At 35.0% G+C, this 57,671-nt stretch carries 49 protein-coding genes, 1 tRNA gene, 1 other RNA gene and 1 other annotated feature (2 of these 52 running past the window's edge); of the genes, 48 read left to right on the top strand and 3 right to left on the bottom strand.

The genetic code is table 11. From position 1 onward, the window contains the following. Positions 1–106, bottom strand: partial view of a DUF4397 domain-containing protein gene (locus tag EKH84_RS14635; RefSeq protein ID WP_127066863.1) — the start only. The gene continues 521 nt to the left of window position 1, outside the view; only the first 106 of its 627 coding nucleotides appear in the window; it begins with the start codon at positions 104–106; its stop codon lies off the left edge, out of view. 222 nt (positions 107–328) lie between these two features. Here EKH84_RS14635 and EKH84_RS14630 point away from each other — a divergent pair, with 222 nt between their 5' ends. The 31 genes from EKH84_RS14630 (at position 329) to EKH84_RS22115 (ending at position 35,993) form a co-directional block, all read left to right on the top strand. Further along, a complete protein-coding gene (locus EKH84_RS14630) occupies positions 329–1,447 on the top strand; it encodes an AlbA family DNA-binding domain-containing protein (protein ID WP_127066862.1) in 1,119 nt (372 codons plus the stop codon). A 14-nt stretch (positions 1,448–1,461) separates the two neighbouring features. After that, positions 1,462–1,812, top strand: a complete 351-nt coding sequence (locus EKH84_RS14625) for a hypothetical protein (RefSeq protein ID WP_013657401.1) — start codon at positions 1,462–1,464, stop codon at positions 1,810–1,812. A 1-nt stretch (position 1,813) separates the two neighbouring features. Continuing rightward, the gene (locus tag EKH84_RS14620) at positions 1,814–2,227 is read left to right on the top strand and encodes an ATP-binding protein (RefSeq protein WP_127066861.1); all 414 of its coding nucleotides are present in this window, start codon (positions 1,814–1,816) and stop codon (positions 2,225–2,227) included. A gap of 29 nt (positions 2,228–2,256) precedes the next feature. After that, complete coding sequence (locus EKH84_RS14615) at positions 2,257–3,582, top strand: [Fe-Fe] hydrogenase large subunit C-terminal domain-containing protein (RefSeq protein WP_190283339.1); 1,326 nt, start codon at positions 2,257–2,259, stop codon at positions 3,580–3,582. Continuing rightward, positions 3,579–3,908 carry a DRTGG domain-containing protein gene (locus EKH84_RS14610; RefSeq protein WP_041712989.1) on the top strand — a complete coding sequence of 110 codons (330 nt, stop codon included), beginning with the start codon at positions 3,579–3,581 and terminating at the stop codon, positions 3,906–3,908. Before EKH84_RS14615 ends, EKH84_RS14610 begins: the two co-directional genes overlap by 4 nt. A gap of 11 nt (positions 3,909–3,919) precedes the next feature. Then, on the top strand, positions 3,920–4,627 hold the full coding sequence (locus EKH84_RS14605; protein WP_127066859.1) for a PHP domain-containing protein: 708 nt from the start codon (positions 3,920–3,922) through the stop codon (positions 4,625–4,627). Between the two features lie 193 nt (positions 4,628–4,820). After that, positions 4,821–5,318, top strand: a complete 498-nt coding sequence (locus EKH84_RS14600) for an NADH-quinone oxidoreductase subunit NuoE family protein (RefSeq protein WP_013657397.1) — start codon at positions 4,821–4,823, stop codon at positions 5,316–5,318. 11 nt (positions 5,319–5,329) lie between these two features. Then, positions 5,330–5,728 carry a (2Fe-2S) ferredoxin domain-containing protein gene (locus tag EKH84_RS14595; RefSeq protein ID WP_013657396.1) on the top strand — a complete coding sequence of 133 codons (399 nt, stop codon included), beginning with the start codon at positions 5,330–5,332 and terminating at the stop codon, positions 5,726–5,728. Between the two features lie 17 nt (positions 5,729–5,745). After that, positions 5,746–7,533: an NADH-quinone oxidoreductase subunit NuoF gene (locus tag EKH84_RS14590; RefSeq protein WP_127066858.1), complete on the top strand. Its 1,788-nt coding sequence runs from the start codon at positions 5,746–5,748 to the stop codon at positions 7,531–7,533. Positions 7,534–7,551: 18 nt separating this feature from the next. Then, positions 7,552–9,306, top strand: coding sequence for an NADH-dependent [FeFe] hydrogenase, group A6 (locus EKH84_RS14585; RefSeq protein WP_127066857.1), 1,755 nt, complete (start codon positions 7,552–7,554; stop codon positions 9,304–9,306). Between the two features lie 261 nt (positions 9,307–9,567). Next, entirely contained in the window at positions 9,568–11,277 is a 1,710-nt protein-coding gene (locus EKH84_RS14580) for a [Fe-Fe] hydrogenase large subunit C-terminal domain-containing protein (protein WP_127066856.1), read from the top strand. Beyond that, the gene (locus tag EKH84_RS14575) at positions 11,274–12,434 is read left to right on the top strand and encodes a SpoIIE family protein phosphatase (protein ID WP_127066855.1); all 1,161 of its coding nucleotides are present in this window, start codon (positions 11,274–11,276) and stop codon (positions 12,432–12,434) included. Before EKH84_RS14580 ends, EKH84_RS14575 begins: the two co-directional genes overlap by 4 nt. A 255-nt stretch (positions 12,435–12,689) precedes the next feature. Then, positions 12,690–14,561 carry a L,D-transpeptidase family protein gene (locus tag EKH84_RS14570; protein ID WP_190283338.1) on the top strand — a complete coding sequence of 624 codons (1,872 nt, stop codon included), beginning with the start codon at positions 12,690–12,692 and terminating at the stop codon, positions 14,559–14,561. 144 nt (positions 14,562–14,705) lie between these two features. After that, positions 14,706–16,112, top strand: a complete 1,407-nt coding sequence (locus EKH84_RS14565; RefSeq protein ID WP_127066853.1) for an aminopeptidase — start codon at positions 14,706–14,708, stop codon at positions 16,110–16,112. Between the two features lie 12 nt (positions 16,113–16,124). Further along, complete coding sequence (locus tag EKH84_RS14560) at positions 16,125–16,649, top strand: peptidylprolyl isomerase (protein ID WP_127066852.1); 525 nt, start codon at positions 16,125–16,127, stop codon at positions 16,647–16,649. Between the two features lie 108 nt (positions 16,650–16,757). After that, on the top strand, positions 16,758–17,126 hold the full coding sequence (locus tag EKH84_RS14555; RefSeq protein ID WP_013657387.1) for a DUF1292 domain-containing protein: 369 nt from the start codon (positions 16,758–16,760) through the stop codon (positions 17,124–17,126). A 198-nt stretch (positions 17,127–17,324) separates the two neighbouring features. Then, the gene (locus tag EKH84_RS14550; protein WP_127066851.1) at positions 17,325–17,969 is read left to right on the top strand and encodes a peptidylprolyl isomerase; all 645 of its coding nucleotides are present in this window, start codon (positions 17,325–17,327) and stop codon (positions 17,967–17,969) included. Between the two features lie 105 nt (positions 17,970–18,074). Further along, on the top strand, positions 18,075–20,042 hold the full coding sequence (locus tag EKH84_RS14545) for a DNA gyrase/topoisomerase IV subunit B (protein ID WP_127066850.1): 1,968 nt from the start codon (positions 18,075–18,077) through the stop codon (positions 20,040–20,042). A gap of 18 nt (positions 20,043–20,060) precedes the next feature. Continuing rightward, positions 20,061–22,205 carry a DNA gyrase/topoisomerase IV subunit A gene (locus tag EKH84_RS14540; protein WP_013657384.1) on the top strand — a complete coding sequence of 715 codons (2,145 nt, stop codon included), beginning with the start codon at positions 20,061–20,063 and terminating at the stop codon, positions 22,203–22,205. Between the two features lie 55 nt (positions 22,206–22,260). Continuing rightward, on the top strand, positions 22,261–23,055 hold the full coding sequence (gene proB, locus EKH84_RS14535) for a glutamate 5-kinase (RefSeq protein WP_127066849.1): 795 nt from the start codon (positions 22,261–22,263) through the stop codon (positions 23,053–23,055). Then, entirely contained in the window at positions 23,055–23,300 is a 246-nt protein-coding gene (locus EKH84_RS14530; protein WP_013657382.1) for a DUF896 domain-containing protein, read from the top strand. The genes proB and EKH84_RS14530 overlap by 1 nt, the downstream gene beginning before the upstream one ends. 215 nt (positions 23,301–23,515) lie before the next feature. Then, the gene (gene ruvA / locus EKH84_RS14525; protein WP_127066848.1) at positions 23,516–24,109 is read left to right on the top strand and encodes a Holliday junction branch migration protein RuvA; all 594 of its coding nucleotides are present in this window, start codon (positions 23,516–23,518) and stop codon (positions 24,107–24,109) included. A 13-nt stretch (positions 24,110–24,122) separates the two neighbouring features. After that, a complete protein-coding gene (ruvB, locus tag EKH84_RS14520) occupies positions 24,123–25,118 on the top strand; it encodes a Holliday junction branch migration DNA helicase RuvB (RefSeq protein WP_013657380.1) in 996 nt (331 codons plus the stop codon). A 63-nt stretch (positions 25,119–25,181) separates the two neighbouring features. Beyond that, positions 25,182–25,556: a cell division protein ZapA gene (locus EKH84_RS14515; protein ID WP_013657379.1), complete on the top strand. Its 375-nt coding sequence runs from the start codon at positions 25,182–25,184 to the stop codon at positions 25,554–25,556. A 38-nt stretch (positions 25,557–25,594) separates the two neighbouring features. Beyond that, the gene (locus EKH84_RS14510; RefSeq protein ID WP_127066847.1) at positions 25,595–27,922 is read left to right on the top strand and encodes a U32 family peptidase; all 2,328 of its coding nucleotides are present in this window, start codon (positions 25,595–25,597) and stop codon (positions 27,920–27,922) included. Between the two features lie 12 nt (positions 27,923–27,934). Then, positions 27,935–29,305: an FtsW/RodA/SpoVE family cell cycle protein gene (locus tag EKH84_RS14505; protein WP_013657377.1), complete on the top strand. Its 1,371-nt coding sequence runs from the start codon at positions 27,935–27,937 to the stop codon at positions 29,303–29,305. Beyond that, positions 29,292–30,830 (top strand): penicillin-binding transpeptidase domain-containing protein, encoded by a 1,539-nt coding sequence (locus tag EKH84_RS14500; protein WP_013657376.1) that lies wholly within the window; start codon positions 29,292–29,294, stop codon positions 30,828–30,830. Before EKH84_RS14505 ends, EKH84_RS14500 begins: the two co-directional genes overlap by 14 nt. Positions 30,831–30,991: 161 nt before the next feature. Next, entirely contained in the window at positions 30,992–33,235 is a 2,244-nt protein-coding gene (locus EKH84_RS14495) for a copper amine oxidase N-terminal domain-containing protein (RefSeq protein WP_127066846.1), read from the top strand. Positions 33,236–33,290: 55 nt separating this feature from the next. Continuing rightward, positions 33,291–34,640, top strand: a complete 1,350-nt coding sequence (locus EKH84_RS14490; RefSeq protein ID WP_013657374.1) for an FAD-binding oxidoreductase — start codon at positions 33,291–33,293, stop codon at positions 34,638–34,640. Positions 34,641–34,730: 90 nt separating this feature from the next. Next, a complete protein-coding gene (locus EKH84_RS14485) occupies positions 34,731–35,111 on the top strand; it encodes a VOC family protein (protein ID WP_013657373.1) in 381 nt (126 codons plus the stop codon). 723 nt (positions 35,112–35,834) lie between these two features. Continuing rightward, positions 35,835–35,993, top strand: a complete 159-nt coding sequence (locus EKH84_RS22115; RefSeq protein WP_013657372.1) for a hypothetical protein — start codon at positions 35,835–35,837, stop codon at positions 35,991–35,993. Positions 35,994–36,398: 405 nt separating this feature from the next. Here the strand turns inward: EKH84_RS22115 and EKH84_RS14480 are convergent. Next, positions 36,399–36,479, bottom strand: a tRNA-Leu gene (locus tag EKH84_RS14480). A 201-nt stretch (positions 36,480–36,680) separates the two neighbouring features. Here EKH84_RS14480 and EKH84_RS14475 point away from each other — a divergent pair. The 14 genes from EKH84_RS14475 to EKH84_RS14410 all read left to right on the top strand — a co-directional run bounded on the left by EKH84_RS14475 (position 36,681) and on the right by EKH84_RS14410 (position 54,845). Further along, on the top strand, positions 36,681–37,280 hold the full coding sequence (locus EKH84_RS14475; RefSeq protein WP_041713721.1) for an RNA polymerase sigma factor: 600 nt from the start codon (positions 36,681–36,683) through the stop codon (positions 37,278–37,280). A gap of 16 nt (positions 37,281–37,296) precedes the next feature. After that, positions 37,297–38,067 (top strand): anti-sigma factor family protein, encoded by a 771-nt coding sequence (locus tag EKH84_RS14470; RefSeq protein ID WP_127066845.1) that lies wholly within the window; start codon positions 37,297–37,299, stop codon positions 38,065–38,067. 90 nt (positions 38,068–38,157) lie between these two features. After that, positions 38,158–38,331, top strand: a binding site (T-box leader). Positions 38,332–38,396: 65 nt separating this feature from the next. Then, positions 38,397–39,782: a glycine--tRNA ligase gene (locus EKH84_RS14465; RefSeq protein WP_013657361.1), complete on the top strand. Its 1,386-nt coding sequence runs from the start codon at positions 38,397–38,399 to the stop codon at positions 39,780–39,782. Positions 39,783–40,270: 488 nt separating this feature from the next. Next, positions 40,271–42,895: a pyruvate, phosphate dikinase gene (gene ppdK / locus EKH84_RS14460; RefSeq protein ID WP_127066844.1), complete on the top strand. Its 2,625-nt coding sequence runs from the start codon at positions 40,271–40,273 to the stop codon at positions 42,893–42,895. 168 nt (positions 42,896–43,063) lie between these two features. Beyond that, positions 43,064–43,990 carry an alpha/beta fold hydrolase gene (locus EKH84_RS14455; protein ID WP_127066843.1) on the top strand — a complete coding sequence of 309 codons (927 nt, stop codon included), beginning with the start codon at positions 43,064–43,066 and terminating at the stop codon, positions 43,988–43,990. 171 nt (positions 43,991–44,161) lie between these two features. Next, on the top strand, positions 44,162–45,169 hold the full coding sequence (locus EKH84_RS14450) for a deoxyguanosinetriphosphate triphosphohydrolase (protein ID WP_041712981.1): 1,008 nt from the start codon (positions 44,162–44,164) through the stop codon (positions 45,167–45,169). A 29-nt stretch (positions 45,170–45,198) separates the two neighbouring features. Continuing rightward, the gene (gene dnaG, locus EKH84_RS14445) at positions 45,199–46,962 is read left to right on the top strand and encodes a DNA primase (protein ID WP_127066842.1); all 1,764 of its coding nucleotides are present in this window, start codon (positions 45,199–45,201) and stop codon (positions 46,960–46,962) included. A gap of 39 nt (positions 46,963–47,001) precedes the next feature. Then, positions 47,002–48,075, top strand: a complete 1,074-nt coding sequence (rpoD, locus tag EKH84_RS14440; RefSeq protein WP_041713720.1) for an RNA polymerase sigma factor RpoD — start codon at positions 47,002–47,004, stop codon at positions 48,073–48,075. A gap of 82 nt (positions 48,076–48,157) precedes the next feature. Next, positions 48,158–48,847, top strand: coding sequence for a tRNA (adenine(22)-N(1))-methyltransferase (locus tag EKH84_RS14435; RefSeq protein WP_127066841.1), 690 nt, complete (start codon positions 48,158–48,160; stop codon positions 48,845–48,847). Next, positions 48,835–49,938 (top strand): Nif3-like dinuclear metal center hexameric protein, encoded by a 1,104-nt coding sequence (locus tag EKH84_RS14430; protein ID WP_127066840.1) that lies wholly within the window; start codon positions 48,835–48,837, stop codon positions 49,936–49,938. Before EKH84_RS14435 ends, EKH84_RS14430 begins: the two co-directional genes overlap by 13 nt. A gap of 12 nt (positions 49,939–49,950) precedes the next feature. Beyond that, positions 49,951–51,609 (top strand): nucleoside kinase, encoded by a 1,659-nt coding sequence (locus tag EKH84_RS14425; protein WP_127066839.1) that lies wholly within the window; start codon positions 49,951–49,953, stop codon positions 51,607–51,609. 65 nt (positions 51,610–51,674) lie between these two features. Next, positions 51,675–52,025: RNase P RNA component class A (gene rnpB / locus EKH84_RS14420), an RNA gene on the top strand. Positions 52,026–52,322: 297 nt separating this feature from the next. Next, positions 52,323–53,342 (top strand): AAA family ATPase, encoded by a 1,020-nt coding sequence (locus EKH84_RS14415; protein WP_127066838.1) that lies wholly within the window; start codon positions 52,323–52,325, stop codon positions 53,340–53,342. A gap of 30 nt (positions 53,343–53,372) precedes the next feature. Further along, complete coding sequence (locus EKH84_RS14410; RefSeq protein WP_190283337.1) at positions 53,373–54,845, top strand: FHA domain-containing protein; 1,473 nt, start codon at positions 53,373–53,375, stop codon at positions 54,843–54,845. 31 nt (positions 54,846–54,876) lie between these two features. Here EKH84_RS14410 and EKH84_RS14405 read toward each other — a convergent pair whose 3' ends face one another. Further along, entirely contained in the window at positions 54,877–56,007 is a 1,131-nt protein-coding gene (locus EKH84_RS14405; RefSeq protein WP_127066836.1) for a mechanosensitive ion channel family protein, read from the bottom strand. A gap of 168 nt (positions 56,008–56,175) precedes the next feature. On the opposite strand from EKH84_RS14405, the gene EKH84_RS14400 reads away from it, so the two are divergent. The 3 genes in view from EKH84_RS14400 to EKH84_RS14390 are tightly spaced (at most 14 nt apart) and all read left to right on the top strand, a layout consistent with a single transcriptional unit that may run on beyond the window. Beyond that, positions 56,176–56,469, top strand: a complete 294-nt coding sequence (locus tag EKH84_RS14400) for a hypothetical protein (RefSeq protein ID WP_013657348.1) — start codon at positions 56,176–56,178, stop codon at positions 56,467–56,469. 14 nt (positions 56,470–56,483) lie between these two features. Then, on the top strand, positions 56,484–57,374 hold the full coding sequence (locus EKH84_RS14395) for a hypothetical protein (RefSeq protein ID WP_127066835.1): 891 nt from the start codon (positions 56,484–56,486) through the stop codon (positions 57,372–57,374). Further along, a protein-coding gene (locus tag EKH84_RS14390) for a GerW family sporulation protein (RefSeq protein ID WP_013657346.1) crosses the window boundary here: on the top strand, positions 57,364–57,671 show its 5' portion. Its footprint extends 148 nt past the window's final position; 308 of the gene's 456 nt are visible here — the first part of the coding sequence; it begins with the start codon at positions 57,364–57,366; its stop codon lies beyond the right edge, outside the window. The genes EKH84_RS14395 and EKH84_RS14390 overlap by 11 nt, the downstream gene beginning before the upstream one ends.

The following is a 57,671-nucleotide window of genomic DNA, read 5'->3' as shown; positions in this document are numbered from 1 at the left end:
CTTTTATATAAAGTACATCGTCTAAATAAACATCCAGACTCATTGGACTTGGAAAGGCATGAAAACAACGTAAAAAAGCCTCAGAGGTGTCCATTTTCTTTTTCATAACAGTGCCTCATTATTCATATTCTATTATAGTATATGTAAAGCGTTAAAAATCATGTTATTTACCTAGTAGAAGGTGTATACGTTAATTTGTGATAGAAAAATCATGTGAATTAGAGAAAATAACTAATTATTTTAGAAATAATTAGAAAATGATGTTCATATTAACAAATATATTATAAAATAGAGATATCATTACATGGAATCTTCAGGGAGGTTATAGATGAACAAACAGAAACTGATGCAGCTTTTAAAAAATGATGAGGGATTTAAATTAGATTTTAAATTGAAATTAAGTTTAGAATTAGATTCAGAAAAAAAAGAGTTTGTAAAAGATGTAATTGCTATAGCAAATACACCAGGTGGTAGAGGCTATATTGTATTTGGGGTAGAAGATTCCACAAGACAAATAATAGGATTAGAAGCTATTCCTGAGCATATTGAAGAACGTATTCAACAAGTAATTGCTAATAGGGCAACACCACCTGTTCCTGTACGATTTGATACGATAGAAGTTGAAGGTAAGGTGCTGGGGGTTGTTACCATTTTTAAAAGTATGCAAGTACCTCATCAAATGCTTCAAACAGGTGCTTTTTATATAAGGAGGGGGTCTACAACAGATAAAGCTGGAAGGCATGAAGTGGCTAATATGCTGCAACAATATGGCATGTTAAGTTTTGAAAATGTACCTTGTAGAGGAAGTAGTTTAAAGGATTTAGATGAAAAAGCTTTATGTATGAAATGGGGTAACCCTTCGGATAATAATCCTGAGCAGCTTTTATTACTTAGTTCATTAGGTATTATTGCAACGGATTATGAAAGGGAAGCTTATTATCCTACCTATGGTGGCCTATTGTTATTTGGAAAGCATCCACAAGATTTTATACCACAAGCCATTGTAGAAGTGAGTTGTAATAGTCAAATAATAGGAATAGATGGTAACATTTTAGAGATGCTAAAAACATTTCGAGAACAGGTAAGTAAGCTTTTACCTGAAGCTTATCCGATATCTGGTTTAGTAGAAGTACTTACAAATGCGATTATACATAGAAATTATTGGAATAATGCACAATATATTCAGGTTGTTATTAATAAAGACTATGTTAGAGTAACAAACCCAATGAGTCATGAAGTTTATGAAGGAAGACAGCAACGTTGGCGTGTTAATCCTTGGCTTTATTCAAGGCTACTTATTATGAGTCAAAGACAAGATAACTTTCATCTTGGCATAGGACTTGAGAAAACCAAGGAGCTTTTTAAAGCGGCTGGAGGGATTAAAATCGAATCCAAACGTTTAGAAGGTGTTTTTGAAGTAACTTTACCAGGAACAGCAGTTTATTAAAAGGGGGAACTATTATGCAATTAGAAGAAGTAAAACGCATATTAAATGCAAAATTGTGGATTGGAGAAGAACAACTTTCCAGTGAAGTTTATACAGCTTGTGGTTGTGATCTGATGAGTGATGTTTTAGCTTTTGCAAAAGAAAAGGTTTTATTATTAACCGGACTTGTTAATTTACAAGTGATTCGTACAGCTGAAATGCTAGATATTAAAGCAATTGTTTTTGTAAGAGGTAAATCACCTAGCGAAGATATGATTGCATTAGCCGAGGAAAAGGGGATGACTATTTTTTCAACAGAAGAACCACTTTATATGGCTTGTGGTAAATTATATGAAGCTGGTTTAACGGGTAAAGGAGACGCATAGTATGAAATTACATTACCAGGTAGATGGGGAAGATTTTTTAAGAGCAGGAGAGGCTTCAGCGTCACTCAAACGAACCTTAAAACAACTGGGAATGGATGCAGCTATTATTAGAAAAATTGCAATTGCTATGTATGAAGCAGAAATGAATATGGTGATTCATGCTAATGGAGGTGATATAGAGGCAGAGGTTTGTGCTGATTATGTTGCTGTTAGTTTGAAAGATGTAGGCCCAGGTATACCGGATATTGATAAGGCCATGCAAGCAGGCTATTCAACTGCGTCGCATCAAATAAGAGAATTAGGATTTGGTGCAGGGATGGGGCTTCCGAATATGAAGAAATACAGTGATGACTTGCATATCGAATCTAAAGTAGGAGTAGGAACAACTGTAACCATTAAAGTCTTTTTAAAGTAATAATGAATGAGAAAGGAGGAAAAGCGCTTATGTATACCCATTCAGTAACAATAGAAAAAGAGAAATGCATTGGTTGTACAGATTGCATTAAGCGCTGTCCAACGGAGGCTATTAGGGTGAGGGGCTCAAAAGCTGAAATCATAGAAGAGCGTTGTATTGACTGTGGTAATTGTATAAGAATTTGTAGAAATGGTGCTAAAAAAGCAGTCATGGATGAATGGGAGCTGCTTGATAAGTATACTTATCGAGTAGCTCTCCCCGCACCTTCTTTATATGCTCAGTTTCCAGCAGCAAAAGATATTAATGAGATATTAGAAGCACTTTATCGCATAGGTTTCACAGATTGTTTTGAAGTAGCTTTTGCAGCAGAAATGATTACACAAAGAACATATGATTATCTAGAAAAGGCAACACACTTACCAGTCATTTCATCATCTTGTCCGGCTATTGTAAGATTGATTCAAAGACGCTTTCCATCGTTATTACCCCATTTGTTACCGCTTATGTCACCTATGGAGTTAGCAGCGCGTTATGTGAAGAAACAATATGCAGAAAGAGGTATTGAAGAGGAGCAAGTAGGTGTGTTTTTTATTTCACCTTGTCCAGCTAAAGCAACTGAAATTCATCGTCCAAAAGGATTTTCTAGGTCTTATGTAGATGGTGTTTTATCTATGCAAGCACTATATAAAAAAATTAAGCCTAATTTAAAACATTTTGAAGGCAAAAATCTACATCGCAAAAGTAGTTATATTGGCCTCATGTGGGCCATGAGAACAGGAAGCCTAGATCAACATCGTATAAAAAGTCATGTTTCTGTAGATGGTATGGAAAATGTGATTGAGATTTTAGAAAAGGTAGAAGATGGCACTTTAACGAATGTAAGCTATATTGAAGCTCTTGGATGTACAGGTGGATGTTTAGGTGGTGTTTTAACCGTTGAAAATGCATTTGTAAGTTGTAATACACTTAAAAAATGGATCGATGAGGAAAGTACGGAGCAAATTGTAAAACACTCAGATGTTTGGAAAGCATTGAAAGAAGAAGCTTGTTATTTTGAAAAAAGTATTACACCAAGGCCGGTTTTTACACTAGACAGTGATATGGAGAAAGCAATTGCAAAGATGGAAGGGATAGAAGAACTCTATAGCCGTTTGCCACAAATAGATTGTGGAGCTTGTGGGGCACCTACTTGTAGATGTTTTGCAGAAGATGTTATTAAACAAAAAGCAAAGATTGAAGAATGTGTCTTTATGCTAAGAGAAAAGATTAAAGATTTATCTAATCAAATGCATGCATTAACACAAATAAATGTTCCAACAGAAAAAGGAAAAAGAAAAAAGGAGGAGATCAAATGACAGTAGGAGAACTCAAAGCAGCTTTAAATTTAAAATTAGTAGCAGGAGAAAGCGGCTTATCACGTGAAGTAAAAGATGGCTATACAGGGGATTTATTAAGTTTTGTTATTGCACATGCGAAAGAAGATGATGTATGGATTACTGTACAAGGACATATGAATACGCTAGCAGTAGCTGTTATGGTAGGTATATCAGCTATTATTTTGGCAGAGGGTGTAGAGATTGATGAAGCTGTAAAGTTAAGAGCAAACCAAGAAAAAATACCTGTATTTACCTCAGAAAGTAATAGCTTTACATTAGCCAATCAAATTGCAAAGCTATTGTAAAGGAGGTCAGTATGTCACTGATATATGATTTTCATATTCATACTGCCGTTTCTCCGTGTGCTGATATAACCATGACACCCAATAATATCGTGAATATGAGTATACTTAAAGGTTTACAAGCTATTGCGATTACAGATCACCAAACAACTGCGAACTGTGAGGCTGTTATGAAGGTTGGAAGAGAAAAAGGGTTATTGGTTATACCGGGCATTGAAATCGAATGCATGGAAGAGTTCCATTTAATTGCTTTGTTTGCTAATTTAAAAGAAGCAGAGGATATAGGGCGGTGGATTAATGAAGGACTTCCTAAAATTAATAACCGAAAAGATTTATTTGGTCCACAGCTTATATTAAATGAAGAAGATGATATTATAGGAGAATTAGAACAGTTACTTTTAACGGCTACTCAAATAACCGTATCAGATATAGTAAAAGAAGTGAGACGAAAAAATGGTGTTATTTATCCAGCGCATATTGACCGAAATAGCTATAGCATTTTATCTAACTTAGGAGCTGTACCAGAAGAATTAAATTTTAATATACTGGAGATTTCACGAAAAGCATCCTTTAAAGAATATGAAAATATGTATAATAAATGCACAATTATTCAATCGTCTGATGCGCATTATTTATCAGATATTACTGAAAACGGAAGAGTTTTACCAAATTCAAACCATGAATTGATTCATCTGATCCACCAATTAAATAATAATAACTAAATAAAATGATAATTACATACAAAAACTGACATAAAATTCATTGAAAGTATACAACATTACTGAAAGTTCAGAATTTGTTGATTGACTTTAATTATACTTTGTGGTATTTTCATAAAGTAATTACCTATTTTGTATCATTTTTGTTATTTTTTTAACAAAAATGATAGAACCTATGGAATAAGGAGGATATATTATGGCATGTGAAAGTTGCAATAATAAGCTAACCCAGAGTTTATATGCTGAGTTAGAACAGTTCATTAATGAGCTACCTGAAAAAAAGGGGGCACTTATTGCAGTATTACATAAGGCACAAGGTTTATTTGGCTATTTACCTAAAGAAGTTCAAATGTTTGTAGGTGAAAAGCTCAATATTCCTGTTTCACAAGTCTATGGCGTAGTAAGTTTTTATTCCTTTTTCACCATGACACCAAAAGGAAAATACCCTATATCTGTTTGCCTCGGAACTGCTTGTTACGTACGTGGTGCAGATAAAGTATTGGATGCTTTCAAAAAAGAATTGGGTATTGAAGTAGGACAAACAACAGCTGATGGCAGATTCTCATTAGATGCACTCAGATGTGTAGGCGCATGTGGTCTTGCACCCGTTGTGCTTATTGGGGAAAAAGTATATGGCCGTATTGGCTCAGCAGAAGAAGTGAAGAAAATCCTAAGTGAATATGATGAAGCGTAAGGAGGAAAGCTATGCCAAAAATAATGTCTTTAGACGAATTACAAGCTTTAAGAGATAGTGTTAAAAATAAAATAGATTTAAGAGAAAAGGGCGATCACGTAGATCAGATGATTGTTATCCGTGTTGCAATGGCAACCTGCGGAATAGCAGCAGGTGCAAGAGATATTATGAATTATTTTTCAGAAGAAGTACGCGCACGTGGGCTTAATAATATTGTTCTTACACAAAGTGGTTGTATGGGCTATTGTTATGCAGAGCCTACAGTAGAAATCACTATTCCAGGAAAGGAACCTGTTGTTTATGGTGATGTTAACAAAGCACGTGCAGCAGAAATATTAGAAAAACATATTATTGGTGGGGAAATGATAGAGGGCATCATACCTGTTGCTCATAAATCACTAGACGAATAAAGGAAGGAGGCCCTAGAATGTCTAAGTATACAATGCATATTTTAGTGTGTGGTGGAACAGGATGTCTGTCCTCACAATCAAATGAAATCGTGGATCAACTTATTGCTCATATTGAAGAAGTAGGAATGAGTGAAGAAGTACAGGTGTTAAAAACAGGATGTTTTGGATTTTGTGAAAAAGGTCCAATAGTGAAAATACTTCCAGACAACACCTTTTATGTACAAGTAAAACCAGAAGATGCAGAGGAAATTGTTAAAGAGCACATTGTTAAAGGAAGAAAAGTACCACGTTTACTTTATGAAGATCCTACAACAGAAGAACATGTTTCTGACTCTAAACATATGGATTTCTATAAGAAACAAATGCGTGTTGCACTGCGTAACTGTGGATTTATAGATCCTGATAATATTGAAGAATACATAGCAAGAGATGGTTATGCCGCTTTAGCTAAAGTTTTAACCATGACACAAGAAGAAGTTATTAATGAAGTAAAAGCTTCAGGACTTCGTGGCCGTGGGGGCGGTGGTTTCCCAACGGGACTCAAATGGGAGTTTGCTTATAAGAATAAAGCAGATCAAAAATATGTTGTTTGTAATGCCGATGAAGGAGACCCAGGCGCATTTATGGACCGTTCTATTTTAGAAGGAGATCCCAATTCTATTGTAGAAGCTATGGCTATTTGTGGTTATGCAATCGGTGCAACTAAAGGCCTTGTGTATATTCGTGCAGAATACCCATTAGCTATTAAACGCTTAGAGTCAGCTATTCATTCAGCAAGGGAATATGGTTTATTAGGCGATAACATTATGGGTAGTGACTTCTGTTTTGATATTGACATTCGTTTTGGTGCAGGTGCTTTCGTATGTGGTGAAGAAACAGCACTTATTCACTCTATGGAAGGTATGCGTGGAGAACCTACTACTAAACCTCCATTTCCAGCAGCAAGTGGTTACTGGGGTAAACCTACTAATGTTAATAACGTTGAAACCTTTGCTAATATTCCAGTTATCATTTTAAAAGGAGCAGAATGGTTTAGTAAGATTGGTACAGAAAAATCTAAAGGTACAAAAGTATTTGCTTTAGCTGGTAAAATCAATAATGTTGGTTTAATTGAAGTACCTATGGGTATTACTTTAAGAGAAGTCATTTATGATATTGGTGGTGGTATTAAAAACGGCAAGCAATTTAAAGCTGTTCAAACAGGTGGTCCTTCTGGCGGTTGCTTAACAGTAAAAGACCTTGATACCCCAATCGATTTTGATAACTTAATTGCAAAAGGCTCTATGATGGGTTCTGGTGGTATGATTGTTCTGGACGAGGATGACTGTATGCCTGCTGTGGCTAAATTCTATCTTGAATTTACAGCAGAAGAGTCTTGTGGTAAATGTACACCATGCCGTATAGGAACTAAACGCCTTTTAGAAATATTAGAGAAAATTACAGCTGGTAAAGGAAGCGAAGAAGATTTAAAAGTATTGAAGGAATTAAGCGAAGTGATTAAAGATACTGCACTTTGCGGATTAGGTCAAACTGCACCAAACCCTATTCTTTCTACACTTACAACCTTTGAAGATGAGTACTTAGCGCATATTTATGACCATAAATGTCCAGCAGGACAATGTACTGCATTACTACAATATCATATTACAGAGCAATGTAAAGGATGTACAGCTTGCGCTAGAGTTTGTCCAGTAGGGGCCATTTCAGGAACAGTAAAAGCATTACATACGATTGATCAGGAAAAATGTATTAAATGTGGCGCTTGTATGGATAAATGTAAATTTGCAGCAATCGTAAGAGAATAGGGAAAGGAGAGAGAAAACATGTCAGAAATGAAAATTACAATAGATGACACACAGGTGATGGTTTCTCCAGGTACAACTATTTTAGAGGCAGCTAAAAAAATTGGTGTACAAATTCCAACACTTTGTCATTTAGATTTGCATGATACAAAAATGGTAAATCAAGCAGCTTCTTGTAGAATTTGTGTAGTGGAAGTAGAAGGTCGTAGAAACTTAGCACCTGCGTGTGCAACGCCAGTAACGGATGGAATGGTAGTTAATACACGTTCTATTAAAGTACTTAATGCGAGAAGAATGGTACTTGAACTTTTATTATCAGACCATCCTAAAGATTGCTTGATATGTGAAAAGTCAGGAAACTGTGAACTTCAAGATTTAGCGATTACTTTTGGTATCCGTGAATTAACTGTTGGGAAAGATGGCGCACAATCTACCTACAGAAAAGACGTTAGTGAAGCCATTGTTAGAGATATGGACAAATGTATTATGTGTAGACGCTGTGAAACCATGTGTAATAAAGTACAATCTGTAGGGGCTCTATCAGGTATTAATAGAGGGTTTGATGCTGTTGTTGCAACAGCTTTTGAAGTAGATTTAGCAGATTCTGTATGTACGCATTGTGGGCAATGCGTAGCTGTTTGTCCAACAGGTGCGCTTTCTGAAAAAGAACATATCTGGAATGTTGTAAGACAATTAGCAGATCCAGGAAAAGTAGTTGTTGTACAGACAGCTCCAGCTGTAAGAGCAGCTTTAGGTGAAGAATTTGGTATGGCACCTGGTACATTAGTAACAGGTAAAATGGTAGCCGCACTTAGAAAATTAGGTTTTAATTATGTGTTTGATACAGATTTTGCTGCTGACGCAACCATTATGGAGGAAGGTGCAGAACTTGTAGATCGTCTTACAAGATTTCAAAATGGAGACCCAACTGTAAAATTACCAATTTTAACAAGTTGCTGTCCTGCATGGGTAAACTTTTTTGAAAGCCAATTCCCAGATCTTTTAGATATTCCTTCAAGTGCAAAATCTCCTCAACAAATGTTTGGTGCGATTGCAAAATCCTATTTTGCACAAAAGATGAATATTGATCCTAAAAACATGGTAGTTGTATCCGTTATGCCATGTTTGGCTAAAAAGTATGAAGCTTCAAGGCCAGAATTTAATAGAGAAGTAGATATTTCTATTTCTACTAGAGAACTTGCGCATTTAATTAAAAAAGCAAATATTGACTTTAACAATCTTCCTGAGGAAGATTTTGATCATCCACTAGGAGAATCTACAGGAGCAAGTGTTATTTTTGGAACAACAGGTGGGGTAATCGAAGCAGCTGTACGTACAGCTTATGAAGTTATTACTGGAGAAACCCTAGGTAAAGTTGATTTTGAAGAATTAAGAGGTTTTGAAGGCATTAGAAGTGCTACTGTGAAAGTAGGCGACTTGGATTTAAATATTGGTATTGCCCATGGTCTTGGTAATGCAAGATTACTTTTAGAAGAAATTAGAGGTGGCAATCCAAACAATTATCATGCCATTGAAATTATGGCATGTCCTGGCGGTTGTATTGGTGGTGGAGGGCAACCTTATCATCATGGAAATAGTGAGATTTTAAAACAACGTCAATCAGCCATTTATGAAGAAGATAGAAATAAAGCGATTCGTAAATCACATGAAAATCCTTATATCAAAGAAATGTATGCCAATTATTTTGGAAAACCAATGAGTCATAAGGCACATGAATTACTTCACACCTATTATGAGCCTAAAGAAAAAATATAAGTAATAAAAACAGATTAACAGAAGATTGGCGCTGTTAATCTGTTTTTTATTGGGCCGTAATAATCAGATTTATAGTTGAGGTATATGCAAAGAGTAGAATATTTTACTAGCTATTAAAGGGCAGAGATGAAAGTCTAAAAGTGGTTAAAAGTGAATTGACAAAAAAATAACAATAAGATATATTTTAATTAAAGATATTGTATAAAGCAGATAAAATAATGGTGCAAGAAGGGCTTTGAGATTCTACTAGGAGATGAGAACATGTGGATTATAGATTTTTTTAAATCGAATTGTAAAAACTGCTATGCGTGTGTAAGAGCTTGTCCTGTTAATGCCATTCAAGTACAAGCAGAACAAGCTAAGATTGTTAAAGAACGTTGTATTGGATGTGGCAAATGCTTGAAGGTATGTCCGAAAAATGCAAAGCATGTCCAATCTGAACTAGAGAAGGTAAAGACTTATTTAAAACAAGAAGGAAAAGTAGTAGCTTCAGTGGCCCCTAGTTTTGCAGCTCTTTTTGACAAAGGTAGTGAAAAGTTACCAGCAGCATTAAAAAAGCTAGGATTTGATGTGGTAGAGGAAACAGTGGTAGGAGCAGAATTAGTAACGGAGGTATATGAAGCCTATAGTAAGATGCCAGGGGATCAGTGCTATATGACAAGTTGTTGTCCTACGGTTAATGCACTTATTCAAAAGCATTATCCTGAAGTAATACCTTTTTTAATACCGGTGGTTTCTCCAGCGGCTTGTCATGGAAAAATGATTAAACGTCATTATGGAAAAGAAACAAAAGTTGTTTTTATAGGTCCTTGCTTATCTAAAAAAATAGAAGGCATTGAAGAAGAATCCATTGATGCGGTGTTAACCTTTGAAGAATTATTAGAGTGGATTAAAGAAGAAAAAATAGATTGGGAAAATCTCCAGACGATGCCTTTTGATGCCACAGAGGAGAGACAACGTCGCTATCCTATAGTAGGAGGAATGACACACACGATTAAAGATCAGTCCTTACCTCGAAAGATTATCCAAATAGATGGAGTTGATGAGTGTATAGATATGATGCCACATATTATGAAGGGTGCATTTAAAAATACGCTTATTGAGATTCATGGTTGTAGACAAAGTTGCATCTCTGGAGCAGGTATGCCTCAGGATGGTGTTAATATATATGAAAGAAGAGAACGTATTAAGAAATATGCAGAAGAACAAAGTATAGAGGTACCGCCGGAAGAAGAAAAGACAATAACAGATTCGATTAATTTACATAAGGAATTTCATAATTTAAAACATCAATTAAAGATTCCTAGTGAAGAAGAAATTGAGAGTATTTTAAATAGTATTGGCAAAGAAACGAAACTAGATGAGCTTAATTGTGGCTCTTGTGGTTATAAAACCTGCCGTGACAAAGCCATTGCGGTATTTAATGACATGGCTGAACCTAATATGTGTCTGCCTTTCATGAGGCAAAAAGCAGAAACCTTAACGAATATTATTTTTGAAGCCACACCTAATTTGATTATTATGGTGAATGAAGCATTAGAGGTCATAGAAATTAATCCAGCTGCTAGAAAATTTTTTGACTTGTCAAAGGATATAAGTAATAGATTGCCAGTCAGTGCACTAATGGATGAAGAGAGCTTTAAAGAAGTAAGACGTATGAAAAAAAGTATATTGAATCAAAAAATCTTTTTACATGGCATAGATGCTACAGTGGTACAAAGTATTATCTGGAGTGATTACCATGCGATTATGGTGTGGATTGCTAATGATGTAACCTATGATGAAAAGAAAAATAAGCAGCTACAGAATATGAAAATTGAAGCCATTGATATGGCACAACAAGTTATTAATAAACAAATGACAGTTGCACAAGAAATTGCAAGCTTATTAGGTGAAACAACAGCAGAAACGAAAGTAACATTAACTAAGCTCAAACAACTTATTCAAGAGGAAGAGGCTATGAAACGATGAAATTTTTTATGGATTTTGCAGCAGGTAGCTTAAATAAATATGGAGAAGAGCTTTGTGGCGATAAAGTAGAGTTTATCAGTGAAGCAGATGGCTTCATTGCTGTTTTATCAGATGGGTTAGGAAGCGGTGTGAAAGCTAATATTTTAGCAACACTAACGTCTAAAATTGCCATCACCATGTTAAAAGAGGGTTTACCAATTGAAGACGTAGTTGATACTATTATTCATACACTTCCGATCTGTTCAGTAAGAAAACTAGCTTATTCCACGTTTACGATTATTAAAGTTAATCAAGAAGGTATGGTATATATTGTTGAATTTGATAATCCCAGTATCTTTTTTATGCGAGAAGGTAAAATACAATCGCTTGAGAAAGAGACAAGGGAAATTAATGGACGTATCATCCATGAAAGTCATTTTAAATTACAGCAAAAGGATACACTTGTCTTTGTTAGTGATGGTGTAATTCATGCCGGTGTAGGGATGGTACTTAATTTAGGTTGGAGTTGGAAAGAAGTTGCCCAATATTTACAAAGTTTAGGCGTAGAGGATTTACCTGCTAAAAAAATTACAAGCTTACTACTAGGAGTATGTGAAGATCTTTATATTGAGAAGCCAGGAGATGATACGACTGTAGCAACTATCAAGGTGACGGAACCTAAATTAGCAACTTTATTTTCTGGACCACCCTGTGATAAAAATCAAGATAGTATCGTAGTAGAAGAACTCATGCAAACAAAAGGTAAAAAGATTGTATGTGGCGGAACAGCAGCAAATATTGTTTCAAGAGAGTTAGGAAGAGAAGTAACGACTAGCTTTAATATTATTGATCCACGTATTCCACCTATTGGACATATTAAAGGCATTGATCTTGTGACAGAAGGTGTTCTCACCATTCAAGGCGCTGTAGAAAAACTAGAGCAAGTGAAGGTGAGTAAGGATTTAGACTTTTTATATCAAGAAGATGGAGCCTCTTTACTTGCTAGAATGCTCTTTGAAGAATGTACCCATTTAAAAATTCTGATAGGAAGAGCCATTAATCCAGCTCATCAAAATCCAGATTTCCCTAATGCGTTAAGCATTAAGCTTAATATTTTACATAGATTAGAAGAAGTATTAACAAGCTTAGGAAAAATAGTATCTGTTATTTATTACTAATAAAAGATAACAATAAGGTTAATTAGTCAATAACGCATCTCATTAAAAGATAGCTCTTTTTAAGAACTATCTTTTTTATTTATCTAGAAAAAGGGAAAATGTGAAAGCTAAGGTTATTATCACTTCAAAAATTTGAATGACAGTTGTCTGAGAATAGATGAAATGATTCTATAGAACAAGTAAACGACTATTTAATGATTGAAAAATAACAATTATCTGATATAATGGAAAAAGATGGTAAAAGGAGGGCGAAGGATGAGGAAATGGGTGAGTTTAATAGCTATATTAACCATAAGTGGCATACCATTGCAAGCAGAAGGAATACAGCAACCAGTCAATGAAATAACGGCTGAAGTATCTCAGAATAAGGAAGTAATAACTTATTTATCAAGGCAACTATTTAATACGATTTTAGAAGAACAGCAGTTATCTTATTTAATGACACAAACAGAAAATCAAGAGATATCTTTAAAAGAAGCAGCATATGCCTTGTGTCAAATGCTCAATGAAGCAGGCATTTATTTGCCGGAATCAGAAGGAATAAGTGATCCCTACATTGGCAAGCTAGTACTGTTAGGGATTTGGCAGGAATCAGAGCTTAATGGGGAAAGTTTAATGACAAGTGAAGTATGGGAAAGAACCTACGAGAGGGTATTGTACTACCAGGAAAGTCAACAAGCTTTTACTAGGGTAGATACTAAAAAAGAGAAAACAATGATGGCGTATCGTCAAAAGACGGCAACTAGCGCTTCTTATGAAGAAATAGAAATAGGCAAGTTAACACTAAGCAATCAAGTATTAGCTTATGGGGCTTATACTTATCCACTATATATTTTTGCAAATACAAGTTATATTGATTTAAATACCTTGGAGGCTTTAGGATTCACTTTTGAAAAACAGCCACAGGGTGATGTACTAAGCTTTACCCAGGGAAAAGAACGAGCTAATGAGCCTGTGAAAGAAAAAAGCATAGCTGTAAGTCTATCAAAAGAAAAAATTTATTATAGCACCTTAAAAACTTATGCTTTGAAAAGCGAGCATGGTTTATTTATTCCTTTACGCATTTTAGAAATGGAATTTAATTTAAAATATGATACGGCTATAATAGGTTTAGAAGTAGCTACGAAGAAAGCAAGCTATTTAAGTTATCAAGAGGGTCTTTTACATAATAGCAGTGGACAGCCTATAGAAGTGGTTACTACCAGTTATTATTGGGATGGAGAAAAAATCATACAAGAAATGAAAAGGCAACATCTAGAAGTTGGACAAAGTATAGAAAATCCTAGTGCTTGTTATGTATTAAGAGGTGCCTATTATTTAAATACTTTGGTAAACTTAGTGGAAACTCAAGGTGAAAGCTATCAAGATGAAAAGTTATATGGACAGCAGATGGAGAGTATTTTAAAGGCCTATGAAAAAGCAAGGTTAGCTGAAATAAAAAAGCGGGAAGAAAAAAAACAAGAGGACAATAAACAATCAGAGAAAATCACCAACCAGGAGGTATTTCCGCCAGCACCTGTATATGCAACTTTGAAAGTGGACGCCAAAGGATTAAAAAAAGGTGAACAAGTTGAAATTTACAGAGAAGATAATGGGGGCTATACAGTAATAACTCAGGAAGGAAAAAAAGTGACGATTCCTAGAAGCAAACTGATTATTCCATATGATCAAAAGGTAACAGCAGCACCAGCTTCTAAAGTACAAATTGAAACATACATTAATACGCAAAATATAGCTAGTGATACTGAATACCTAGTATGGACAGATTTATATAGGCAAACAACTTATATTTTAAAAGGAAGTAAAAATGAATGGCTGCTTGTAAAACGCATGATTTGTTCCACAGGAAAAAATCTAACACCTACCCCAAGAGGCTTTTTTACTTTGAAAAATAAGGTACCTTCTTTTGGGCAGGAAAAAGGCTATAGTTGTAAAAATGCTTATGGGTTTATTGGTTCTACCTATTTATATCATTCCATTTTATATGATAAAACAGGAAGTTATATTATATCGGGCAAAAAGGAATTAGGACAAAAAGCTTCACATGGATGTATTCGCTTATTGCCAGAAGATAGTTTGTGGCTTTATACCAACATGCCAAAAGGAACAAAGGTATGGATTAATTAAAAGTTCATTGTTAAAGAAAATTGAAACTTAGTTTGAAAAACGCATAATCTACATAGGACTATATCATAATAGTAAGAGTTATTAATGTTTGGAATAGTAAAGTATTATATGATATAATAAAGCCACATCTAAAGGAGGAAGAATATGTCAGACACAAAAGTAACACTAAAAAAAGAGTATAAAAATACATGGGATACTTATTCTAAGGAAGATTTAGAAAAGCTTTTTGCATATGCAGAGCGCTATAGAAAATTTATTTCTGATAATAAAACAGAAAGAGAATGTATTAGAGATCTAGTTAAAAAAGCAGAGGCAGCGGGTTATCAAGATATACAAGAATTGATAAAAGCAGATAAAAGATTAGTAAGTGGCGACAAAGTTTATGCTAATTATAAAGACAAGACCCTTATTTTGTTTTGTGTAGGTGAAAAACCATTAACAGAAGGACTTAATCTTTTAGGAGCACATTTAGACTCACCGCGTTTAGATTTAAAACCTAATCCACTTTATGAAGATACTGATTTTGCTATGTTAAAAACACACTATTACGGTGGTGTTAAAAAATATCAATGGGTTGCTATGCCTTTAGCTATCCACGGTGTGGTTGCTAAAAAAGATGGTAGTATCGTCAATCTTAATATCGGAGAAGATGAAACAGATCCTGTAGTAGGTATTTCAGACCTGCTTATTCACTTGGCTGGAGAGCAAATGCAAAAGAAACTTAGTGAAGCTATTAAAGGAGAAGATTTAAATATTTGTTTAGGAAGCATTCCTTTAGCAGGAGAAGAAAAAGATAAAGTTAAAGCTAATATCTTAAAGCTACTTTATGAAAAATATGGTATAGTTGAGGAAGACCTTGTGTCAGCTGAGATTGAGATTGTTCCAGCAGGAGCAGCAAGAGATTATGGACTTGACCGCAGTATGATTATAGGGTATGGTCAAGATGACCGTGTTTGTGGTTATGCTTCTTTTGAAGCACAACTAGAAGTAGAAAAACCTGTGAAAACAACAGCTACTGTTCTTGTAGATAAAGAAGAAATTGGTAGTGTAGGTGCCTCAGGTATGCAATCTCACTTCTTTGAAAATATGGTAGCAGAACTACTTAATTTAACCGGCGAATACTCTAGTTTACTTTTAAAGAGAACATTAGCCAATTCAAAAATGCTTTCTTCTGACGTGACAGCAGGTTATGATCCTAACTATGCAAGTGTATTAGAAAAAAATAATGCTGCCTACTTTGGTAAAGGTGTTGTTTTCATGAAATATACAGGTTCAAGAGGAAAATCAGGTTCTAACGAAGCTAATGCAGAGTTTGTAGCAGAGCTACGCCGTATAATGGAAGAAAACCAAGTAAGTTGGCAAACAGCAGAACTTGGTCGTATTGACCTTGGTGGTGGTGGTACAATCGCCTATATCCTTGCTCATTATGGTATGGATGTGATTGATTGTGGTGTACCAGTTCACAGTATGCATGCACCATGGGAAATTACAAGTAAAGCTGATTTATATGAAATGAGAAAAGCTTATGTAGCTTTCCTTAAAAATGCATAAAGGAGATAGAAGATGGAAAATAAAAGTCCAATCGTAACGATTACTATGGATGATGATAGTCAAATCATCTTAGAACTTTACCCAGAGGTAGCACCAGAGTCTGTTAAAAACTTTATTTCTCTTGTAGAAAAAGGTTTTTACAATGGACTAACATTCCACCGTATTATCCCAGGATTTATGATTCAAGGTGGATGTCCTGAAGGAACAGGTACAGGTGGACCTGGTTACCGTATTAAAGGTGAATTCGCACAAAATGGTGTGAAAAATGATTTAAAACATGCGCGTGGTGTACTTTCTATGGCCCGTAGTATGATGCCAGATTCAGCTGGGTCACAATTCTTTATTATGCATGCAGATGCACCTCATTTAGATGGACAATATGCTGCATTTGGTAAAGTGACTGAAGGAATGGATACAGTAGATTATATCGCTAATGTTGGTACAGACTTTAGTGATAGACCTGTTGTACCAGTAAGAATGAAAACAGTAACAGTGGATACAAAGGGTGAAACTTACGAGGCACCTAACAAGCTTTAAAAAGTATAGAAGCCAAATAAATGGACACAATGAAAAAGAGTTGTTGGTAAATATTTGATGGCTATGCTATAATAAAACAAGTAATTATTCCTAAGGAGGAACTATAAAATGGAAGATAACAAAAACTGTGGATGTGGCTGTGGCTGCGGACATGAAGAAGAAAATACAAGCGGATGTGGCTGTGGTCACGATCATGATGAAGAAGAAACACTCATCTATGTTACTTTTGAAGACGAAGATCAAGAAGTAGCTTGCAGTGTACTTAGTATTTTTGAATGTGACGGTAGAGAATATATTGCCCTTGCACCAAAAGAAGAAGTAGAAAATGCGGATGAAGCAGAAGTTCTTTTCTATCGTTTTTCAGAAGATGGAGACGATGTTCAACTTGATGATATTGAAACAGATGAAGAATGGGATAAAGTAGCATCAGTATTTGATGAAGAATTCTTCGGACCATTTGATGACGAAGAAGAATAAGAAACAGGGCGCTGGCCCTGTTTTTTATTGCTATTTCCTAATGGATAGTGAGAGGGAGAAATAATGAAGTTCACATCATGTTTTCGTTAGGGCCATAATGACCTGCAACATCTCTAAGATCGTTTAAGTCTTGAATAATAGCATAAAAAAGGAAGAAAACATACATACTTATAAAAAATAAAATAAGGAAGTGAACCAATGAAAAAGGTGATTTTATTTTTGATAGGTATAGTGGTTGCTGGTGGACTTTTTTATGGGCTTCAAGGAAGCAGTAAGGACCAAAGAGAGGCAAGGATAACGCTTCACCCGATAGCAACAGTGACATTAGGCAATGGACAACAATTTAAAGTAGAACTTTATCCTGAAGAAGCGCCTAATACAGTTAATAACTTTATTGCACTTGTAAAAGGAAATTATTATGGTGACTTAACGTTCAATAAAATTTTACCAGATTATTTACTGCAAACAGGTGATAAAATAGGGGATGGGACAGGATTTCCGGGTTATTTTATTCGAAGTGAATGTAGTGACAATGGTTATAAGAATGATGTACCTTTAGATGAAGGCGTTGTTTGTATGTCCCGCGGACAAAAGTATAATACGGAAGGGTCGCAATTTTTTATTTTATTAAGTCCTAGAAAGGATTTAGAAGGGACTTATGCAGCCTTTGGGAAAGTCATTGAAGGATTAGACTGCTTAAAAGAAATGAGTAAAATGGCACCAAATGAGTTGATGCAACGAGAAGAAGGACTCCAAGTAAGTCGTATAGAAGTGAATACCTTTGGAAAATATTATGGAGAGCCACAAGTACTTTCATTAGCTGAAGTACGTGAGCTAAAATAAATGATTTCAGAGTACACTCAAAGAGTAGGGTATTATTTAAATCTTGACAATAGGTCAGCTTTTATTTACAGTTATAAGATGAGATTATGTATATAGGTGATTAAAATGAGAGAAAAAACATATGACAACCAAAGCATATCTGCACTTAAAGGTGCAGATCGTGTTAGATTACGTCCGGGTGTTATTTTTGGTTCAGATGGTATAGAGGGGTGTCAACATTCTGTATTTGAGATTCTAGCAAACTCTATCGATGAATTTAAAGAAGGCTATGGACATACTATTAAGGTGACCTTGCACGCTGATCATTCTATCACAATTGAGGATTTTGGTAGAGGTATTCCTGTTGATTATAATGAAGCAGAAGCACGTTATAACTGGGAACTTGTTTTTTGCGAGCTTTATGCAGGGGGAAAATATAATAATAATGAAGGCGACAACTATGAATTTAGTTTAGGTCTTAACGGACTTGGTAGTTGTGCAACACAGTATAGTTCGGAATTCATGGATGTAGAAGTGAAACGCGACGGTTATATTTATAATCTTCACTTTGAAAAAGGTGAAAATATTGGGGGACTTAGAAAAACAAAAGCGGAGTATAAGCAAACGGGTAGTAAAATTCATTGGAAACCCGATCACGATGTTTTTACAGATGTGAATGTTTCTTCTGAGTATTTTTATGATGTCTTAAAAAGACAAGCAGTTGTTAATAAAAATCTGGAATTCATTTTTACAGATGAAATAAGTAATGAAAAACATGTCTACCTTTATGAAGATGGTATCTTAGGCTATGCAAAAGAAGTTGCTGAAGAGAAGAATTTTACAGACGTGGTTTTTACAGAGCAAGAAACAAAGGGAAAAGACCGTGAAGATAGACCTGAATATAAATTAAAGTTCCAAGTTGCTTTTTGTTTTTGTAACGAGAAAAATATGCTTGAGTACTATCATAACTCAAGTTATTTAGAGTACGGTGGTTCACCAGATAAGGCGATTAAGAATGCTTTTGTTTATGCCATTGATCAATATCTTAAAAACGAAAATCTTTATAATAAAGATGAAAAGAAAATTACTTTTGTAGATATACAAGATAGCCTTATATTGATCTCTAATTCATTCTCAACGGTAACTAGCTATGAAAATCAAACGAAAAAAGCAATTACTAATAAATTTATACAAGAAGCCATTCAGGAATACTTAAAGGAATTCCTTTATATTTATTTCATTGAGAATAAAGATGCCGCTATGCTTATTGCCAAGCAAGTACTTGTGAATAAACGTAGCCGTGAAAAAGCTGAACGTACACGTATTAATGTGCGTAAACAGTTAAGTGGTAGTATCGATATAGGTAATCGTATTAAAAAGTTCGTGGATTGTCGTACAAAAGATGTAACAAGACGAGAACTTTATATTGTAGAAGGGGATTCGGCTTTAGGTTCTTGTAAGTTAGGAAGAGATTCAGAGTTCCAAGGTATTATGCCAGTAAGAGGGAAAATTCTTAACTGCTTAAAAGCAGATTATGATAAAATTTTTAAAAGTGATATTATCATAGATTTATTGAAGGTTTTAGGCTGTGGTATTGAAATTACTTCTAAACACAATAAAGACCTTCATACCTTTGAGCTTGATAATTTACGTTGGAATAAAGTCATTATTTGTACAGATGCCGATGTAGACGGTTATCAAATTCGTACCTTGATTTTAACGATGCTCTATGCTTTAGTACCTACTTTAATTAAAGAAGGACGTGTTTTTATTGCAGAAACACCACTTTATGAAATTAATACGAAGGATAAAGTTTATTTTGCTTATTCAGAATATGAAAAAACAGAAATTCTAAGCAAGATTAAAACGAAATATACCATTCAACGTTCCAAAGGACTAGGTGAAAATGATCCTGATATGATGTGGGAAACAACCATGTGTCCTGAAAGTCGTCGTTTAATCCAAGTCATGCCAGAAAATATGGAAGACACTCAAACGATGTTTGATGTCCTTTTGGGAGATGATTTAAAAGGACGTAAGCAGTTTATAGCAGATGAAGGTTATCGCTATTTAGACTTAGCGGATATGAGTTAAAAGAAAGGATGACGCGTAGTGGACCAATTTGTTATCAAGCAAAATATCACGGAAACATTAGAAAGTAATTATATGCCTTATGCCATGAGTGTTATCGTGTCTAGGGCATTACCAGAAATCGATGGCTTTAAGCCTTCCCATCGTAAATTACTTTATACGATGTATAAAATGAATTTAATAAAAGGCTTACGTACGAAATCAGCTAATATTGTAGGACAAACGATGAAGCTCAATCCTCACGGTGATGGGGCTATTTATGAAACTATGGTACGTTTAACAAAAGGCTACAGTGCTTTAATAACACCTTTTGTAGACTCTAAAGGTAACTTTGGTAAAGTTTACTCTAGAGATATGGCTTATGCTGCAGCCCGTTATACTGAAGCTAAACTCAGTGAGATTTGCACAGAGGTGTTTAATGACATTGAAGAGGATGCAGTAGACTTCGTAGATAACTATGATGGAACATTGAAGGAGCCTGTTCTACTTCCAACACGTTTTCCTAACATTTTAGTGAATCCTAATCAAGGGATAGCTGTTGGAATGGCTAGTAACTTTTGTTCTTTTAATTTAAAAGAAGTCTGTAATGCAACGATTGCTTACCTTAAAAATGAAGATGCTGATGTACTTGAACATATTATAGCACCTGATTTTCCCACAGGTGGACAGATTATTTTAGATGAAACTGAAATGAGAGAGGTACTAGAAACCGGTAAGGGAAGCTTTAAGGTACGTGCTAAATATCATTATATTAAAAAAGAAAATTGTATTGAGATTATAGAGATTCCTTATACCACAACAGTAGAAGCAATCATTGATAAAATTGAAGAACTCGTTAAAGCTGGGAAAATTAAAGAAATCACTGATGTAAGAGATGAGACGGATTTATCTGGGCTAAAATTAACGATTGATTTAAAGCGTAGTACAGATCCTGAAATGTTGATGCAAAAGCTCTTTAAGTCAACGCCACTAGAAGATAGCTTTAGCTGTAATTTTAACTTATTGATTAATGGGATGCCTAAAGTATTAGGCTTTAAGGAAATTATTAAAGAGTGGTGCGAATTTAGACAACAATGTGTTGTACGTAAGTATCGTTTTGCTATTGAAAAAATGGAGAAGCGTTATCATCTTTTAATAGGTCTTAAGCAAATTCTTTTAGATATTGATAAAGCTATTGAGATTGTTCGCCATACAGAAAAAGAAAAAGATGTTGTACCACGCTTAATGGCGCATTTTGAAATTAGTGAAATGCAGGCTGATTACGTGGCAGAGATCAAATTACGTCACTTAAATAAACAGTATATTCTAGAAACCTTAAAGGAATTAGATGAGTTAGAAAAGAAAATCGCTGAGTTAAAAGATATTATTGAAAACCCAAAAAAAGTTAAAAAAGTGATTAGTGATGAACTTAAGGTCATTCAAAAGAAATTTGGAACTGAACGCCAAACAGAAGTGATTAAGCATACAGAAGTTGTGAAAGTGAAGCATGAAGAGCTTATTGAAGATTATAATGTGAAGCTATTTTTTACAGATCATCAATACTTAAAGAAAATCACACTAGTTTCTTTAAGAAGTAGTGGTGAACAAAAGCTAAAAGAAGATGATACGATTATTCAAGAAATAGAGGCGAGTAATCGTAGTGATCTCTTACTCTTTACCAATAAAAGTAATGTTTATAAATTAAAGCTCCACGAAATAGAAGATACAAAAGCTAGCCAATTTGGCGTGTACTTACCTAATTTATTGGATCTTGAAGAGGGTGAACAAATTTTAGCGATTCACAGTACAACAGATTACACGGGCTATATAGCTTTTGGATTTAGTACAGGTAAAGTAGCTAAAGTACCGGTAGCTGCCTATGAAACCAAGACGAATCGTAAAAAACTCATCAAAGCTTTTTATGGTAAATCACCTTGCGTGGGCATTGCTTTTGTGGAAGAAGAAGACATACTTCTTTTAACAAGAGAAGATGATAAAGTAGGCGTTGTACCTGTAGTACTTTTAGAAGAAAAACAAAAACGTGATGCTAATGGTGTTCAAGCCTTAAGCATTACTAAGAAGATTGGTATGAAGAAACTTGTAAAAGCAAGTGAACTCACAGAAGAAATGATAGCGCGATTAGCAAAAGAATTGCCAGCAACTGCTAAATCACTAGAGAACAAATAGAAAATCTATCATTAATAGATAAAGTTATTCATGAAGATGAAATGAGGGGAATTGAATGAGAGCAAGTGTAAAAGCTGCAAAACGTATAATTATTAAAATAGGTACATCGTCTTTAACCCATGAAAATGGGAAAGTTAACTTAGATAAAATGGAAAAGCTAGCACGTGTTTTAACAGATTTAAATAACTCCGGAAAAGAAATCGTTTTAGTTTCTTCAGGAGCTATTGGCGCTGGAATGCAGCGTATTGGTCGCAATAAAAGACCAGAAGACTTACCTTTAAAACAAGCTACAGCAGCCATTGGACAAGCTATCTTGATGAAAATGTATCAAAAGTTCTTTGATGAATATAATCAAGTCATTGCACAAATACTACTGACAAAAGATGTTATTGAAGACCCTATTAAAAGTAACAATGCTAAAAATACATTTGAAACGTTATTGGATTTAGGTGTCATCCCTATTATTAATGAAAATGACTGTATATCTACAGCTCAAATTGAAGGTTATCGTTTTGGAGATAATGATACCTTATCAGCTACAGTTGCAGAGCTCATTCATGCGGACCTTTTAATTTTACTTACAGATATTGAGGGACTATATACTGCTAATCCTAAAGAGGATGTAGAGGCTACGCTTATTCCACAGGTGGATGATATTACTGAGGATGTCAAAGCATTGGCTGGAGGTTCAGGTTCTCATCTAGGAACAGGTGGCATGATTACTAAAATTATAGCAGCTGAAATAGCGAAGGCTTGTGGTACTGAAACGATTGTGGCTTCTGGTGAAGAAATAGAAATCTTAAGAGAGATACTACGTGGTGAAGCCATAGGAACGTGGTTTACTGCTTAATGAAGAAAGGAATTAAATCTATGGAGATGGATGAATTAATTAAGGAAATTAATGCCCTAGCTCATAAAAAGAAAAAAGAAGGCTTAACAGCTGAAGAACAGATTAGACAAGATCACTTACGTCAGCAATATTTAGCCATTTTTAGAGGTAATTTTAAAAGTCAATTAGAGCATACAAAGATTAAAACGCCAGATGGCAAATTACATCCTTTAAAATATATGCCAAGTGATAAAAAACCTCATTAGTAGCAAAAGAAATAAGATGAAAAATAGCGATGGGCACGTATCCCATCGCTATTTTACGCCTAAGCACTTGAAGAAACGTAATTGCTAATTAAGGTATTGTAGTATACAATAATAGAGGAAGAAGTATGAATAAGAAATAAAGAATGAAAAATAAAGAGGTATTATCCAGAAAATAAAAGTAGAGAACCTACATAGATAAGGAAAAGGAGTAACCCATGATCACCTATTTAGTTGGAACCTTAGAGCATATTGGGGAGAATACATTAGTTATAGAAGTTTATGGCGTGGGCTACGAAGTATTTTGTAGTAGTCGTACTTTAAGTGAATTAAATGGCACCCGTGAAAAAGTGAAAATATATATTCATGAGCATATTAAAGAAGATGGTCATGACCTATATGGCTTTTACCATATGGAAGATAGAGAATTATTTAGAAAGCTCATTAGTGTGAGTGGTATTGGGCCTAAAGGTGGTATGCAAGTTTTCAATACTTATAGCAGCCAAGAAGTCATAGAGATTATTTTAAATCAGGATAGTAAGGCGCTAAGTAAAGTGAGTGGTATTGGGCCTAAAACAGCACAGCGTATTATTTTAGAGCTCAAAGATAGTATTGGTAAATTATTTGAACCAGATTTAAGCTTACTTGAAACAGGATTAAAGGATGAATCGGCCAAAGCAGAAGCTATAGAAGCGCTTGAGGCTTTAGGTTATGCGGCTCAAGAAGCGAGAAAAGCGGTAGAAGCTATTTATGATTATAAAGCAAATAGTGAAGAACTTATTAAAAAAGCTTTAAGCTTATTAGGAATGTAAAGGGGGATGAAACGTGGAAAAACGCATCATGTCTAGTGATTTACAACTAGAAGATAACGAGATAGAGAGTAATATTAGACCCCTTACCTTAAGTGATTATATAGGACAAACGGCTATTAAAGAAAACATTAAGATTTTTATCGAAGCTGCTAAGCAGCGGGGGGAAGCTTTAGACCATGTACTCCTTTATGGACCTCCAGGACTTGGTAAAACGACTATGGCGGGTGTAATTGCTAGTGAGATGGGCGTTAAGTTTAAAGTAACCTCGGGTCCTGCTATCGAAAAGCCAGGAGATATTGCTGCTATTTTAAATAATTTGCAGCATGGAGACATTTTGTTTATTGATGAAATTCATCGTATGAGCCGCCATGTTGAGGAAGTCCTTTATTCAGCTATGGAGGATTATTGTATTGATATTGTAGTAGGCAAAGGACCAGCAGCAAAGTCAATTCGTTTAACCTTGCCTAAGTTTACCTTAATTGGCGCTACCACAAGAGCAGGGATGCTGAGCTCACCACTACGTGACCGCTTTGGTATTATTCAGAGATTAGAGTATTATACCATGCAAGAATTAGGGTGTATTCTTAAGCGTACAGCTGCCATATTGCAAACACCTATTACAGAGGAGGCGGCTTTAGAGTTAGCTAAATGTAGTCGTGGCACACCTAGGGTAGCCAATAGGTTATTAAAACGTGTAAGAGACATTGCACTCATTAAATACGACAATCATATCGATGAGGAAGTATGTACCAAAGCATTAGAATTACTTAGTATTGACCGTAATGGTCTTGATGATATTGACAGACGTATTATTCAGGCAATTGCTTTGCAGTTTAAAGGAGGACCTGTAGGATTAGATACTTTAGCAGCGGCTATTGGTGAAGAAAGAGATACCTTAGAGGATGTTTATGAACCATATCTCATTCAACAAGGGTATATGCAGCGTACACCAAGAGGCCGTATGTTAGCACCAAAAGCGTATGAAACCTTTGAGTTAAAAACCTTATAGTATTTTTTGATAGGTTATGCTATAATTGGGACAAGAATAATTGCATGTAATGGGGTGAAATGCATGTCAAAAAACAAAGTAGAAGTGGTGATTGGTGGACTCATTTATGCCCTTCAAGGTGAAGAGTCTGAGGAACACATGCAAAAAGTGGCTAAGCTCATTAATGAAAAGACACATGAGGTGCAGTCAGTATATCATAAACAACGCGTTAATCCTGGACGTATGAATATGTTGGTGACGCTTAATATAGCAGATGAGTGTGTGAAAAGTAAACAAGAATTAGAACGTTATATGGCTGAATTAGAGAAATGCAATCGGGAGAACCTAGCTCTAAAAGATAAGGTGAAAGAACTATCTTTAGAGTTAACAGAAAGTAAGCAGCAATTAGCTGCTACAGAACAATTTAAGAAAAAAGAACATACAAACAGGGGGAGATAAAACTTCCCCTGTTGTGCTTATAGAAAAGGAGAACCAAGTTGAAGAAAGCAGAACTACTAGCACCTGTAGGTAAAATGGAAAATGCTATAGCAGCTATAGAAAATGGAGCAGATGCCTTATTTGTTGGAGGCAAAGGCTTTAATGCAAGACAAGCAGCAGATAATTTTACTACAGATGAACTACAAGACATCGTAAACTATGCAAAGCTAAGAGGAGTCCGTGTTTATGTAACGGTTAATATTTTAGTGAAACAAAAAGAAATGAAAGAGTTATTTGATTATCTCACTTATTTAGAAGAAGTAGGGGTTCATGCCATTATTATTCAGGATTTAGGGATAGCACATATGGTGAAGCGCTATTTTCCCCAATTACGTATGCATGCTAGTACTCAAATGTCAGCTCATAGTATAGAAGATGTCTTGTTTTTAAAATCTCTTGGATTTAAACGTGTGGTTTTAGCTAGAGAACTGCAGCTTCAAGAAATTCAGGAGATTATTAAGACTTGTGATATAGAAGTAGAGACCTTTGTTCATGGAGCTTTGTGTTATAGCTATTCAGGACAGTGCTTAATGAGTAGCTTAATAGGAGGAAGAAGTGGCAATAGAGGTCGATGTGCACAACCTTGCCGCATGAAGTATACTTTGAAAGAAGATGGTAATGCTTTAACAAAAGAGAGTTACTTGCTCAGTTTAAAAGATATATGTAGTGTTGAGTTTTTACCACAGCTTTTGGAAGCAGGCATTCATTCGTTTAAGATTGAAGGACGTATGAAGTCACCTGAATATGTGGCTTCTGTTGTAGGTACCTATCGTAAATATATGGACTTAGCCCTTAGAAATGAAGTTTATGAGGTAACTGAGGCAGATATGGAAATCATGAAAGGTGTCTTTAATCGAGGAGGATTTTCAAAAGGTTATTATTATAATCGTGGGAATGCAAAAATGCTTACACCTAATAGTCCAAGGCATATAGGGATTAAAGCAGGAAAAGTGACTTATTTTGCACCTAAAACAGGAATGGCTACTATCAGTTTGGAAAGGGATTTACACCCAGGAGATGGACTTGAGATTATTAGAAAAGGTAAAGAAAGTGTAGGAACAGGCATTACAAAAGACTGCAGCGCAGGAAGTCAAATTAAATGTCATTTTGACTATTATGTAGAACCTGGCAGTGAGGTTTATCTGACTAAAAATCATCAGCTCCTTAAACAGCTAAAAGCAACTTATCAAAGGCCACAAAAGAAATTGCCTATTCATTTGAGTATTATAGGCCATATAGGTGAGCCTTTAGAAGTCCATTTGAATTGTGAGAATCATCGAGTGGTTTACAAAGGAGACGTATTACAAATAGCAGAAAATAATCCTGTAACCAAAGAGCAAGCCTTAAAGCAACTTACTAAATTAGGAAGTACTTCTTTTTTTGTAGAGGAAGTATCAATCCAGTGGCCAGAAGATGCTTATATAGGGATCAGTCAATTAAATCATATAAGAAGAGAAGGTATTAATCAGCTGGAAGCAGAGTTACTTAGTCATGAAGTTAATCATCCCTATAAGGCTTATGAAGAGATATCTAGAAAAGCAGCCATAGTCCCCATAGCTATCTGCCATGTAACGAGTCTAGAACAGTTAGAAGCTTGCTTACAGGTAGAAGAAGTGACAGCAATTTACTGGGAATGGCATTATGATGATGTGACAAGTAGAATAGCCTTAGAGCGCTGTAAGGCTTATGGGAAGGCTTTTTACTTGAATTTGCCAGCTATTATGAAAGATACGAGTCATAAAGCTTATAATCAAGTCATTAAAGCTTGGGCAGAGTCAGACATAGAAGGCTATGTCGTGCGAAACATGGGTGAATATGAGGTCGTTAATGGATTGGGAAAAGCAGTTATTATTGATTATAATATGAATGTGGCTAATAACGAAACGATTGCTTTATGGCAAGAGAGAGGTACTACACGTGTAACCGTTTCAGTAGAGTTAGTAGGAGAAGAACTAGACGGTCTTATTGGTGATAAAGAAAAGATTGTTTATGGTACATTGCCGATGATGACATCCGCTCAATGTGTCCTAAGAGGAACACCACAGTGCCAAAAAGGAGTAAAAGAAAAACATTTATTTGAAATCGAAGATCGTAAGCAAACTTCTTGGCGTATTCAAACAGACTGCAAGGCTTGTTATATGCAAATACTAAGCTATGAGCCATTAGTCATAAAAAATAGTGAGGTTCAAAGACTAAAGCAAAGTTTTAGTATACGCTTACAATTTACTAATGAAACGCTGGAGGAAACAAAAGCTGTATTAGCAGCATATTTTGGAACTGGAACTAAGGAGCCATTAAAAGGCACAGGATTTAAAACAGTTCTTTAAGGAGGGAACATTTTGGGGTACTTTAATTTAATGATATTACTGAGTCGCTATATTTTTGCTGGCTTTGGTATTTTGTTTATGCTAGTAGCCTTTAGTTTTATGAAACCCTTTGTCAATTATTCGTTAGGAACAAGAAAAGAGAAAAATAAATTCCTATCTCTTTGTTTATATTGCTTTCATTTAGCTGGAGTAAGTATACTTATGGGTAAACAAACTGACTCTGCTATGAAAATTGCCATTGGGATTAATGGAGTAGTGGTACTGGTTTTATTCATTATATGTTTATGGATTTTACGGTTAATGAAAAGACATCATGAACTGGTATTATGGCAGCTCATGTTCCTTTTAATAGATATCGGATTTTTGATACTAGAGCGCCTAGATCATGAGATTGCTACCAAGCAAATAGCAGCTTATATAATAGGAGTAGTTATTGCACTCATTTTTCCAAGTTTATTTTCCATTGTGATTAAACCTAATAATAAATATATTTATCTAGGTGTACTGGGAATCACAATGTTCTTACCCTTTGTGGCCGGTACGAAAATATTAGGTGCAACGAATTGGGTGAGTATTGGAGGATTTTCTTTTCAACCTTCAGAAATTGGAAAGGTTGCATTAGTTCTCTTTTTAGCATCAACTTTAAGTGATGGTGAACGGCAAAAGCAAGGTTATCGAGGGTTAATCTTTCCGGGGCTAGTGGTATTAGGGTCGTTAGGCTGTTTAGTGCTTCAGAAAGATTTAGGAGCAGTACTTTTGTATTATCTGACGAGTTTAATGATGTTATTTGTAGCAACACAAAGCTTTTTACTCCCTGGCATTGGCCTTTTAGCAGGAGGGCTAGGGAGCGTGGTGGCTTATTTCTTGTTTGGTCATGTCAGAGTACGTGTAGCAGCTTGGCTCAATCCTTGGGCAGATATCACTGGTAATGGCTATCAAGTAGTACAAGGTTTATTTGCTATGGGTACTTGGGGATGGCTAGGCAGTGGTTTAACACGAGGTAATCCGGGGAAAATTCCTTATGCCGTATCAGATTATATATTTGCAGCAGCTTGTGAGGAGTTTGGAAATATCATAGGTGTTGTCATTTTATTTGCTTATTTAGGCATTATTTTACTTTGCTTGCAAGTAGCTTTTCGTTATAGTCATGCTTTTTACCGACTTGTTATCATTGGAATTGCCACTATTTTCACCATGCAAACCTTTATTATTATAGGGGGTGTACTTAAGTTGATTCCACTTACAGGGATCACCACACCTTTTATGAGTGCAGGAGGTAGTTCAATGGTGGTAAGTATGGGTATGATTGGGTTAATTACCTACTTCTCCTATAAAGGACGAATGAATGAAAGTAAGGAGGAGATAAAGGATGAACAAGCGTAAAAATAAAGATAAGAATAAAAATACAAATGAAGATAAAAGAATGAAACAAGGCAAAAAAAATAATCAAGATAGAAAAATGATTTACACCATAGCAGCAATTTTTATTATGCTATTTGCGCTGCTTATTGGTTATATGGTATATTTTACAATTTTTAAACAAAAACAGATGGCTGTTCATCCCCAAAATACCAGGTTAAATAGTTTGGAATCTGAAGTGATAAGGGGAAATATTTATGATACGACAACTAAAGAATTATTAGCAACAACGACAGAGGATGGTGAACGCTATTATCCTTATAAAAGCCTGTATGCCCATCCTATTGGCTATGCACAAAGTGGTAAAACAGGCGTTGAGGCACTAGCAAATCAGCAATTACTTTATCCAAGTTATGATATTATCTCGCTTTTTAAAGCAGCCTTTATGAATAAGAAATTTGAAGGAAGAGATGTCGTACTTACTTTAGATCACCGCTACCAAGAAGCAGTAGCAAGAGGCATGGAGGGCAAAAGGGGAGGTGTTGTTGTCATGGAAGCTACAACAGGAAAAATTCGTGCCATGTATAGTACACCTCATTTTGATCCCAATAAAATAGTAGAAAACTGGTCCAAGCTTAATACAGATACGGAAGATACACCTTTAGTGAATCGTGCAACAAAAGGACTATACCCACCAGGATCTATTTTCAAGATTGTAACTACCTTAGCGTATATGCAAACACATCCAGGGGAAACGTTAGATTTTACCCATGATTGTACAGGAAGTATTAGTGGAACTGATTATACCATTAAGTGTTATAACCAAGCAGTACATGGTAAGTTGGGTTTAACAGAAGCTTTTGCAAAGTCTTGTAATACCTATTTTATTGCATTAGCAGAAAGTTTGCCAGCAGGTGCTTTAAAAGCAGCAGCAGAGTCGGTTGGCTATAATGGGCCTTTAAATTTTGATATGGATTATTCAATGAGCCGTTTTAGTTTAAATGAAAAAGGCAGCACGTTAGCTACTAGTCAAGATAAAGCAGGAGCTACGAATACTTCAGATGTGATTAGCTCAGATTTTGAAAAAGCAGCTACTGCTATTGGACAAGGAAAAACGCTAACATCGCCTCTTCATATGGCAATATTGGCATCTGCTATTATCAATGATGGTGTAAGTATGAAACCTTATTTAATTGAGTATTCTATGACTAAAACAGGTACTATAAAGCTTAATAATAGACCTAAACAAACAGGCGCACTAATGACAGAGGAGCAGGCTAAAATGCTACAAGAGCTTATGGAAAATGTAGTGGACCATGGAACAGCTGTTTCCCTACCTGAAAAAGGACTTATTGTTGGAGGAAAAACAGGAACAGCTCAAAATGAAACAGAAGATGATCATTCTTGGTTTATGGGATATGCCAAAGACCCTAATGGTAATAAAGCACCTATTGCCTTTGCTGTTGTTGTAGAAGGTGGAGGTAAAGGAGCACAAGCTTTAAAAGTATGTGACCAGATTTTACAAGCTTATCGTAATAGTGAAGAATGAAAAACAGGTGTTATTGCTAAAAACAATAACACCTGTTTTTTAAAAATAAATTGGTAAAAAATAGCATATCATGAAAAAATGGCCAGATCATAAACGGATATGCTATAATGAAATGACATAATATTACAGATACTATACATAGACAGCTAGGAGAACATGGTATGAACAAGAAAATGACAAGTCTTTTACTAGGGATGACAATGGCTTTTAGTATGCCGATACAATCTACTATATATGCCGAGGAAGTAAATGCAGTCCAGCAAGAAGATAAGGAGATAAAAGAAGATAATGAAATAAAAGAAGAAGCAGATACAGTGCAAGAAGATCATGTTAAACAGGAAGAGGAAAGCAGCAAAGAATCTATGATAGATGAAGAAGAGCAGGTACAAGAGGAATCTACTTCTGCTTCTGATATAGGTGAGACATTTCATGTCAATGAGGATGAAACTATATCTAAGCTCATCATGACCATTGGAAAAAAACAAGCTATATTAGATGGAACAACTTATACATTGCAAACGGCACCGAAGATTATTAAAGAAAGAACTTATTTACCCCTGCGCTTTGTAGCTGAAAATATATTGAAAGCACAAGTGGACTTTAATCATTCGCAGAAACAGATCGTTATTCATAAAGTGGGAATGCGTGTTATATTAGAAGTAGGCAAAAATACAGCTATTGTTAATGGTGAAAAAGTTGATTTAGATGGTGCACCAGTCATTGAGGCAAGTACGACTTTAGTACCACTTAGGTTTTTAGGTGAGACCTTTGGTTTACAAGTAGATTATCATCATACTCAAAAGCAAGTGATGCTGAGTAAAAAGCAAGAAATAACCACATCTAATAAAGCGCCTACAGCACATTTTAGTTTTAAAAAGGAAAGTTACTCAGAAGGTGAAACCATAGAACTGATAGAAGATAGTTATGATGAAGATGGTGATCGGATTGTAGCTAGAAATTGGGAATTAAGCGGTAAAGGTAGTAGCCAAGATGTGAGTAGCTTACTTAAAAATCTTAAAGCAGGTACTTATGAACTCACATTAAAAGTAAAGGATGAAAAAGGGTTGTGGAGTAGTGCTTATGCACAAAGCTTAGTTATTATACCGAATAAGCCACCTGTTATAACGACTTTTAGCACACAAAAAACTAGCTATGCTCAAGGGGAAGCTTTAAGTTTTGATTATACTTATGACAATGAAGAAGGGGAAGGTATTTCTAAGGAAAGATGGACTTATCGTAGTGTAAATGAAGCATCTAATCAAGCTGTTATTACAAAGCCATATGCCTTCTTTGCTCCTGGTGAGTATATCGTTACGCTGGAGCTTACAGATGTAGCTGGTAAAGTAAGTGAAGAGATGCAAACAACTGTACATATTACAAAAGAAATAAAGCAAACAGAATGGGCTTATCATTTTACTCAAGGTAAAATAGGAGATACTATTGATAATTATCAAGGAATTAACTACAGAAATTATAAGACAGCAACCATTAAAAGTCAGTTGCAAAATAAAGATACTTTATGGATGAGTGATTCGCCAGAGGTTGTAACGACAAATGGTATTTTATATAAAGGTGATTTTACTGGTGAAGGAAGAGTGCTTTTACACCATATTAATGGGTTTAATGAAAATGTAGCTTCCGAAAAACGTTTTGTTTTAGTTGCAGAAAATAATGAAGAAGAGCCTATTACCATACGTATTAGCCAAGAGGTAATAAAAGGACCAGTAGAAGATGTACTTTACTTAGGCCAGCAGGTACTGTATGATTATTGGAAAAGTAACTCATCAAGAACCATTACACTTGCCCCGGGGCAAAAAGTAGCTTTATATGATTCAAAAAATAAGACTTGGCTTAAGGAACAATGTATTTCAGGAATTATGAATTTAGAGACTAATGGTACAGTTCAATTAACAACCGCTGTTATGGATAGAACAGATGATCTAAATCAATTAGATACATTGCCTCTTTTAGATAAGAGTATTCACGTAAGAGGTACCTTTGAAGGAACTGTACGTTATTATGATTTAGATATAGAAAAAGGTAAATCAACACAAATTGTATTAGGTGAAACACCAGAAGAATGGGTATCAGGAGCTGATGCAATTACAGGAGAATGGATTCAAAATAAAGGAAACTTTGGTGTGACTTATAGACTTACCTTAACGGCTCAGGAAGATACAGGGATTATTTTAAATCCAAGGGCTGATGTTTTTAGAGGTGCAATTAAATGGGTAGATACAGACACTTACCTGGCGCCAAATGCAGGATATTTTATGGGACAAAACAAAAAAGCAGTTTTACTAGGTGTTATTAAAAAAGGAGAAACAAGAGTACTTGAGTATATGTTACCAAATGGCTCTTCTGCACCGGTACTGCTTGGATTTATTCCAAAAAGCCAGTGGTAATTAAAAGTCCTACAGGTAAACTGTTCATAGGCTGAAGAATGGAAAGGAGATTATCATGAATCAAGAGATGAAAGCTTTAGCTAAAAAAGTAATCACAAAAGATGATTTTGAATATGAGGTTTGTAGACAAGGCTGGAATAGAGGAATAGAACAGTATCCTTTAGCTATTGTTTATTGCCAAAAGGAAGAAGAAATACAAGCAACCATTGCTTATGCCAAAAAGCATCATTATGATTTGCGTATTCGTTCAGGGGGACATCACTATGAGGGATATTCTAATGGAAATGAGGTTATAGTCATTGATGTCAGTGAAATGAACGCTATTGAAGTCAATGAAAATAGGCAAACGGTGACGATTCAAGGTGGTGTTAGAAATGAAGCCTTGTATAAGGCTTTAGGAGAAAAAGGCTATCCTTTTCCAGGGGGAGGTTGTCCGACTGTAGGAGTAGCAGGATTAACACTTGGTGGAGGCTGGGGCTATTCAGCTAGGTTTTTAGGACTAGCAGCAGATTCACTTTTAGAATTAGAATTAGTAGATGCTTATGGAAAAATACTTGTAGCCAATGAAAAGGTAAATCCAGAATTATTTTGGGCATGTAAAGGTGCAGGTGGAGGGCAGTTTGGTGTAGTTACCAAGCTTGTTTATAAGCTCCCAGCAAAGGTAGACTTAGCGACTTGGATTTATTTAGACTTTCCTAATAGTACACTAGTAGAAAAAAAGCAAATCATAGCCACTTGGCAAGAAACCTTTGAAACCTTGGATTCGCGTTTGAATTTAAAAATGAGCATTTATCATTCGGATGAAAGAGGCAAGGGTATCTTTATGACGGGTATTTGTTATGGAGATGCTTCATTGGCGCATGAATTATTAATGCCATTTAAGAGTATAGCATGTTCTATGGTTTTAAAATTAGAAGAGGCATCTATTTTAAAAGTGAATCAAATCATTCAAGATAGTCATCCACCTTATGAAAAGTATAAATCCAATGGGCGTTTTTTAATGAGGCGTTTACAAGACGAAGAAATAGAAGCGTTGATTAATTTGGTAGAGGTAAAACCTGAAGGCGCTTATTACGCCGCACTTTCGTTCTATGGTATGGGAGGCAAAATAGCACAGGTGCCTAAAGAAAAGGCAGCCTTTTATTATCGTGATGCAAAAGCTATTATTGGCTTACAAGCTGTCTGGGAAGATCAAGAAGCAGCACCTGTTAATAGAAAGTGGGTACTTAATCAGCTGGAACAAGTAGGAGGTTATACAGAAGGTGCTTTTGTGAATTTTCCACTAGCAGAAATAGCTGATTATGAAACAGCTTATTTTGGCACTCATACTAACCAGCTTAGAAAGATCAAGGAAAAGTATGACCCAGAAAATTGCTTTTCTTTTCCTCAAAGTATTAGAAAATAGTCACAGTAGAAAGGAAGTATCCTTTGCAACAAAAGGTGCTTTGAGTTACACTACTAAGACAGTAGAATAAAACAACATGGAGGTCAATTAATGATTCATAAAATAGGTAAAATAACAATATATGTGAATAATCAAGAAGAGGCTAAACGATTTTGGTGTGACCAATTAGAGTTTGTTGTAACTTTTGAACAGCAAATGGGCCCAGAACTTAAATGGATAGAGGTAGCGCCTAGAATAGGGGCAGAGACAACTTTTGTACTTTATGATAAGAAGGCGATGTTAGCTCAAAAAGCAGATGCTAATGTGAGCCATCCTAGCATTATTTTAAGTACGACAGATATAGCTACTGCTTATGAAAAAATGAAAAGCAAAGGTGTTGAAGTAGGTCCATTAATGCAAATGCCTTATGGAAGTATGTTTTCTTTCAAGGATATAGAAGGCAATACTTATCTACTAAGAGAAGACAAGTAACTGGCTTTAGTAAATAAGGTAAGATGAGGTCCATATCTTTATATAATAAAATAATACAAAAAAATGCAACCTTGCGATTGATGCAAGGTTGCATTTTTTGATCCAGCCACTTATGAATAACTTTTCCATGCTTACCAAGCCTCCGAAAGGGCGTCATATGGCTCCTCAGCACATAATACTTCTTTATGGCTGCAAGGTAAGTAGATAAAAGTTAAACCAAGGAGTGAGGAGCTCTTAATAGTCTTAGCCGGTGCACCCTTATGTATGAGGAAGCTAAGGCTTTAAGACTCTGGTTTAAGACTTTCTTTAGATATAAAAGATGTAAAAGCTTTTTTGACAACTTATAGGATGGCGCCTCCCGTACAGCGCACAAGTGAACCTTTTCCTTAGAGCCAGAGGTACCTATAACAATAGATTGAGACTTGGTCGACCCGGTCAGTTCCTCAGGTTAATGCTGTGGTGATTTGCCGTGGGAAGTTATTTGATTTACCTTTACTCTTATATATATGTTAGGAGAAAAACAATTCCCTAATAAAAAGTTAAAGATTTATTTATAAGCTCGTAAGATACAGGAGATTTAACTATACTAACAAGAATAAAAATCAGGCAACGTTTTCACTTGAGTTTTTTAAGAAGACCTAAAAGTAATAATTTATTTGAATATTTTAAAAACAAAGTTTATAATTTATATAAGATATATTCTTGTAAATATAGGGGGGCTATATGAAAGATAGAATCAAGTATTTTATTAATAAATTTATTTACTTTGTGGGTTTGACATGTATAGTATTTGCGATTGGATATGCAATTTTTTATGCATCAAATAGTTTTATAGCTGGATTTAAAGATGGATACAATGCCTCTGCAGGAATGATCGATTAATTTAGATTATTAATCAAGGAGCATTTTAGGAGAAGATTAAAGCTTTATCATAGACTTCAAGGGTAACCATGGATGTGTAGATATCTAGGTTATCTGTTTTTGATGCACCACAGATAATCTGTACTTATTAATAAGCTAAACAACAAGAATTCATACTAGTGATGATAGTAGTTAGTGTTTATTTAGGGGTAGAGGGGGTAAAACTATTAGCCCTCTATGTATACGGTGAATATTAACGCCAAATAATTTTCTTATTTTGTCCAAAGACACGTTGAAACTGTAGTGAGGAAACTATTTGGCAAAAGTAAATTAATGAAGTATAAAATAGTATTCTTATACTACATGTAAAATAAAACACACCTGACTCAAAATCAGGTGTGTTTTATTTGGTATCGTAATTAACAATACCGCTGGCCGGACTCGAACCGGCATGTATTTCTACGCCTGATTTTGAGTCAGGTGCGTCTGCCATTTCGCCACAGCGGCTTAAGTCATTATGTTAAGCAATGACAAAAATTATATTACCATATTTTACTCATGCTGACAAGAGACTTTATAAGACTTTTTTAGAAACAGTACTAGGGGAAGTACTAGTTATAATAAAAACATTGTATCATTTCTGATTATCCTTTAGAATAAGTAGGAAGTTATAGGATTAATGAAAGGGGGAATTGCAGCGTGAAAAATATGAATGAAGAACAGCTTATTAAAGTAGCTGCTAAAGGTGATATGGAAGCCTTTGAAATGCTTATTGGCCAATATGAAAAGAAAATCTATGCTTTATGCTTGCACCTTTTGAAGGACCCTGAAGAAGCCTATGATGCAGCACAAGAAGTATGTATTAAAGTATGGAGACAAATTGCCAATTTTGAAGGACAAGCCAAATTCAGTACTTGGCTTTATCGTATAGGAACAAATCAATGTCTAGATTTAATAAGAAAAAATAAAAAGAGAAGTCAAGATATTTCACTTTTTCAAAAAGATGAAGCTAGTGAAGAAGAATGGATGATCGAGTCACCCAAGCAAGAAGAAGGTGTAGAAGAAAAAGTAGAAAAAAAGGCCTTACAAGAAGTTGTTCAATTGGGTCTAAAGGAATTAAAAGAAGATTATCAGGTCATTATTACGTTAAGAGATATAGAAGAACATTCTTATGAGGAAATAGCAGAAGTATTAGAGATTTCCTTAGGTACAGTAAAATCTAGATTAGCTAGAGCAAGGCAAGCATTAAAAAAAGTTTTACAGCAAAATAAGGAACCGTACCAATCATTTTTTCGTCATATCAAATAGGAAGGGAGTGTGCGGCATGAATTGTGATGAATGTAAGGAAAAATTATCGCTTTATATAGATGGAATGCTAAGTGAAGAAGAAGAAAAAGCTATAGTGGCACACCTTGACCTATGTGAGACGTGCCATGAGGAGTATAAAACATTAACAGGAATAATAAGCTTACTTAAATCATCTAAAGAAGTTGAGTTACCAAAAGGTTTTCACGAAAATTTAATAAGACGTATGAAACAGGAACAAAAAGTAATACCTATTAAAACGAAGCGTTTTAAATGGGAATATCCAGCTGGTTTAGTAGCTACATTATTAGTAGGATTTATGGCATTTGGAGGTCACTTTACAGGAAATAAAAGTAGTGCAACTTCTGAAGCGCCTATGACTGCTTATAGTATGCCAGAAAGTACAGAGGAAAGTGCCGCAGAAGACATGGCAAGAGGCATTGAAAAGCAAGCAGCACCGGCTGAAGCTGCGCCTTCAGTAGTTTCTAATGAAGCAAGCAGTGGTATTCAAGAAGAAGAAAAGAGCCTTAAATCAGCTGCACTTGATGGTCAAGCAGACTCAGTGGTATGGGAAGCTACGATTAAAGATAAACCTGCTTTTTTGAAGGCAATAGAAGAGTATCTAAAAGCACAGCAATTAACTTATACGGAGGAAGAGGGGTATTTGCTTATTACAAGTACAGGTGATTATACAGCACTTTGGGAGTGGATACAGGTACAAACTGAAGTGAAACAGATTATCATTACTCATGATACAGGTAGCGATTTAAAGCTAATCTATCATGAATAAAGTCATACAAGTAAAAAGCTACAAAATATCAGAGCAATAGACTTGACAGTTAAGAGGCTTTTTGATAAATTTAACATAAAGTAGATACCAATTATTACAATGAAAAAGAGGAGTAGTAAAAATAAGAGCTTTAGCGAGATTGGGAGAGTGGAAGCCAATTGTTTCTGTTTTTATGAAGGGCGCTTTGGAGTGATAACTTTGAAAGAGGAATGCGTAAGCATTCAATAAGGGTGGAACCGCGGAAGATAACCTTTCGTCCCTTGCTTAAGGGATGGAAGGTTTTTTATATTGTCCATTCCTAGATTGAATCATTTAAGGAGGTAAATGTCATGGTAGAAAAAAACATGCAACAAATTGTAGCAGTAGCAAAATCAAGAGGTTTTGTTTATCCAGGTTCTGAAATTTATGGAGGACTTGCTAATACTTGGGATTATGGCCCACTAGGTGTTGAATTTAAAAATAATGTTAAAAAAGCATGGTGGAAGAAGTTTATTCAAGAAAGCCCATATAATGTAGGGGTAGATTGTGCACTTCTTATGAATCCACAAGTATGGGTGGCTTCAGGTCATGTTGGTGGATTTAATGATCCTCTTATGGACTGCAAAGCTTGTAAAGAGCGTTTTAGAGCAGATAAAATTATTGAAGATTATCTTGACGAACAAGGTACACCAGAAGTAGTGGATGGTTGGTCAAATGAACAAATGCAGAACTTCATTAAAGAAAAAGCTATTAAATGTCCAAGTTGTGGTGCGCATGACTTCACAGATATACGTCAATTTAACCTAATGTTTAAGACATTCCAAGGTGTAACAGAAGACTCTAAAAATGTGGTTTACTTAAGACCAGAGACAGCACAAGGAATCTTTGTTAACTTTAAAAATGTTCAAAGAACTAGCCGTAAAAAAGTACCATTTGGTATTGGCCAAGTTGGTAAATCTTTTAGAAATGAAATTACACCAGGTAACTTTATTTTTAGAACAAGAGAATTTGAACAAATGGAACTGGAATTCTTCTGTAAGCCAGGTACAGAACTTGAATGGTTTGATTACTGGAGAAGCTACTGTAAAAACTTCCTTCTTAGCCTTGGTGTAGATGAAAACAATATGAGACTTCGTGATCACTCAGCAGAAGAACTTTCTCACTATAGTAATGCCACAACAGATATTGAATTTAAATTCCCATTTGGTTGGGGAGAACTTTGGGGTATTGCAAGCCGTACAGACTTTGACCTTAAACAACATCAAGAACACTCAAAACAAGATATGACTTACTTTGACCCAACAACAAATGAAAAGTATTTACCATATGTTATTGAGCCATCTCTTGGGGCAGATCGTGTAACACTTGCATTTTTATGTGAAGCGTATGATGAAGAAACATTAGAAGATGGTGATACAAGAACGATCTTTAGATTCCATCCTGCACTCGCGCCAGTTAAAGCAGCAGTATTACCACTATCTAAGAAACTTTCTGAGGATGCCGTTAAAGTATTTGATATTCTTGCAAAAGAATTCAATGTGGAATTTGACGAAGCAGGTTCAATTGGTAAACGTTATAGAAGACAAGATGAGATTGGTACACCTTTCTGTATTACCTTTGACTTTGATTCTTTGGAGGATCAAAAAGTAACAGTACGTGATCGTGACTCTATGGCTCAAGAACGTATAGCTATTGAGGATTTAGTAGAATATATCCGTGAAAGAATGGCATTTTAATTAAAAATAATGAATAACGATAGAGAACTTATGGGCAAGACTTATAGGTTCTCTATTTTTTTATCAGAAAAACAGATCTCTCCTATATGACAAAGCATCATAGTCGAATCGTTCACTTTGATGTAATTAGGTTTTTGATTTTTTATTATCTTGTGCAATTTGTGTATAAATAATTAAAGCAAAAAGAAGAAAAATAAGACAAACCATGGCATTTCTTAAGTTGAATGAGGTTTGTTTTATAAGTTCTTTTAAATAGAAATTGTGAGATACTAAAGAAATAAGTAAATAATTCACAAAAGCTTTAGCTGATAGTAATGAAAAAATTATTAGAAAAATATAAAAATAAATATATAACATAAAATACTTTATTCAATACAGAATGTTGTGTTATAATGAACGAGAAATAAGAAATACAAGCGAGTATGATTCCGCCAAGTCAACTAAAGCTTGAAGTTTTTTATGACGCATAAAATTTAGGAGGGAAACAAATGAGTCAACAATGGGTTTATATGTTTCAAGAAGGAGAAGCAGGTAATAAGAATCTATTAGGAGGAAAAGGTGCTAACCTTGCAGAGATGACACAGCTTGGATTGCCTATTCCACATGGTTTTATAGTAACAACTGAAGCATGTACAGAGTATTATGCAAACGGTGGTTCTCTTACAGATGCTATTATGGTTCAAATCAAAGAGGCGCTTGCTAAACTTGAAGATTTAGCTGGTAAGAAATTTGGAGACACAGAGAATCCATTACTTGTATCAGTACGTTCAGGTGCGCGTGTATCAATGCCTGGTATGATGGACACTGTTCTTAACTTGGGTCTTAATGATGTGGCAGTAGAAGGTCTTGCAAAGAAAACAGGAAATACAAGATTTGCATATGACTCTTATCGCCGTTTTATTCAAATGTTCTCAGATGTTGTTATGGAAATTCCAAAACCTCGTTTTGAAAAAATTATAGATAGAATGAAAGAAGAAAAAGGTGTTCAAATGGACACTGAGCTTAATGCAGACGACCTTAAAGAAATGGTTGTTCGTTTCAAAGCACTTTACAAAGAAGAAAAAGGTGTGGAATTCCCACAAGAACCAGAACATCAATTGATGGAAGCTATTAAAGCAGTATTCCGTTCTTGGATGAATCCTCGTGCTATTGTTTACAGAAGAATGAATGATTACCCATCTGATTGGGGTACAGCAGTAAACGTACAAATGATGGTATTTGGTAATATGGGTAACACATCTGGTACAGGTGTTGCTTTCACAAGAAACCCTTCTACAGGTGAAAATAAAATTTATGGTGAATACCTCATTAATGCACAAGGTGAAGACGTTGTTGCTGGTATTCGTACACCAAACCCAATTACACAACTTGAACAAGATATGCCAGATGTATATCAAGAGTTCACAGAGATTTATACTAAGCTTGAAAATCATTATCGTGATATGCAAGATATGGAATTCACAGTTGAAGAAGGCAAATTGTTCTTCCTTCAAACACGTAATGGTAAAAGAACAGCTGGGGCTGCTCTAAAAATTGCAGTTGATTTAGTTGCAGAAGGCAAGATTACAGAAGAAACAGCTGTTTGCCGTGTAGAACCAAAACAACTTGATCAATTACTTCACCCTAACTTTGATCCAAAAGCACTTAAAGCTGCAACAGTAATCGGTAGTGCGCTTCCAGCATCTCCAGGAGCAGCAGCAGGTAAAGTTTATTTCACAGCAGAAGATGCTAAGAATGCAGCAGCAGCTGGTGAAAGAGTTATCTTAGTTCGTCTTGAAACATCTCCAGAAGATATTGAGGGTATGGCAGCAGCTCGTGGTATCTTAACTGTACGTGGCGGTATGACTTCACATGCAGCAGTAGTTGCTCGTGGTATGGGTACATGCTGTGTATCTGGATGTGGTGAGATTAAAATTGATGAAGAAGCTAAAACCTTTACATTAGGTGGCAATACATATAAAGAAGGGGATTATATCTCTTTAGATGGTTCAACAGGTAATATCTATGGTGAAGATGTAGCAACTATTGAACCAGAAATCACAGGTGATTTTGAAACACTTATGGCTTGGGCAGATAAAGCAAGAGTACTTAAAGTACGTACAAATGCTGACACACCAAGAGATGCAAGAAATGCTGTTAAATTTGGTGCAGAAGGTATCGGTCTTTGCCGTACAGAGCATATGTTCTTTGAAGAAGATCGTATTATGAAGATTCGTAAAATGATTGTATCTAAAACAGAAGCAGAAAGAAGAGAAGCACTTAAAGGTCTTCTTCCACTTCAAAGAGGTGACTTTGCAGGTATTTATGAGGCAATGGAAGGTAGACCAGTAACCATCCGTCTTCTTGATCCACCACTTCATGAATTCGTTCCACATACAGATGAGGATATTGCAGATCTTGCAAAAGAAATGGGTCTTACATTTGAAGACCTTAAAGCAACTGTAGAAGGACTTCATGAATTCAACCCAATGATGGGTCACCGTGGTTGTCGTCTTGCTGTTTCTTATCCAGAAATTGCAGAAATGCAAGCACGCGCTATCATTGAAGCTGCTGTACAAGTGAAACAAGAGAAGGGATATGATGTTGTACCAGAAATCATGATTCCACTTGTAGGTGAAAAGAAAGAACTTAAATTTGTTAAAGATATCGTTGTTAAAACAGCAGATGAAGTTATCAAAGAAGCTGGTATCGAAATGGAATACCATGTAGGTACAATGATTGAAATCCCACGTGCTGCACTTACAGCAGATGCTATTGCTGAAGAAGCTGAATTCTTCTCATTTGGTACAAATGACTTAACTCAAATGACATTTGGTTTCTCTCGTGATGATGCTGGTAAATTCTTAGATGATTACTATGGAAAAGGTATTTATGAAAGCGATCCATTTGCTAGACTTGATCAAACAGGTGTAGGTCAATTGGTACAAATGGCAGCTGAAAAAGGCCGTAAAACACGTCCAAATATTAAGCTTGGTATTTGTGGTGAACATGGTGGTGACCCATCATCAGTTGAATTCTGCCATAAGGTAGGACTTAACTATGTATCTTGTTCTCCATTCCGTGTACCAATTGCAAGACTTGCTGCAGCACAAGCAGCTATTAAAAATCGTTAATTCATTTCGAGCAAAAATCATATAGCACAGAGAGAGGAAGCTACTTTAAAGTAGCTTCTTCTTTTTGTGTAGTAAAGAAATGGATTTACTATTGAGAAAAAGTATTTAAATGTGTTACAGTGAAATAAATCAAAATACTATAAAATGACACAAAGGAGCCTTTAGATAATGACAAAAGAGACATTCACCTTTCCATCTGCTAATGGGAAAAACCAAATTTATGTCAAGTTATGGAAACCAGAAAAAGAACCTATTAAAGGTATATTACAAATTTCTCATGGTATGATTGAGCATATTGAACGTTATGATGAATTTGCGTTTTTTTTAGCTAGCAGAGGTTTTTTGGTAGTGGGAAATGATCATATGGGGCATGGTCAATCTGTTAGTAATTCAGAAGAATGGGGTTATTTTGCTAAAGAAGATAGCAGCAAGAAAGTAGTAGAAGACCTACATGCTTTAACGTTAAAGATGAAATCTAAATATCCAGGAGTGAAATATTTTGTTTTAGGCCATAGCATGGGTTCCTTTATGATTAGGCGCTACTTAATGACTTATGGTAAAGAAGTTGATGGAGCTATTATTATGGGAACAGGTATGCAACCCTTTATGAAGTTAGTCTTAGGAAAATTAATTTTAAAAGTTGTTAAAATGTTTTATGGAGAAAAGCATCGTAGTGTTTTCTTAGAACAAGTCATGTTTGGAAGCTATAATAAACGATTTAGTACAAATAAAAAAGGAAAAGAGTGGCTTACTCGAGATGAAAAAGAGGTTCAGTGCTATAGGAATGACCCGGCTTGTTCCTTTTTGTTCACAATTAATGGAATAGAAACCTTATTATCTACCTTGAGTTTTATCCAAGCAAAAGAAAATATACAATGCTTTCCCAAAGAGATTCCTATACTTATGGTATCAGGAAGTGAGGATCCCGTAGGTAATTATGGGAAGGGTGTTAAAAAGGTGTTTGAAACTTATCAGCAGCATGGGGTGAAAAACATCGTACTCAAATTATATGATGGTGCTAGACATGAACCACTTAATGAAACGAATAGGTATGAGGTTTATGAAATGATATATACTTATTTAAATAAGTGGTAAAAGGTATTGCTTTTTAAGAAAGTGCCTCATATAATCTTTATTAATCCATAAAAACCAAACAAAGGCGTACTTGGAAGCAGGTGGGTCTTTGTTTGATTTTAACAAAAATTATTTTAAAAAAAGGAAATACGTATAAAGTGTCGTATTTAATAAGTATATGGGGTGATGAGAATGTGTTACAGAGAGCAACAAGAAAAGTTTGAATGTATGCAGCTTAGTGAATTTGCGACAAAAAGCATGTTATCAAGAGGAAGAGAGCGCTTAGAAGAAGAGTGTGAGGTCAGAACGCTTTTTCAAAGAGACCGCGATCGCATTTTGCATTCTAAAGCTTTTAGACGATTAGCTCATAAGACACAGGTGTTTATTTCACCAGAAGGTGATCATTATCGCACACGTCTTACCCATACCTTGGAAGTTTCTCAAATCGCAAGAACCATAGCAAGAGCACTCAAATTAAATGAAGATCTAACAGAGGCTATTGCACTAGGGCATGACTTAGGACATACGCCATTTGGACATACAGGGGAGCATAGTTTACAAAAACTAACTGGAGGTGACTTTTCGCATAATAAGCATAGCTTACGTGTTGTAGAAGTGTTAGAAAACAATGGAAAAGGTCTGAACTTGACTTTTGAAGTAAAAGATGGTATTTTAAATCACCCAACCAGTGGTAAACCAGCGACCTTAGAAGGTAAAGTTGTCCAAATTTCAGATAAAATTGCATACATCAATCATGATATAGATGATGCGCTCAGAGGGAAGGTACTTAGGCAGGAAGACTTGCCTATTGCATATACTTCTATTTTAGGCAATACATCAAGTGAAAGAATTAGTACTTTAATTACTGACATTATTAAAGAAAGTGCGGGAAAAAATACAGTAGCTATGAGCTTAGAAATCAAAGAAGCATTTTCTAAACTACGTCAATTCCTTTTTCAAAATGTTTATATAGGTTCTTCAGCTAAAGAGCAGGAAGATAAAGCGAAACATATTGTGACAGAGCTATATGAGTATTATATTAGTGATTTAGAAAAGTTACCTATGTCATACATAGAAAGGCTTAAAATGGGGGATTCTGAAAAGCAAATAGTATGTGATTACATTGCCGGTATGACGGACCGATTTGCTATTCATGCTTATATGGACTTGTTTTTCCCAAAATCATGGAATATTTACTAATCTTAAACTTTAGAAAGGAAGGAGAATAGATGAGGTATCCAGAGCATGTAATTGAAGAAGTACGAGAAAAAAGTGATATTGTCTCTATTATCTCCGAATACACAGCACTTACTAAAAAAGGACACTCCTATACAGGGTTATGTCCTTTTCATAGTGAAAAGACACCTTCATTTTCTGTAAGTGAAGATAAACAGCTTTATTATTGTTTTGGTTGTGGTGCAGGAGGAAATGTCATTACATTTCTTATGCAAAAAGAAAGTATGACTTTTATAGAAACCATTAAGTATTTGGCAGAAAGAGAAAATATTAAGTTAGATGAAACTTATTTATCTGAAGAAGAAGTGGAAAAGAACAAAAAAAGGCAGCATCTTTTAGAAATTTTAAAAGAAAGTGCTCGTTTTTTCCATTATCAATTAAGACAAGAACAACATAAAAGTGCATTAACTTATTTAACGGATAGAGGTTTATCCTTGGAAACCATCAAGCAATTTGGTTTAGGGTATGCTTCACCACAATTTAACGAGCTTTATGAATATTTAAAGCAAAAAGGTTATTCAGATGAGCTTTTATTGGAGTCTGGATTATTTTTAAGTAGTAAAAATAGTCAGATGCCGTATGATCGTTTTGCTGACCGTATTATTTTCCCAATTTTTGATTTGAGCAAAAAAGTCATTGCTTTTGGTGGACGTGTTTTAGACGGTAGCTTACCTAAATATTTAAACTCACCGGAGAACCTACTTTTTAATAAAAGTAGGGTATTATATGGCCTTCATTTAGCCAAGACATCTTCTAGTTCATATTTTATCTTGGTAGAGGGCTATATGGATGTTATTGCTATGCATCAAGCTGGCTTTAATCAAACCATAGCGTCTCTAGGAACAGCTTTTACACCAGGGCATGCAAAGCTTATCAAGCGTCATGTTAAAGAGGTAGTCATTTTATATGATAGCGATGGTGCAGGGCAAAAAGCAGCTTTAAGAGCTATTCCTATTTTAAGAAATGAAGGGATTAAGGTCAAGGTACTTCAATTAAAAGAAGGAAAAGATCCCGATGAATTTTTAAAGACTCATGGCTATGAAGCTATGAAGAAGCTTATAGAAGAAGCACCTGTAGACATATGGTTTCAAGTACTTCATGTTGAAAAAAAGTATCAGCTTAGTAATCCAGAAGAAAAGGTGAAGTTTTTACAAGAGATAGCCACTATTTTGGCAGAATCAAGTAGCAGTATTGAACAAGCCATATATATTGGAGAAATTTGTAGTAAATATCAAATAGATGAAGCAGCTTTTAAAGCGGAAATGAACCAGCACCAAGGGCAAATATTAAAAAGGGTGAGGGAAAAAGCAAAAGAACCGCCTTCAATGATGCAAAAACAGCAACTTTTTAATAATGAAGTTATTTTTTTAGCTACGTTATATCATTATCCACAACTAGGTAGGCATATTCTAAAATATATTAAACCTGAGATGTTTCAAGAGGAGCTCTTATATGACCTAGCAAAGGCCATTATGGAGAACTTAGAGGTGGGAGATGAAGTAGATTTAAATTACTTTACAACTAAGTATCCAGAAGTAAATGAACAAAACATTATTTCTCATGTACTTATTTATAAAGACCAGCGTTACGAGGATATGGAAATCTTACAAAAGATGATGACGGAAAATGTCAAACGTCTTAATAAAACGTATATTGAAAAGCGTTTAAAACAAACAACAGATATAAAAGAAGTACAAAATCTACTATTTCAAAAAAAGGAACTTGACAAATTGAATATTGATTATATAAATGGTTAGAATAGTAGACAGGAGAAAGGATTGATAATAGTGAAAGATGTGGCAGAACAGAAACTAGCTTTTAAGGCAAAGTTAGACCAGCTTATAAACATTGCAAAAGACAAAAAAGGAATGCTTGACCAAGAAGATATCAACGATGTATTTTCAGACATGGATCTGGAACCTAGTAAAATAGAACAAATATATGAATATCTAGAAGCACAAAATATTGATGTCATTGGCAATTTAAATGACGCAGAAATAGATGATGTTGATATTGATTTAAGTAACTTACCTGATGGCATCAGTATAGATGACCCTGTTCGTATGTACCTTAAAGAAATCGGAAAAGTCCCTCTCCTTTCAGCAGAACAAGAAATTATCTTAGCACAAAGAATGCAAGATGGCGATCAAGAAGCTAAAAAGAAATTAGCAGAAGCCAACTTAAGATTGGTAGTGAGTATTGCAAAACGTTATGTAGGTCGTGGTATGCTTTTCTTAGACCTTATTCAAGAAGGAAATTTAGGTCTTATTAAAGCGGTAGAAAAATTTGATTATACAAAAGGTTTTAAATTTAGTACTTATGCAACTTGGTGGATTCGTCAAGCTATTACAAGAGCTATTGCTGATCAAGCACGTACTATTCGTATTCCAGTGCATATGGTAGAAACAATTAATAAACTCATGCGTGTATCAAGACAACTATTGCAAGAACTAGGTCGAGATCCTCAACCTGAGGAAATTGCAAAGCGCATGGATATGCCAGTTTCTAAAGTACGTGAGATTATGAAGATTTCGCAAGAACCAGTTTCTTTAGAAACACCTATTGGTGAAGAGGAAGATAGCCACTTAGGCGACTTTATTCCTGATGAGGATATACCGGTGCCAGCAGAAGCAGCGGCCTTTACTTTATTAAAAGAACAATTAATCGAAGTATTAGATACGTTGACAGAAAGAGAACAAAAAGTACTTCGCTTACGATTTGGATTAGATGACGGGCGTGCAAGAACGCTTGAAGAAGTTGGTAAAGAATTTAGCGTAACAAGAGAACGTATTCGTCAAATTGAAGCTAAGGCATTAAGAAAACTTCGTCATCCAAGTAGAAGTAAGAAATTAAAAGATTATCTCGAATAAAACTTAAAAAGTAGAAGTTGCTTAGTCAACTTCTCTTTTCTTATTAAAAATTAAAATGTAAAAGATTTGAAGAGGTGTTACAGTGCAATTATCAACGCGTTTATCAGCTTTAGTGCAATATGTTCCACATGGGAGCAGAGTTATAGATGTAGGAACAGACCATGCCTATATACCTATTTATTTAATTAAAAATAATAGGGCGGTAAGCTGTTTAGCTACAGACATTAATGCAGGCCCATTAAAAAAAGCGGCTCATAATATAAAACAACATCATATTCATCAAATTCGTTTAAAGCAAACCAATGGGTTAGAAGGTGTTTGTGAAGAAGATGGTGATGTGATTATGATTTCTGGTATGGGTGGTTATCTCATTATCGATATTTTAGAACGAGCTAAGAAACTTGTAAGTGGTATAAGAAAGCTGATACTTCAACCGCAACAGGATATTGATGAGGTGAGAAGATATTTACATCAGATAGGTTTTCGTATAGAAGATGAAGATTTTGTAATTGATGATGATAAGTATTATACTGTTATTGTGGCTGTTCCAGGAAATGAACATTATGCACATACATATGAGTATGTCTATGGAAAATGCTTAATTGAAAAAGGTTTGCCTGTATTTAAAGAATGGCTTGTTAAGAAGAAAGAAAAGCTAGAAGAAATTAGTGCGGCGCTTCAAGATAAAGAATCAGAGAGTGTTGTTAAACGTAGGCAAGAATTAGCTAAGGAATTAGCAATGCATCGGGAGGTGATGGCATGCCTATTTTAAAAGAAATAATAATTACTTTGGAAAAGTTGGCACCAATAGAATTAGCAGAGTCTTGGGATGCAGTAGGGTTAATGCTAGGAAGCGGGCAGCAAGAAATTAGTAAGGTTTTATGTGCACTTGACTTAAATGAAGAAGTAGTAGAAGAGGCCATTCAGATTCAGGCAGATTGTATTATCACTCATCATCCATTTTTTTTTAAACCATTGAAGTCTGTTGATTTAGATTCTAAAACAGGTAAAATAATTGCTAAGCTGATTAAGGCCAATATAGCAGTTTATGCCATGCATACGAACTATGATATAGCTGAAGGTGGATTAAATGATTATTTATGTGCAGGCTTAGGATTAAAGGAAGTTGAAGTTCTTCAAATGACAAAGCAAGAGAAGTTATGTAAGTGTCAAGTTTATGTACCGATTACTCATGCAGAAAGGGTAAGAGAAGTTATTGTGAACTATAATCAGTGTAAGATTGGTGATTATTTAGGATGCACGTTTATGGCCAACGGAGAAGGGACCTTTATACCATTAGAGGAAGCTCATCCTTATATAGGAACATCTGGAAGCTTAGAGAAGGTTCAGGAATGTGTTATTAGCTTTATGGTTGAGGCTAGTGAGGTTTCTAATTTGATGGAGCATATTCAAGAGATACACCCCTACGAAGAAGTAGCTTTTGATGTATTTGAGCTCAAACATATCACTAAAGAATATGGTATAGGTCGCGTAGGGGTATTACCACAAACCTTAAGTTTAGAAGCTTTTATAACTAACATTAAGCAATTTTTTAATTTGTCCTATGTACGTGTTACAAAAGTAAAGGAAGAACCAGTTATTAAGCGTGTTGCCATTTGCTCTGGTAGTGGTTCTGAATACATTTCAGTAGCAGCTAGGAAAGCGGATGTTTATATTACAGGAGATTTGAAATTTCATGAGGCACAAATGGCATATCATTTAGGTATTCCAGTCATTGATGTGGGACATTATGCTTCGGAAAATAACGCACTAAAGCCTATTGGTGATTGTATTATGAAACAATTTCCTAAATGTGAGGTTGTTTATTCTAAGGTAGATGGAGAAATGCTATTTATAAGATAGGGGGAATAAAGAATGAGTGAAATGGTCCGTGTTTTATTTAAAGATGGTAAAGAGATACAAGTGGAAAAAGGAACAACATTTGAAGAACTAGCTGAAAAAGTAAAGGGGCAGGGAGAATATCCTATTATGTTGGCTGAAACTGAAAATAGCTATAAAGAGCTAGCTTCACCTATTTTACACGACTTATCTGCTGTGCGTTTTATATACTTAAATGAAAAAGATGGGATGCGCGTTTATCAACGTAGTGCAACCTTTTTACTTGTAGCAGCTGCAAAGCGTATTTTTCCAGGTCGTCATATTATTGTCAATCATCATATAGCAGGGGGATACTTTTGTGAATTTAAAGATGATGGCTTATGTAGCAACGAAAATATCCAAAAGCTTGAAGAAATGATGTGGCAGATGGTAAGAGAAGAGTTGCCTATAAGAAAGGAAGTCTTAAGTGTAGAACAAGCAATGGAGCTTTTTGAGGCAGAAGGAATGTTAGACAAAAAGGAACTGTTTAAATATAGAAGGACTTCTACCGTTAATATCTATAGACTAGATGAGGCAAAAGATTATTTTTATGGCTATATGCTTACTAATACAAAAGCTATTCAACTTTTTAAGCTTATTCCTTATGCCCATGGCTTTATTTTACAATTTCCAGATGAAAAAGACCCCAGTCATTTAAAGACTTTTGTACCTCAACCTAAGTTGTCTAATATCTTTAGAGAGTCAGAGAGATGGGCACGGATTTTAGGAGTAGATACGGTAAGTGCACTTAATAACGTGATTGCAAAAGGTGAAATAGACGAACTTATTAAGATTTCAGAGGCACTTCATGAAAAGAGAATTGCAGAAATAGCGGATCAAATTGTGGAGAAAAAGCATATCAAGCTTGTTCTTATCGCAGGGCCTTCATCTTCTGGAAAAACGACTAGTGCAAAAAGATTAGGTATACAGCTCAAGGTAAATGGTATGAAGCCACATGTTGTGTCCATTGATGACTATTTTGTAGATAGAGAACATACGCCAAGAGATGAAAAAGGTGATTATGATTTTGAAGCCTTAGAAGCAATTGATATTCAGCTATTTAATGAGCATATGAAAGCGCTGATTGAAGGCAAAGAAGTAGAGGTCCCTACTTTTAACTTTGTAACAGGTAAAAGAGAATACAAAGGGAATAAGATTAAATTAACGCCAGATGAAATACTTATCGTAGAAGGGATTCATGGACTTAATGAGAAATTAAGCTATGCTATTCCAGCTGAAAATAAATTTAAAATTTATGTGAGTTGTTTAACACAGCTTAATATTGATGAGCATAATCGCATTCCTACTACAGATACAAGATTAATTAGACGTATGGTAAGGGATAATCAATATCGTGGTATTGACCCAGAAAAAACTTTAGCCATTTGGGCTTCTGTAAGACGTGGAGAAAATAAAAATATTTTCCCTTTTCAGGAAGAAGCAGATGCTATGCTGAATACAGTGCTAATTTATGAATTAGCAGTTCTTAAATCAAAAGCAGAGCCTTTACTTTTTAGAATTACACGTCAATCACCTTATTATGCAGAGGCTAAGCGTATGTTAAAGTTCTTAGAATATTTTTTACCAATGGATACTTCTGAGATTCCAAGCAACTCACTTATTAGAGAATTCTTGGGAGGAAGTTCCTTCCAATAACATCAAAAAAAGTAATCGATGTTAATTGACAAGAAAAAGGAAGTAGTGTAAAATAAACAAGTTGTTAAGTAAGTCAGACAGTCGCACGCACATGGCCGAAAGGTAGTGCTTGAGGAACGTCCGGGCTCCACAGAGCAAGGTGCTGGGTAATACCCAGTGGAGGCGACTCTAAGGAAAGTGCAACAGAAATAAACCACCTATCACTTGATAGGAAAGGGTGGAAAGGCGAGGTAAGAGCTCACCGTCCCTTAGGTGACTAAGGGAGCCATGTAAACCCCACCTGGAGCAAGACCGTATAGAAAGACGTTAATAGCTGCTCGCTAGTCTTTGGGTAGGTCGCTAGAGCTTATAGGTAACTATAGGCGTAGATAGATGACTGTTTGATACAGAACCCGGCTTATAGACTTGGTTAACAACCTTATATGAATATGAAGAGAACATGCTTGGGAAGAATGAGCTTGTTCTCTTTTTTGGTGTATAAAAGAATAATTCATTCTCTAAGGAGAGGGATGAATGACCAAGGGAATGATTAAAGTGAAAATGATTTTTGTAATTAGTGAACAATCAAATAACGCATTTAATACAAAAAATTAATAATTAAGTAATTTATATAATTTTTTTGTAAATATTCATTAAATATAAAATTGACTATTATAGGCAATTATCATAGAATTATAATAAGCAAACAAGATGAATAAGGGGTGAAGGGTAAAATGTCTATGAATTTAATCATTGCCGATACGAATCAAGATTACGTGGAAAGATTAAAGGATTATATTCTAAATAAGTATCAAGACCAATATATCATTGAACTTATTTACGATAAATACCAGCTTAAAGAGAGGATAAAACAGGGAAAGTGCCAGGTTGTATTATTAACACCAAATTTATATGACCCAGAAATGAATATAAAAAATATTGAGTTACCTATTATTTTAGTTGATGAAGAGGCACCTTTACCTTATCCAGATAAATTTAAAAGATCAATTAACAAGTATACGCGTATCACATCTTTGATGCTTTATGTTGAAGAAGAATACGAGGAAATGGAGAGGAATAAACCTATTATATATGGTGTATATTCACCTGCAGGTGGTGTTGGAAAAACAACGATTGCTTTATCTGCAGCTATTGCTTATGCGCAAGCTGGTAAGAAGGTACTATACTTTAATCTTGAGGACTTAGATAGCACGCCGATGTTTTTTGAAAAAGCTGAGGTGCCACCTATGGAAGTCTTACTAAACTTAGCTAAAGATTCATATGAACAAATGTTAGCTAAGAGAATTGGACAAGATAAGCGTACTGGTGTGATGTATTTTACAAGAGAAGTACAAACGCTAGATCCTTATGCAATTAGTGCAGAGGAAGTAAGTCGCATTGTTGAGACACTTATTGAAAGTGGTATGGCTAATATTGTTATTATTGACTTGAGTACAGAACTTAATTTCCTTAATCGTCAAGTATTTGAAATGGCAGATTATTTAATGATGGTTGTTAACCAAAACACCCAATCAACTTATAAAACAAACTGCTTTATGGCACAAGATGAACTTATAGAACCAATAAGAAATAAGATTAAATTTGTTATTAATCAAGGTAAGGAATTCAATATTAATCAAGATGTTGAAGTGATTGCACGGATTGATAAGCTTTATGCAACCAATCCTTTAGGATTATGTGAGTATATCGCACAAAATCATTTTTTGAGTCTTCATGGCTTAAATGAGCAGTAAGGTATTCAGATCAAAGGAGGGATGCATGAAATGAAAGATAATAGTGTTTTTTTTAGGATTAATAAAATAGAAGGTAAGTCATTTTTATCATTTGATTTAGATACAATGAAGAAGTATGACCAGATTGCGTGTGGCGCCTTGAAGTTAGAAACACCTGACTTTATCATGCCGGTGCTGTTTGAGAAGGGTCCAGGCATTATAACACTTCGCTATTCAGTTCCAGAGAATTATGTGGCTTTAGAAGAGTTTACTGGCAGCCTTATGATTGAAGATGTTTTAAAATTGTATCAATGGACGATGTACAGTTTAGAAGAGTGTGGAGATTGGTATTTAAAGCCAGAGGCTTTTTGTTTTGATACAAGTCATGTATATATAAGTGAAAAACATGAACGTTTAGTTTTTGCATACATACCAGATGACCGTACACAGTTGGATGTTCAGGGCATAAAATCTATTTTTATTAGTTTGCTTGAGAAGTGCAATGAAACAAGCGGTGGCAATATTCAACTTCAACTTTATAAATATTTCTACAAGCCTAAATTCTCTTTAGAAGAGTTTCGAAAAATGGTAGATAAATTTAACGAAGATGTCATGCATAAGCAGCAAGCGGCTCCAGCTGTAGAAGTGAAAAAGGTAGTAGAGCCAACTACACCGCCAGTGGTGACTAAAGAAACGAAAGTAGCGCCTACACCAGCAGTGAAACCTGCAGAAGAGGTTCCAGAGAAGCCAATAGAAAAAGTAGTATTGGTAGAAAAGGAAGAGCCAGTTGAAACTTATAGTGCAAAAACTTCTAAACCGGTAGAGGTGGAAGAAGCCAATCCACGATCAGTTTATGCAGCTCAGCCTAATCGTTCACAGCTATCACAAGAAGAAATAGAGGAAATGGTTAAATCTATTTATAGTTCTAAACCGTTAGAGCCTGTTGAAAAGAAGGTGGCAGAGGAAGCTTCTGTTTATGGTACAAAGGGTAGTAGCATAGCAAGAAACAATAGTTTTAATGAAGAGGAAGACGAAGAAGAATCATTTTATAGTTCAAAATCTAAGGAGGCAATGAGTGGATCATCACCTAAGAAGAAGAACTTATTTGATAACGTATTTAGTACGCCAACGAAAAATACACGCACTAGTAATAGCTCTACAGAAAGAAGAAGAGGGCCTGTTCTTAAGTCCATTAGCACCCATACCCGATATGATTTACCTAAAGTTATTCCTTTAGATTTTGAAGATGACCAGTTTATTATAGGACGTGCAACACGAACAGGAGAAGAAACAGGAGCACATTATGAATTTGGTGCTGAAATTACACCTATTAGCCGTATGCATGCTGAAATTCAAAGACAAGATGATTTATATTATTTAAAAGATTTGGGTTCAAGCAATGGTACTTTTTTAAATGGAACAAAAATTGAACCTAATAAAGCTTATCAGATTGAAGAAGGAGACAAGATTGCTTTTGCAATTGCTTTTTCAAAAAATAGTATTGAATATATGTTTGTAGAATAAAATAATAGGCATCTATGAGATGCCTATTATTTTATTTACTTTGTATATTTTGCCCTTCAATCATAAGGGTTTGTGTTGGAAATGCAATAGAAATGTCAAGACTATCACAAATAGCAATAAGTTCCAAATTAACAACTTCTTTAATAGCTAGATAGCTAGGGTAGTCAGTCTTTAAAACATAGTAAATGATTTGAATGTTTAATGCATAGTCCCCAAAGTTTTCGAAAGCAACAAGAGAAGTATCAGCTTCAATATCGGGGTGGGTTTCTAAATAATTTTTGATCTTTGTGATACAGGTTTTAAGTTGAGTAGTGGAAGTGGCATAAGCTACACCTAAATCAAATTTAACACGCCTTTTACTCATGCGACTCCAATTAGTAATATTAGCATTACCTATAGTGGCATTTGGAATAACAACTAATCCTTGAGTAAAAGTACGAATACGTGTACTACGAAAACTAATGTCTTCAACGATACCTTCAATAGTACCTAATTCGACCCAATCACCAATAACAAAGGGCTTATCTAAAAGTAAAATCATACCTGAAAAAATGTTGGCAATGGAATCTTTTGAGATAATAGCAACAGCAGCACCACCTATTCCAACACCAGTAATAATGGTTGAAAGATTAGGTACTAAAGTAATTAAAATAAGAATAACACCAATAGTTACCGTAATAAAGCGAATAATACGTGCCATATAACGAATAAATAAAGTATTATCAATTAAAGCAACGCGCATATTAAAGTTACTAAATAACTGTTCATAGATATGTTCAAGATCGTAAATAGCCCAAGTTATGATCCCTATAATAATCACACTATAATACTTAGTTAATGTAGCTTTGGAAATAATACTAATTGGAATCGTTAATTCTCCTAAAATAAACGATTGTTCTGAAGGTGTTTGGTAATAAATAAACGGTGAAATAGCGAGAGCCATGTATATACCTGTAAATAGAAACAGATAATTAAAAGGTTTTTGCAAACAATCAAAAAGAACAATGTCTAATCGTTTTTGTTTAAACTGAATCTTGGATAAAAATTTAATAACCAGTTTGCTTAAAATGCGTTTAGCAATAATAAAAATGAATAAGACTAAAGCAGCACCTATAAGTCTTATATAAAAGGGATCTTTAATAAGTGTAGTAAATAAATTCATTGTGTAACCTTTCTAGATATATTGATACTTATATTTTACGTATTATTATACAATGATATTGTAATAAATAAAAGCTATTTCTAGGCAAAATACAAGAGAATATGGTATAATATAACAAGTTCAAGTCAATAGTATTAACAGTAAAAGAATAAGGAAAAGGCGTAATCAATGAGAATTTCAAAGGAATTATGGGTTGAAGATGGCGTTAAGTGGACAACTTGGAAGAAGAATCAGTTAGTAAAAAGAAATAAATATAAAGGAAGTGTTTATTTAGTATGCAGTTCACCTTGTGATCACTGGTTATTTGAAGTGATTGAAGCAAAGCATTTAACGAAACGATATGAGGCGTGCTACGTTATAGGGATTATGCAGACAAGAGAAGGTGCTATTAGGTATATAGCAAGCCTTATAGATAATATTTATAACAAGCAGATTATGAGTTATGAGGTATTAACCACATAAGAAAGAGGTGCATAATGGGCATGATATGGTTAATAATAAAAATAATCCTATGGACTGTACTTGCATGCATGAGTGTGTTTGTTTTCTTATGTATACTTGCATTAGTAGCTCCTGTTCGTTATGAAGCTTATCTTGAAAAATACGATCAGTTAAATTACGATGTAAAGGTAAGGTATTTAAGAGGCGTTAAGGGACATTTTTATTTACAAGATGGTATCAAATATCAGGAAATAAAAGCATTTGGTAAAAGACTTTATTTTGAGAAAGAAGAGCTATCTTTAAAAGAGCAGGAAGTAGCTGTAATACCTAAAGTAGTTCATCCCACAACAAAATATGAGCAAGACCACGTAAAGGATCAGCTAAAAGATGATCAAGTAGATGTACAAAAACAAATGACAAAAAAGCAACAAGCTACTTATAAGACCGTTTCTTCTATAAAAGAAAGTAAAGGTACAGGAAAAACAGTACAAGCATCTCGCATGGCATTTGAAGAATCAGATCAAAAAGAAAACCATACTGACTCAAATATAGGCTTAATAAGAGAAATAGTTTCTCTTCCTTATTTTTGGAAGCTATTAAAAAGTATTTGTAAATTATTAAAAGACATTACTATTTATATTGGGCCTAAGGAGTGGTCTTTTGAACTCGTTGTAGGAAAAGAAGAACCAGCAGAAACGGGCGAGCTTATGGCGAAGCTTATTATGCTTTATCCGTGGTATTATCAGCATGGTATTATAAAAGGGAATTATGAAACGCCAGGTATATGGGGAGGCTTTTTGGCAGAAGGGAAGTTCTGTATAGGTGGCATTTTAAAGCGTATCATAGCGTTTTTATGGTATAAACCAGTAAGGGAATCTATAAAATTGATATTAAGAAAGAGAAAGGAAGAAGAAGATGGAGAGTAAAGTAAATCAAGAATTAAATGGGTTAATGGAACAGTTAGAAAATTTTATTACGACTAAAACAGTAGTGGGTGAGCCTATTCATATTGATAATACCATATTAGTTCCTTTAATAGATGTGAGTTTTGCTGCAGCATCAGGTTCTACTGCTAGTAATAAATATACAGAGCGTCGTAAAGAAAGAGAAAAGAGAGTAGAGGGAGGAACAGGAGCAGGAGCAGGTGGTTTAGGTGCTAAAGTAACACCTAGTGCCATGCTTGTTATTCAAAACGGAACTACTCAATTAATTAATATACGTAA

Source organism: Cellulosilyticum sp. WCF-2 (assembly GCF_003990395.1).
GTDB lineage: Bacteria > Bacillota > Clostridia > Lachnospirales > Cellulosilyticaceae > Cellulosilyticum > Cellulosilyticum lentocellum.
The sequence above is the reverse complement of the archived record's forward strand: the minus strand, read 5'-3'. Positions and strand labels throughout refer to the sequence as shown.

Coding starts and splice junctions, on each gene's coding strand:
- EKH84_RS14595 (WP_013657396.1), top strand. CDS start 5,330: ATGCCAAAAATAATGTCTTTAGACGAATTACAAGCTTTAAGAGATAGT.
- EKH84_RS14620 (WP_127066861.1), top strand. CDS start 1,814: ATGAAATTACATTACCAGGTAGATGGGGAAGATTTTTTAAGAGCAGGA.
- EKH84_RS14430 (WP_127066840.1), top strand. CDS start 48,835: ATGCCTATTTTAAAAGAAATAATAATTACTTTGGAAAAGTTGGCACCA.
- EKH84_RS14610 (WP_041712989.1), top strand. CDS start 3,579: ATGACAGTAGGAGAACTCAAAGCAGCTTTAAATTTAAAATTAGTAGCA.
- EKH84_RS14560 (WP_127066852.1), top strand. CDS start 16,125: ATGGAAAATAAAAGTCCAATCGTAACGATTACTATGGATGATGATAGT.
- EKH84_RS14470 (WP_127066845.1), top strand. CDS start 37,297: ATGAATTGTGATGAATGTAAGGAAAAATTATCGCTTTATATAGATGGA.
- EKH84_RS14585 (WP_127066857.1), top strand. CDS start 7,552: ATGTCAGAAATGAAAATTACAATAGATGACACACAGGTGATGGTTTCT.
- EKH84_RS14495 (WP_127066846.1), top strand. CDS start 30,992: ATGAACAAGAAAATGACAAGTCTTTTACTAGGGATGACAATGGCTTTT.
- EKH84_RS14570 (WP_190283338.1), top strand. CDS start 12,690: ATGAGGAAATGGGTGAGTTTAATAGCTATATTAACCATAAGTGGCATA.
- EKH84_RS14475 (WP_041713721.1), top strand. CDS start 36,681: ATGAATGAAGAACAGCTTATTAAAGTAGCTGCTAAAGGTGATATGGAA.
- EKH84_RS14455 (WP_127066843.1), top strand. CDS start 43,064: ATGACAAAAGAGACATTCACCTTTCCATCTGCTAATGGGAAAAACCAA.
- EKH84_RS14515 (WP_013657379.1), top strand. CDS start 25,182: ATGTCAAAAAACAAAGTAGAAGTGGTGATTGGTGGACTCATTTATGCC.
- EKH84_RS14550 (WP_127066851.1), top strand. CDS start 17,325: ATGAAAAAGGTGATTTTATTTTTGATAGGTATAGTGGTTGCTGGTGGA.
- EKH84_RS14395 (WP_127066835.1), top strand. CDS start 56,484: ATGGGCATGATATGGTTAATAATAAAAATAATCCTATGGACTGTACTT.
- EKH84_RS14490 (WP_013657374.1), top strand. CDS start 33,291: ATGAATCAAGAGATGAAAGCTTTAGCTAAAAAAGTAATCACAAAAGAT.
- EKH84_RS14630 (WP_127066862.1), top strand. CDS start 329: ATGAACAAACAGAAACTGATGCAGCTTTTAAAAAATGATGAGGGATTT.
- EKH84_RS14605 (WP_127066859.1), top strand. CDS start 3,920: ATGTCACTGATATATGATTTTCATATTCATACTGCCGTTTCTCCGTGT.
- EKH84_RS14545 (WP_127066850.1), top strand. CDS start 18,075: ATGAGAGAAAAAACATATGACAACCAAAGCATATCTGCACTTAAAGGT.
- EKH84_RS14565 (WP_127066853.1), top strand. CDS start 14,706: ATGTCAGACACAAAAGTAACACTAAAAAAAGAGTATAAAAATACATGG.
- EKH84_RS14415 (WP_127066838.1), top strand. CDS start 52,323: ATGTCTATGAATTTAATCATTGCCGATACGAATCAAGATTACGTGGAA.
- ppdK (WP_127066844.1), top strand. CDS start 40,271: ATGAGTCAACAATGGGTTTATATGTTTCAAGAAGGAGAAGCAGGTAAT.
- EKH84_RS14465 (WP_013657361.1), top strand. CDS start 38,397: ATGGTAGAAAAAAACATGCAACAAATTGTAGCAGTAGCAAAATCAAGA.
- EKH84_RS14410 (WP_190283337.1), top strand. CDS start 53,373: ATGAAAGATAATAGTGTTTTTTTTAGGATTAATAAAATAGAAGGTAAG.
- EKH84_RS14625 (WP_013657401.1), top strand. CDS start 1,462: ATGCAATTAGAAGAAGTAAAACGCATATTAAATGCAAAATTGTGGATT.
- EKH84_RS22115 (WP_013657372.1), top strand. CDS start 35,835: ATGAAAGATAGAATCAAGTATTTTATTAATAAATTTATTTACTTTGTG.
- EKH84_RS14530 (WP_013657382.1), top strand. CDS start 23,055: ATGAAGAAAGGAATTAAATCTATGGAGATGGATGAATTAATTAAGGAA.
- EKH84_RS14405 (WP_127066836.1), bottom strand. CDS start 56,007: ATGAATTTATTTACTACACTTATTAAAGATCCCTTTTATATAAGACTT.
- EKH84_RS14450 (WP_041712981.1), top strand. CDS start 44,162: ATGTGTTACAGAGAGCAACAAGAAAAGTTTGAATGTATGCAGCTTAGT.
- EKH84_RS14555 (WP_013657387.1), top strand. CDS start 16,758: ATGGAAGATAACAAAAACTGTGGATGTGGCTGTGGCTGCGGACATGAA.
- EKH84_RS14575 (WP_127066855.1), top strand. CDS start 11,274: ATGAAATTTTTTATGGATTTTGCAGCAGGTAGCTTAAATAAATATGGA.
- EKH84_RS14580 (WP_127066856.1), top strand. CDS start 9,568: ATGTGGATTATAGATTTTTTTAAATCGAATTGTAAAAACTGCTATGCG.
- proB (WP_127066849.1), top strand. CDS start 22,261: ATGAGAGCAAGTGTAAAAGCTGCAAAACGTATAATTATTAAAATAGGT.
- EKH84_RS14600 (WP_013657397.1), top strand. CDS start 4,821: ATGGCATGTGAAAGTTGCAATAATAAGCTAACCCAGAGTTTATATGCT.
- EKH84_RS14425 (WP_127066839.1), top strand. CDS start 49,951: ATGAGTGAAATGGTCCGTGTTTTATTTAAAGATGGTAAAGAGATACAA.
- EKH84_RS14500 (WP_013657376.1), top strand. CDS start 29,292: ATGAACAAGCGTAAAAATAAAGATAAGAATAAAAATACAAATGAAGAT.
- EKH84_RS14590 (WP_127066858.1), top strand. CDS start 5,746: ATGTCTAAGTATACAATGCATATTTTAGTGTGTGGTGGAACAGGATGT.
- EKH84_RS14400 (WP_013657348.1), top strand. CDS start 56,176: ATGAGAATTTCAAAGGAATTATGGGTTGAAGATGGCGTTAAGTGGACA.
- dnaG (WP_127066842.1), top strand. CDS start 45,199: ATGAGGTATCCAGAGCATGTAATTGAAGAAGTACGAGAAAAAAGTGAT.
- EKH84_RS14615 (WP_190283339.1), top strand. CDS start 2,257: ATGTATACCCATTCAGTAACAATAGAAAAAGAGAAATGCATTGGTTGT.
- EKH84_RS14485 (WP_013657373.1), top strand. CDS start 34,731: ATGATTCATAAAATAGGTAAAATAACAATATATGTGAATAATCAAGAA.
- ruvA (WP_127066848.1), top strand. CDS start 23,516: ATGATCACCTATTTAGTTGGAACCTTAGAGCATATTGGGGAGAATACA.